Annotated in this window: 32 protein-coding genes, 3 tRNA genes and 2 pseudogenes; 18 read left to right on the forward strand and 19 right to left on the reverse strand. The window is 36.4% G+C overall.

Annotated elements, in window-relative coordinates:
* The first annotated feature begins 518 nt into the window (after positions 1–518).
* Positions 519–1,526 carry an NAD(P)H-dependent glycerol-3-phosphate dehydrogenase gene (gpsA, locus tag ACFIM6_RS02000; RefSeq protein WP_375611436.1) on the forward strand — a complete coding sequence of 336 codons (1,008 nt, stop codon included), beginning with the start codon at positions 519–521 and terminating at the stop codon, positions 1,524–1,526.
* Between the two features lie 1,842 nt (positions 1,527–3,368).
* On the opposite strand, the gene fabI is transcribed toward gpsA, so the two are convergent.
* The 3 genes from fabI to fabA are packed head-to-tail and all read right to left on the reverse strand — an operon-like array spanning position 3,369 to position 6,023.
* The gene (gene fabI, locus ACFIM6_RS02005) at positions 3,369–4,187 is read right to left on the reverse strand and encodes an enoyl-ACP reductase FabI (RefSeq protein ID WP_375611437.1); all 819 of its coding nucleotides are present in this window, start codon (positions 4,185–4,187) and stop codon (positions 3,369–3,371) included.
* Between the two features lie 48 nt (positions 4,188–4,235).
* A complete protein-coding gene (fabB, locus tag ACFIM6_RS02010) occupies positions 4,236–5,456 on the reverse strand; it encodes a beta-ketoacyl-ACP synthase I (protein ID WP_375611438.1) in 1,221 nt (406 codons plus the stop codon).
* A gap of 57 nt (positions 5,457–5,513) precedes the next feature.
* Positions 5,514–6,023 carry a 3-hydroxyacyl-[acyl-carrier-protein] dehydratase FabA gene (gene fabA, locus ACFIM6_RS02015; RefSeq protein ID WP_273722474.1) on the reverse strand — a complete coding sequence of 170 codons (510 nt, stop codon included), beginning with the start codon at positions 6,021–6,023 and terminating at the stop codon, positions 5,514–5,516.
* Positions 6,024–6,256: 233 nt separating this feature from the next.
* Here fabA and irrA point away from each other — a divergent pair, with 233 nt between their 5' ends.
* A complete protein-coding gene (irrA, locus tag ACFIM6_RS02020; RefSeq protein ID WP_375611439.1) occupies positions 6,257–6,769 on the forward strand; it encodes an iron response transcriptional regulator IrrA in 513 nt (170 codons plus the stop codon).
* A gap of 46 nt (positions 6,770–6,815) precedes the next feature.
* On the opposite strand, the gene ACFIM6_RS02025 is transcribed toward irrA, so the two are convergent.
* The 4 genes from ACFIM6_RS02025 to ACFIM6_RS02040 all read right to left on the reverse strand — a co-directional run bounded on the left by ACFIM6_RS02025 (position 6,816) and on the right by ACFIM6_RS02040 (position 11,778).
* On the reverse strand, positions 6,816–7,382 hold the full coding sequence (locus ACFIM6_RS02025) for an SH3 domain-containing protein (protein WP_375611440.1): 567 nt from the start codon (positions 7,380–7,382) through the stop codon (positions 6,816–6,818).
* A gap of 1,470 nt (positions 7,383–8,852) precedes the next feature.
* Positions 8,853–9,086, reverse strand: a complete 234-nt coding sequence (gene rpsU, locus ACFIM6_RS02030; protein ID WP_012754552.1) for a 30S ribosomal protein S21 — start codon at positions 9,084–9,086, stop codon at positions 8,853–8,855.
* Between the two features lie 185 nt (positions 9,087–9,271).
* The gene (locus ACFIM6_RS02035) at positions 9,272–10,945 is read right to left on the reverse strand and encodes a formate--tetrahydrofolate ligase (protein WP_375611441.1); all 1,674 of its coding nucleotides are present in this window, start codon (positions 10,943–10,945) and stop codon (positions 9,272–9,274) included.
* A 756-nt stretch (positions 10,946–11,701) separates the two neighbouring features.
* Positions 11,702–11,778 (reverse strand) — tRNA-Arg (locus ACFIM6_RS02040).
* A gap of 367 nt (positions 11,779–12,145) precedes the next feature.
* Between ACFIM6_RS02040 and ACFIM6_RS02045 the strand changes: the two genes are divergently transcribed.
* The 3 genes from ACFIM6_RS02045 to pgi all read left to right on the forward strand — a co-directional run bounded on the left by ACFIM6_RS02045 (position 12,146) and on the right by pgi (position 18,270).
* Positions 12,146–13,285: an efflux RND transporter periplasmic adaptor subunit gene (locus ACFIM6_RS02045; protein ID WP_375611442.1), complete on the forward strand. Its 1,140-nt coding sequence runs from the start codon at positions 12,146–12,148 to the stop codon at positions 13,283–13,285.
* Positions 13,282–16,416: an efflux RND transporter permease subunit gene (locus ACFIM6_RS02050; protein ID WP_375611443.1), complete on the forward strand. Its 3,135-nt coding sequence runs from the start codon at positions 13,282–13,284 to the stop codon at positions 16,414–16,416. Before ACFIM6_RS02045 ends, ACFIM6_RS02050 begins: the two co-directional genes overlap by 4 nt.
* A gap of 189 nt (positions 16,417–16,605) precedes the next feature.
* The gene (pgi, locus tag ACFIM6_RS02055; RefSeq protein WP_375611444.1) at positions 16,606–18,270 is read left to right on the forward strand and encodes a glucose-6-phosphate isomerase; all 1,665 of its coding nucleotides are present in this window, start codon (positions 16,606–16,608) and stop codon (positions 18,268–18,270) included.
* A 347-nt stretch (positions 18,271–18,617) separates the two neighbouring features.
* Here the strand turns inward: pgi and ACFIM6_RS02060 are convergent.
* Positions 18,618–18,707 (reverse strand) — tRNA-Ser (locus tag ACFIM6_RS02060).
* 285 nt (positions 18,708–18,992) lie between these two features.
* Here ACFIM6_RS02060 and rplU point away from each other — a divergent pair.
* From rplU to ACFIM6_RS02080, 4 genes are all read left to right on the forward strand, one after another.
* Positions 18,993–19,472 carry a 50S ribosomal protein L21 gene (gene rplU / locus ACFIM6_RS02065; protein WP_375611445.1) on the forward strand — a complete coding sequence of 160 codons (480 nt, stop codon included), beginning with the start codon at positions 18,993–18,995 and terminating at the stop codon, positions 19,470–19,472.
* A 12-nt stretch (positions 19,473–19,484) separates the two neighbouring features.
* On the forward strand, positions 19,485–19,754 hold the full coding sequence (gene rpmA / locus ACFIM6_RS02070; RefSeq protein ID WP_273723965.1) for a 50S ribosomal protein L27: 270 nt from the start codon (positions 19,485–19,487) through the stop codon (positions 19,752–19,754).
* Positions 19,755–21,158: 1,404 nt separating this feature from the next.
* Positions 21,159–23,690 carry a phosphoenolpyruvate--protein phosphotransferase gene (gene ptsP, locus ACFIM6_RS02075; RefSeq protein WP_375611446.1) on the forward strand — a complete coding sequence of 844 codons (2,532 nt, stop codon included), beginning with the start codon at positions 21,159–21,161 and terminating at the stop codon, positions 23,688–23,690.
* Positions 23,691–24,947: 1,257 nt separating this feature from the next.
* Positions 24,948–25,037, forward strand: a tRNA-Ser gene (locus ACFIM6_RS02080).
* A gap of 475 nt (positions 25,038–25,512) precedes the next feature.
* Here the strand turns inward: ACFIM6_RS02080 and ACFIM6_RS02085 are convergent.
* The 9 genes and pseudogenes from ACFIM6_RS02085 to ACFIM6_RS02125 all read right to left on the reverse strand — a co-directional run bounded on the left by ACFIM6_RS02085 (position 25,513) and on the right by ACFIM6_RS02125 (position 32,188).
* On the reverse strand, positions 25,513–25,860 hold the full coding sequence (locus ACFIM6_RS02085; RefSeq protein WP_375611447.1) for a hypothetical protein: 348 nt from the start codon (positions 25,858–25,860) through the stop codon (positions 25,513–25,515).
* Entirely contained in the window at positions 25,857–26,732 is an 876-nt protein-coding gene (locus ACFIM6_RS02090; RefSeq protein ID WP_375611448.1) for an MFS transporter, read from the reverse strand. The genes ACFIM6_RS02085 and ACFIM6_RS02090 overlap by 4 nt, the downstream gene beginning before the upstream one ends.
* A 365-nt stretch (positions 26,733–27,097) precedes the next feature.
* On the reverse strand, positions 27,098–27,268 hold the full coding sequence (locus ACFIM6_RS02095) for a hypothetical protein (RefSeq protein ID WP_375611449.1): 171 nt from the start codon (positions 27,266–27,268) through the stop codon (positions 27,098–27,100).
* 1,480 nt (positions 27,269–28,748) lie between these two features.
* A complete protein-coding gene (locus ACFIM6_RS02100; RefSeq protein WP_375611450.1) occupies positions 28,749–29,072 on the reverse strand; it encodes a cupin domain-containing protein in 324 nt (107 codons plus the stop codon).
* Positions 29,065–29,238: pseudogene (locus tag ACFIM6_RS02105) on the reverse strand (YqcI/YcgG family protein); the annotation flags it as partial. The gene ACFIM6_RS02100 and the pseudogene ACFIM6_RS02105, both read right to left, overlap by 8 nt.
* Before the next feature lie 76 nt (positions 29,239–29,314).
* Positions 29,315–29,404, reverse strand: a complete 90-nt coding sequence (locus tag ACFIM6_RS02110) for a YqcI/YcgG family protein (protein ID WP_375611451.1) — start codon at positions 29,402–29,404, stop codon at positions 29,315–29,317.
* Positions 29,370–29,630, reverse strand: a complete 261-nt coding sequence (locus ACFIM6_RS02115; protein WP_375611452.1) for a hypothetical protein — start codon at positions 29,628–29,630, stop codon at positions 29,370–29,372. The genes ACFIM6_RS02110 and ACFIM6_RS02115 overlap by 35 nt, the downstream gene beginning before the upstream one ends.
* A gap of 165 nt (positions 29,631–29,795) precedes the next feature.
* Positions 29,796–31,001 carry an ATP-grasp domain-containing protein gene (locus tag ACFIM6_RS02120; RefSeq protein ID WP_375611453.1) on the reverse strand — a complete coding sequence of 402 codons (1,206 nt, stop codon included), beginning with the start codon at positions 30,999–31,001 and terminating at the stop codon, positions 29,796–29,798.
* On the reverse strand, positions 30,998–32,188 hold the full coding sequence (locus ACFIM6_RS02125) for a hypothetical protein (RefSeq protein ID WP_375611470.1): 1,191 nt from the start codon (positions 32,186–32,188) through the stop codon (positions 30,998–31,000). The genes ACFIM6_RS02120 and ACFIM6_RS02125 overlap by 4 nt, the downstream gene beginning before the upstream one ends.
* A 1,129-nt stretch (positions 32,189–33,317) precedes the next feature.
* On the opposite strand from ACFIM6_RS02125, the gene tmk reads away from it, so the two are divergent.
* Both tmk and ACFIM6_RS02135 read left to right on the forward strand, forming a co-directional pair.
* Positions 33,318–33,866 carry a dTMP kinase gene (tmk, locus tag ACFIM6_RS02130; protein WP_375611454.1) on the forward strand — a complete coding sequence of 183 codons (549 nt, stop codon included), beginning with the start codon at positions 33,318–33,320 and terminating at the stop codon, positions 33,864–33,866.
* A 600-nt stretch (positions 33,867–34,466) separates the two neighbouring features.
* Positions 34,467–35,678 (forward strand): MFS transporter, encoded by a 1,212-nt coding sequence (locus tag ACFIM6_RS02135; protein WP_375611455.1) that lies wholly within the window; start codon positions 34,467–34,469, stop codon positions 35,676–35,678.
* A gap of 319 nt (positions 35,679–35,997) precedes the next feature.
* Here the strand turns inward: ACFIM6_RS02135 and ACFIM6_RS02140 are convergent, their stop codons facing one another.
* Both ACFIM6_RS02140 and ACFIM6_RS02145 read right to left on the reverse strand, forming a co-directional pair.
* On the reverse strand, positions 35,998–36,267 hold the full coding sequence (locus tag ACFIM6_RS02140; protein WP_012754562.1) for a hypothetical protein: 270 nt from the start codon (positions 36,265–36,267) through the stop codon (positions 35,998–36,000).
* Positions 36,268–36,269: 2 nt separating this feature from the next.
* A complete protein-coding gene (locus ACFIM6_RS02145) occupies positions 36,270–36,716 on the reverse strand; it encodes a hypothetical protein (RefSeq protein WP_375611456.1) in 447 nt (148 codons plus the stop codon).
* A gap of 494 nt (positions 36,717–37,210) precedes the next feature.
* Between ACFIM6_RS02145 and ACFIM6_RS02150 the strand changes: the two genes are divergently transcribed.
* The 7 genes and pseudogenes from ACFIM6_RS02150 to ACFIM6_RS02180 form a co-directional block, all read left to right on the forward strand.
* Positions 37,211–37,717: a helix-turn-helix domain-containing protein gene (locus tag ACFIM6_RS02150; protein ID WP_375611471.1), complete on the forward strand. Its 507-nt coding sequence runs from the start codon at positions 37,211–37,213 to the stop codon at positions 37,715–37,717.
* A 1,068-nt stretch (positions 37,718–38,785) separates the two neighbouring features.
* Positions 38,786–45,106: a Vomp family autotransporter gene (locus tag ACFIM6_RS02155; RefSeq protein ID WP_375611457.1), complete on the forward strand. Its 6,321-nt coding sequence runs from the start codon at positions 38,786–38,788 to the stop codon at positions 45,104–45,106.
* A gap of 632 nt (positions 45,107–45,738) precedes the next feature.
* Positions 45,739–51,234 (forward strand): YadA-like family protein, encoded by a 5,496-nt coding sequence (locus ACFIM6_RS02160; RefSeq protein WP_375611458.1) that lies wholly within the window; start codon positions 45,739–45,741, stop codon positions 51,232–51,234.
* A gap of 489 nt (positions 51,235–51,723) precedes the next feature.
* Positions 51,724–51,990: a hypothetical protein gene (locus ACFIM6_RS02165; RefSeq protein ID WP_375611459.1), complete on the forward strand. Its 267-nt coding sequence runs from the start codon at positions 51,724–51,726 to the stop codon at positions 51,988–51,990.
* On the forward strand, positions 51,945–52,220 hold the full coding sequence (locus tag ACFIM6_RS02170) for a hypothetical protein (protein WP_375611460.1): 276 nt from the start codon (positions 51,945–51,947) through the stop codon (positions 52,218–52,220). Before ACFIM6_RS02165 ends, ACFIM6_RS02170 begins: the two co-directional genes overlap by 46 nt.
* A 4-nt stretch (positions 52,221–52,224) precedes the next feature.
* Positions 52,225–52,527: a hypothetical protein gene (locus tag ACFIM6_RS02175; protein ID WP_375611461.1), complete on the forward strand. Its 303-nt coding sequence runs from the start codon at positions 52,225–52,227 to the stop codon at positions 52,525–52,527.
* A 426-nt stretch (positions 52,528–52,953) separates the two neighbouring features.
* Positions 52,954–54,391: pseudogene (locus ACFIM6_RS02180) on the forward strand (hypothetical protein); the annotation flags it as partial.

Below are 54,391 nucleotides of genomic sequence, written 5' to 3' on the forward strand. Positions count from 1 at the left end.
GCACCTGGTTCAGAAATGCCTATGGGGCAGGGTCTAAGTACGCAAACTCCTGTAGATCAAGCACCTGGTTCAGAAATTCCCATGGAGCAAGGTCCAAATACGCAGTTTCCTGTGGAGTAGTTGTTAGAAATATCTACGGAGCTGATGCGGCATGTATCAGCTTCGTAGAAGAAATTTGTAGGATATAAAGCAGGAGATAAGTACAAGATATCAGTGGAATGAGTATCATTATTTTGAATATACTTTTAATTTAAAAGAGAAAGTCCGTGGGGTATTTAGCCAATCTTTAATTTTTGAGACAAATAGCTATTTGTAGAATATACAAAAAGTGATGTTTGTAAAATTTACTACAAAGAAAGAGAATGTGCGAAACAAATTTTTATATTGTGTGAGATAAAAAAGCTACGAAGCAGTAATATTTTTAGATTTAAAGAATTTATATTAAAGATAGCATTAAAATTATTGTAATAATAATATGCAATTGAAATCAAAAATTTAGAGAATAATCAGAAAATTTAATGAAAACCGTTGCAATGACAGTTATAGGTGCTGGTTCTTTTGGTACTGCATTAGCGATAGCTCTTGCCCGTAATGGTCATAATGTTTTACTTTGGGGGTATAGTCCTCAACATATCAAAGAATTACAGGAACAACGTTGTAATCAAGTATATTTACCCGATGTTCGATTTCCTGAAAATTTATTACTTGAAGCTTCCCTTGAAACTGCAATAACGGCAAGTCACAATATATTAATCGCTGTTCCAAGCCATGTATTTCATCAAGTTTTGTATAATATTCAGCCTTATTTAGATCAGCATTCACGCGTTATTTGGGCTACAAAAGGTTTAGAACATGGTACTGGACGTTTCTTACAAGAGGTTGCTCGTGAGATTTTAGGTGAAAAAATTCCTTTAGCTGTTTTTTCTGGACCAACTTTTGCTCAAGAACTAGCTATTGGTTGGCCTACTGCAATGACGATAGCAGCTTCTGATGTTGAGTTTGGTAAAGAATTGCAGCAACTTTTTCATTGTGACAAAAGTTTTAGAGTTTATAAAAGTTCAGATATGATTGGTGTTCAATTAGGGGGGGCAGTCAAAAATGTTATTGCTATTGGTGCAGGAATATCAGATGGCATAGGTTTTGGGGCAAATGCACGAATAGCTCTTATCACACGAGGACTAGCTGAAATCAGTCGTTTAGGGGAGGCTATGGGTGCTGAGCTTTCCACATTTATGGGAATGACAGGCTTAGGTGATCTGGTTTTGACATGTACTGATAATCAGTCGCGTAATCGCCGTTTTGGAATACTTCTTGGTAAAGGAATAGATATAAAAGAAGCAGAAAAACAAATTGGTCAGGTTGTGGAAGGATACTTAAATACCAAGGAAGTATATACGTTGGCGCAGCGTATTGAGGTAGAAATGCCCATTGTAGAACAAATTTATCAAATTCTCTATTGTGGTAAAAATATAACTGAAGCGGCAAACACATTACTAAGCCGCGCCCTCAAGGACGAAATTCAATAATATCCTGTTTTTTAATAATTCCAATCGTAAAAAATAGAAACATGCTATGATAGACATATAAAATAGATTTTATTGATGGTTGTATAAGGCAGTCATATTCCAGAAAATTATAGATTCATATCATTCGATTCTTTATGAAACATGGCTGAAATATAAAAGTTTTGGCTTTTGTCTAAGAGCTATCTCTTTTAAGATAAATTATCGTTTCCACTTACACATGTTTATGTAATGTAATGAACAAGATATTTTTATTGTCTCTTAAATTCATCTCACAATGATATTTGCAAACAGAATAGTACAAGACTCATTAGGTAGAAGCATCTTATTTATGTAACGTATAAGCTAAGAATATCGGGGCAGGGATATTGTGAATCTCTGTTTTTGTAATTCTTTAAAACAAGAAGACAATCTAATTTGGGAAGAAGATGAAATTTTAAAGCTGAAAATCTGTTCCCATTTCTACAATCATTTTTAAATTCAGTTTTACGCTATCTAAAGCAATATCTTTTAAATAATGGAGATTATCTCACACCTTTATTTTTCTCATTTTCTAATGAAAGCATTTTTCTGATGTGTCAGGTAAAATAGAACGTCCAAAAAAACACGATTGCTGTTATATATTCACGTGCTTGTTTTAAAGAGACCTCTCTTAAAAATCCTAAGTCCAATTTGCGACGGTGACTGTGAATAGTGTAACCGATAAAGCTATTGTGCACATCCCCATCTTTATGTTTATGAAGGAGGAAGCCGAGCATCATTACTCCCCAATGTTGAAACAGCTCTTGGCACTTGAAGCTGTTCAGTAGAGATATTTAAGCCTTTTATTTTCTCACATGTCAATTCTGTTTTTTATATGCAAGAAATGATTTTTGGAATTATAACTTTGAAAGTCTAAGATTGAAAAAATGTTATTGTACTTGTTTGTGACTGTCAGTTAAACTGAAAAATAATGTGATTATAAAGATAAAAAATTGATTTATATAAATAATTCATTTTATTTTTGTATTGAGTTAATTAAAAATATATGTTTGCTTGTCACAAGCGGGTTAGTATGTGGATAAAAATTATTAAAGATACTTCTAATGAATCATCTCAAGTGTCAAGGGTTGTTTCAATATTAGAACATGGCAAGTAAAATGACGGTGTCGGTTTGTCATCTGTATAAACATTAAAATGGTGGTAAAAAAAGGATTTTATGTACTTCACAAGGATTTTTTATATGTTCTACAGGTACCATTGTGAAATGGAATGGCGTGCATTGAGAGATATCTTTAAAAAATGCATGAAGGAGAAACAGCTATAGTGTTTTTGGGTGTTCTATTTTACCTGACACATCAGAGCAATGCTTTCATTAAAGAACAATAGTAAGATTAATGATTGATTTCTTTACGCCTTCATATTCATCCTAAATTAGATTGTATTTGCGTTTCAAGAATAAATCAAACGGTAGGAATATTTTTTTCAATTTGCTACACAAAAGCTGAAACTAAGGGTTTTAATAATTCTCTAATCTCTGTTTCAAACTGCGGTGGCATGAGGGTTGGATATTGATTTATAAGCAATGGCAAAAGCGTATGCTTTAGTAAGGTAAATAACGTCATAAAATACACACTTTATCAACCATGGATTGAAGAAATATTCCGGCTTTTATAAAATATTTTGCGAAACAAGGCATCGTACATCTGGTTTTGTATTGACTTATTCTTACAAACATTTGCACATATTCCTTACGTCATATTATTATAAGTCAATACACTATTATATAGCTGAGAAAGTACTCAATACCCGATTAAAGCACTATGTACATGATTGATTTTCTTTTTTAGTGCAATGAAATAAATTTTATTCTTCTTGGGAATCGTCACTTTTTTTCAGTTCTTCAAGTATTGGCATAGACATGATGTTATAGCCTGAATCAACATAATGGATTTCACCTGTAACACCTGATGATAAGTCAGAGAGTAGATAAAGAGCAGATTTTCCAATTTCATGAATATCTACGGTACGCCGTAATGGGGCATTACGGCGTTGATGTGAAAATATTGCCCGTGCAGCTGCAATACCATTACCTGCTAAAGTTCTAACAGGACCAGCGGAAATCGCATTGACACGAATATTTTGAGGACCAAAGTCCGCTGCTAAATAACGTACCATAGCTTCTAAAGCTGCTTTAGCAACACCCATGATGTTATAATTAGGCACAACTTGCTGTGAAGCACCATAGGTAAGAGTTAAAAGTGCTCCTCCATTCGGCATAAGCTTACCCGCGCGCTGGGCAATTTCAGTAAAGGAATAAGCTGAAATAACCATCGTGCGTTGAAAGTTTTCACGTGTTGTAACATCAACGTAACGCCCTTTTAGTTGAGTTTTATCTGAAAAACCAATGGCATGGACAATAAAATCAATTGTTTTCCATTCTTTTTCAAGTTGCTCAAAGACGTAATCAATATTTTCACTTTTTTCAACGTCACACTCTAGCACTAATTTGCAGCCAAGTTTATCTGCTAGGGGATGAACACGTTTTCCAAAAGCATTTCCTTGATAAGTCAACGCTAATTCCGCTCCTGCTTGTGCGAGCTGACAGGCAATGCCCCAAGCAATTGAATGGTCATTCGCAATTCCCATAATAAGGCCGCGTTTGCCCTCCATCAAACCTTTCATATTATTCTCCGTAAGACCGTACTTTTTTCAATTACTAAGAGCTTTTGTTTATACATAACGTTGGAAAACAAGCGTTGCATTGGTACCGCCAAAGCCAAAAGTATTCGACAATACGGTATTCAGTTGTTGATGATCACGTCGTTCACGAACGATTGGCATATCAGCAAAAGCTGGATCAAGTTCTTCAATATGGGCACTTTCACAAATAAAATTATGATTCATCATTAACAATGTATAGATTGCTTCGTGAACACCTGCTGCTCCCAAGGAATGTCCTGTTAGAGACTTGGTAGCGGAAATGGGGGGGCATTGATCACCTGCTCCAAAGACACGACGGATAGCTTCTATCTCAGGAGGATCACCAACAGGAGTTGCTGTCGCATGGGGATTGATATAATCAATTTTATTATTGATTGTTGCAAGAGCCATGCGCATGCACCGCTCTGCTCCCTCTCCTGATGGGGCAACCATATCATGTCCATCGGATGTCGCACCGTATCCAACGATTTCTCCGTAGATTTTTGCACCACGTGCTTTAGCAAGTTCTAAATCTTCAAGGACTAAAACGCCAGCCCCTCCAGCAATGACAAAACCATCACGATTAACATCATAAGCACGTGAAGCTTTGTGAGGGGTGTCATTATATCTGCTGGACATAGCACCCATGGCATCGAATAAAACAGATAGTGTCCAATCCAAATCTTCACAGCCTCCGGCAAAGATGCGCTTCTGTTTACCATATTGAATCATTTCGTAAGCATTACCAATACAATGATTGGAGGTAGCACAAGCTGAAGAGATTGAATAATTGATCCCCTTTATTTTAAAGAAAGTTGCTAATGTTGCAGATGCTGTAGAACTCATCGCTTTAGGGACAACAAAAGGTCCAACACGTTTTGGGCCTTTTTGGCGTGTAATGTCAGCAGCTTCTACGATTGAATGTGTTGAAGCACCTCCAGAACCCATAATAATACCCGTGTGTTCGTTCGATACTTCATGCGGTTCTAGACCCGCATCAGCAATTGCTTGATCCATGGCGATATGATTCCATGCTGTTCCACGCCCATGAAAACGTAGAGCACGTCGATCTACGAGTTCTTCTATATTAATATCGGGCTTGCCATAAACTCTGCTACGAAAGCCTAATTCAGCATATTGAGGTGCGTAAGAAATTCCGGATTTTGCTTCACGTAAACTGGTTAAAACAGCTCCAGGGTTATTTCCAATTGCGGAGACAATTCCCATTCCGGTTACAACAACTCGACGCATTCATACCTCCTCGTTCCATACAGAATAGTGAAAAGTTCTTTCTGACGGAAATAACGTTCAATCTTCTTTGAATAAAGCAACGCGTAAATCGTTCGCCTTATAAATAGTCTCTCCATCTGCTTTTAGCCACCCATCAGCTATTCCTAAGACTAAATTTCCACGTCGAATACGCTTAAAATCTATTTCATATTCAAGAATTTTGGTTTGTGGAGTTACCATCCCTGATAACTTTACTTCACCTGTTGATATTGCTCTTCCTTTACCTGGTTCGCCTAGCCAACCAAGAAAAAAACCTGTTAATTGCCACATACCATCCAGTCCGAGACATCCTGGCATGACGGGATCGCCTATAAAGTGACAATTAAAGAACCACATGTCTGGTGTAATGTCAAATTCGGCGCGAACCATTCCTTTATCGTATTTACCATCAGTTTCACTAATTTGAGTGATTCGATGAATCATCAACATTGGCGGTGCTGGCAATTGCGCATTACCTCTACCAAACATTTCGCCGCGAGCGCAGCTTAGAAGCTCTTCATATGTGTAGCGAGACTTTTGTTCAGCCATTGTTACTCCATTTATTTGCATATATCTTTAATTTCTGCGCTTTTCCCAACCTACTTTTAGAGCAAATTTTAAAGAGAGGGAAATGATTTTATATCATTTTTAATGACAAAAGCCTTTTTTTATGTATTCTACATAGGTAATTATTTAAAAATGGAATACAAGGTTACACCATACTATTCCCATTTTTTTGTATTTTGATCTTATTTAGCAGGAATGTATTTGGGTTTGTAATTATGTCAGTGAGTGCAGACAATTTAGATATGAATGAAGAGCAGCAGTTCACAAAAGAGTGTGGAAAAATTGTGCAATATTATTCCATTTCTATGTTAGAAAAACGTTTGCGTCAAAATGGTCTGCGTCCAACACGTCAGCGGTTGGAACTTGCACATATGATTTTTTCTCAAGGAAATCGTCATATTACTGCTGAAGAGCTCTATGAGGAAGCGATGAAGGCAGGTGTACCTGTATCTTTAGCAACGGTTTATAATACGCTTCATCAATTTACGGAAGCGGGATTATTACGGATTATTGCCGTAGAAGGCTCAAAAACTTGGTTTGATACAAATACCTCTGATCACTACCATTTTTATATAGAAGGTGAAAATCGTATTCTTGATATTCCTTACAATTTGGAAGAATCTCCCATTATTAGAAATTTGCCTAAGCCACCAGAAGGTATGGAAATTTCACATGTTGATTTAATCGTGCGATTGAAACCAAAAAATCAATCTTGTGATAGGCAGTGAGGATATTCAATGAGGAATAAAAATTAAACTTGTTGAGTTTGATTATTCACCAGCCTTTTACTTTTACTTTTTCATCAGGATAGATTCCCCATAACTGGGGTTGTTGAAGCCATCCGCGTGTATTATTAATGTTTAATTCGCACCATTGTCCATCACATTGGCGGATATTACCAATGACATTAGGTTCTACTTCTGCCACAAGTTCTGCGTTGTCGGTGGGATTTTTTCGTAGCATTAGTCTTTTAGTTTTATCTTTTTGCCATGGAATAGTTATAGCAGTTCGCTTTCCCGATAAAAGCGATTGATACACCCACCCCTCATCGCCTTCGGCATCACGAATTTTGCGCCATTGATCATATTCTTGAATGATTTCAATAGGTAAGCCCTTCTTTTTGTAGGTAAAAATGATAGAATAGTTGCTTCCTGGTCCGACGCGTACATTAACGCTGGTGGGTTTAATCGAAGCAAATCGCGGAAGTGGTAAACCACTGGGCCCTAAATTTTGATTAAATGTTTGTGCATGCAACAAATGAGGTGAAACTAATACAATGACTGTTGCTATTAAGATACATGATGCGAGTATTGAAACGCGAAACAAACGAGAATTTTGCACACCGAACTCCTTTATTTCATCATATATTGGAAATTTAAAATCTGAAAGATAAGACTGGAAACTGATAAAAAGTATGACACACTGCTCGTTAAAGAGATCTAAACGATGAGAAAATTGCTACAAAAATATCAAAATAAGGAAAACAAAAGCTTGTATCTCTTTTCTGGGTTTATTTTTCGAAATAAAAATATAGGTATACATATTATGAACAAAAAACTGTTCAGTGAAGGGGTTATTGTATAGCTTGAAAAGAAATTTTAAATGAACCAAATAATACGATGAATGAAACATTTAAGCGTAAAAATATGAGCAACATTATAGAGTAGATTGATATATGAAGGGCTAACAGAACACTTTTTCGTGATAATCCATTTTATAAAATTTGCTATAATCTTATGCCATGATAATGCTTATCCGTATTAGTAGATAAGCTGGCTCCATTGTTCTATTTACCAGCTTTCAATGTTATGCAGTTCCTATTATTTATGGTGTTCATAGGAAGCCTTTTTGTTTTTTCTTAAATAGCTTTTATTCTATTTGCGTACGAATCCCGCTTATGATGTACAAGAAAATAATCTTCATTGATTCAATATGAGAAGGTGTTGAGAAATTTTATGTTATTAAGAATTATTACTTAATATGAAAAATGATTACTTATAATAAAAAATCTCCGCGTTAAAAACTTTAACTCGTTATTTAAATTTTAAAAACATTTCCATCAAAAATGGTAATAAAAGGCACATTCATCCATATTAAAAAACAGTGTTTTCTCTGTTTATTATCAATTTTCTTTTCTCTAACTCAGTATAGAAGAAAGTTGAATGAAATAGAAAGGCTTATTCGATACACTGATGAGGGTAATTACATAAGTGATGAATAGAAGAATTTTATCAAGAAAAAAGAATCTGTAGTGCAGTGGTTGAAATTCGTCATCCTTTAGAGAGACAGAATCAAGGGATATAAAAGTTATGGAATTATATCGTTTTGTTACATAACTGAAGGTAAAGAGGATTATGCATTTAATATCATATACTTACACACAATCGCATATGGCGATAGTTGTTTTTGTTTTGTAAAAAGACCTAGGATGATCGAAAGATGTAGAATATTTAATGACAAAAAAGAAATTCATCATGAAATTTATACATAAGAAGCGGTTATTTAAGAGATATCCAGAAGGAAAAAATTATAGCGAGAAGTGATAATAAAACATCCCGCACTCAATTTACATAGGAAAAAGTCGCTTAAATATCTAAAGTGTAGTTTGTTATCTATTTTTTGAAATATAAGAGTGAAATAAAAACCACCTCTATGATAGAAACCTTATTATTTTCAAATAACTAACATATTAGATAACATTGTATACAAAAAAATACACACACGCAATTCATCGCAATCGCCTATGAAGATAAAATTTTCTAGTAGCTTACTATCTATTGCTTATGCAATTATATAATATCATAAAGTATATTACTTTACCGCAACAGTTCGTCCGTTACTAACAAAACCTTCTCTTTGTGCACGCTTACGAGCAAGCTTGCGTGTACGACGAATAGCTTCAGCTTTTTCACGAGCACGCTTCTCAGATGGCTTCTCATAATAACTACGCATTTTCATTTCACGGAAGATACCTTCACGCTGCATCTTTTTTTTCAACGCGCGGAGCGCTTGATCAACATTATTATCACGAACGAGTACTTGCACTATTTATCCTGCTTTTTTCAGTGTCACAAATAATAGGAAAACCTACGTCCTTTTAAAGGCATATCCAAAAGGACAGAAACTTATACCATATAAATAAGACATTTGTCTATATCGCTTTTAAAAATTCTATTTTTTTTGTAATAAAATGCTTTTTATAATGAATGATAGATTTCATGATTATAAACTTATGAAAGTCCTTGTATTTGATCATTTTCGTCAAGATGAATTTTTTCAGCCGTGGGATAATGGGGTAGTCCCGGCATGGTCATAACATCTCCACAAATGACAACAATAAAGCCGGCTCCCGCACAGAGACGAACTTCTCGTATGGGAATTTCAAAATCAACAGGAGCTCCGTATTGCTTGGGATCAGAAGAAAAAGAATAAGGTGTTTTGGCCATACAAATAGGGTAGACGCCAAAACCTTCTTTTTCCCAAGTTTCAAGTTGTTTGAGAATAGGGGCTGAGATGATGGCGCCACGTCCACCGTATAGCTTTGTTATAATACAATTAATTTTTTGAACGAGTGGAATATCATCTTGATAGAGAACTTTAAAATCAGAATCGTGCTTTTCAATCAAGGTAACGAGTTCTTGTGCAAGTTCTATAGCGCCTTTTCCACCTTGTTCCCAATGCTTACAGATAATAGCTTTGTGTCCAGTTGTTGCAACTATTTTTTGTAATGTTTTTATTTCAGCATCGCTATCGCTGTCAAAATGATTGATAGCCACAACACAAGGAATACCGTAGTGCTTCATATTTTTTATGTGTCGTAAAAGATTGGCAGCTCCTTTTTCTAAAGCGGTGATATTTTCTTCTGTCAGGTTATTTTTATCCAGACCACCATTCATTTTTAATGCACGAATAGTTGCGACGATCACTGTAGCATTTGGTACAATACCTGCTTGCCTACATTTGATATTGAAGAACTTTTCTGCTCCAAGATCTGCTCCAAACCCTGCTTCTGTGACAACATAATCAGCAAGTTTTAAAGCAGTTTTTGTTGCTATAACTGAATTGCAACCATGAGCAATGTTGGCAAAAGGTCCTCCATGAACGAGAACAGGATTATTTTCAATTGTCTGTACGAGATTGGGTTGTATAGCATCTTTGAGAAGAACTGCCATTGCACCTTCCGCATTGAGATCAGCAACGGTGATGGGCGTTTTATCATAACGATAAGCAACAATAATTTTTTTGAGTCTTTGTGTAAGGTTTTCTAAATTTTCAGAGAGACAAAGAAGCGCCATAATTTCTGATGCAACAGTAATATCAAAACCTGTTTGGCGTGGAAAACCATTTGTTATGCCCCCCAATGAAATGACAATATCGCGCAATACACGGTCATTCATATCAAGAACGCGTTTCCAAACAATGCGACGTGGATCAATGTTTAGAGTATTTCCCCAATAAAGATGATTATCTATCATTGCGGCAAGAAGATTATGAGCAGATGTAATAGCATGAAAATCACCGGTAAAATGTAAATTAAGGTCATCCATTGGAATGACTTGTGCATAACCACCACCAGCAGCACCACCTTTTACACCAAAACAGGGACCTAAAGATGGTTCTCTCAAGGTAGCTATTGTTTTTTTACCAATAAGATTAAGAGCATCACTTAGTCCAACAGTTGTTGTTGTTTTGCCTTCTCCGGCAGGTGTGGGATTGATAGCTGTGACAAGGATAAGTTTACCATCTGGATTTTTATTAAGCGATTTTATGTATTCAGAAGAAATTTTAGCTTTATCATGACCATAGGGAATGAGATTTTCATGTGAGATACCAATTTTTTGTGCAATTTCAATAATATGTTGCTTTTTAGCAGTGCGAGCAATTTCAATATCAGTTTTAGGCATGGAAAAATTCTTTAAATTCAGCTTTTATTAATGTTTGGGATCTGTACCCCATGGATTAATTAGAAAAATTCATAAAGAACAGAAAAATATTAAGATATCATAGAAATCGTTGATATGCCATGCAAGAGATAATGCTAAAGAAGCACAAGAAGAGTTTTATTGTTTTTTAGGAAAAAGAATCACTTTGCTTTTAAGCAGTAAAAATACGTTTAATTCAATTAAAAATATTACAAAAAGAAGCTGTGGTTTGCAACAAATGCTGATGATATTAATGGATACCATAAGTGTTTCATAGTAGTACGTTTGAGAAGTAGTTTATTTATTCTTTCCAACAACACACTGAAAAAGTTTCACATGGTGGTAAACCGGAATTTATGGCGGCACATCTGAAGTCCCTCTTAAGATGGGACTGCTAGGAATAAAATATCCAGAAACATCCAGTTATGAAACAATTAGAAATAAGCACGTAAAAAATTACCTAACTGAGTAGAGAGTATAATCCGGAAGAGACCAAAAACAAGCGCATAGATTGAAAAAAGAAAACAACAACATACGCTACTCATGCAATCGCTACGATTATAAGCTAATAAAAGCACCTTAGAGCTGAATTGAAGGACTCATAACATCTTATTCTAGCAAAATGGCTAAAGAAACGACTCACAACAGAATGAAATAACAAAATACAAAGATAGGTAAAAATAAATCACAAAATAAAGAATTTAAAAAGTCTGACTTTATAAGTAAGATATTGATAGATGGCGCACCCGAAGAGATTCGAACTCCTGACCCCCAGATTCGTAGTCTGGTGCTCTATCCAGCTGAGCTACGGGTGCATACATTTCAATTTTTTACATTGTCTAAGACAAAGGGTTCCTAATCGTTTCATTAAAGAAATGCAAGTGAAACTTGAGTCGTCATAAAAAAATCTCTCTTTTTTTATGATATATTTTAAAAAAGGATATAATATATTATGGCTTCAGTTGGTTTTGATATGAACATTTTTTTGTCATGACCATACAAAGCAATATGAACGATAGTTAACTTGACGTTTTAATCTATGAAAGATAGTCAAGCAGAGATGAGATGTGTTTTTTGCGGTGGGGATAAGATATACACACCCGCTGTTGGGTTTTTGTGTAAAACGCCGGTATTACTGTTGAAAACTATTTCAGATGAACATGACACAGCAAGGGCGGATGTATGGCGTTATTAAAAAAGAGCTTTCCATTAGTGTTTTTAATCGTTGTTTTAACGGTTACTTATTGGGCTGGAAAAAAGAGTGCAGACCAACCCATTTCTATGGTGGATAAAACAAGAGTATCGGATAAAGCTTCAAATGAAAAAATGGGAAGGCCACCGGTAAAGGTTGTCGTTGATCTTGTAAAAATTCAAGATTTTTATGAACAACTTAACGTTCTTGGGAGTGGACAAGCACTTGCAGAAGTCGAGCTTACCCCTTTATCTCCAGGTGTTATTGATAAGCTTTTTGTGTCAGCGGGTACAAAAGTACAAGTAGGTGATGTGATTGCAAAGCTTGATTCTAAAAAAGAGGAAATAGCGGCTGCAAAAGCAAAAGTACAACGTGATAATAATGCGTTAACGCTTTCGCGTATTCTTAAGTTACGTGCCAGCAATACAGCAACGGAAGTTCAAGAAATTACAGCACGCTTAGAGTTGGATAACGCAAATTTAGTTTTGCGTAATGCTGAATTAGATCTCGATCGGCGAACAATTCGTGCACCGATTCCTGGAGTTGTTGGTATTTTGCCCGTTGATGCAGGGAATAACGTGACCCTTAATACTGTAATAGGCCGTATTGAGAATAGAGAACGTATTTTGGTCGATATATGGGCCCCTGAACGGTATGTGTCGCGCATCCATAAAGGAGATGAGGTAACGGCAACGTTAATCGCGCAGCCAGATAGATCTTTTGTTGGTCATATTTATGCGATTGATAATATCGTTGATCCAGAAAGTCGCACACTTCATGCTCAGGTTGAAATCAATAATGAAAAAGATACGCTCATGTCTGGTATGTCTTTTTCTGTTGCCTTGCAATTTCATGGTGGTTCTTTTCCTGTCGTTAATCCTCTTGCAGTTCAATGGAATAGTAAAGGGTCATTCGTTTGGCGTGTGAGAGAAGGGAAAGTAGAGGCTATACCCGTATCAATTATTCAGCATAAAGCAGATCAAGTTTTCGTAAAAGCACCCCTAGAAAATGGTGATCAAGTTGTCATTCAAGGAGTACAAATGCTTTATCCAGGAAGTAAAGTAATGATTGATGACCCAAAGTCTCATCAACAGCAATTACCAGTAGTTTACGGAACGGATATACAATGAGCCAAGAATTGAGCACAAAACAGCCGATGTCACAGGTCGAGCAAGGTGGTCTCATTACCTTATTTATTCGCAGACCGGTTTTTACTTTTGTTTTAAATGCTATGATCATCATTGCAGGATTTGCAGCATGGTTAAATGTTGATGTAAGAGAATTACCCGATGTTGATACTCCCGTAACAACGATTGTGACGGTGTTTTCAGGTGCGTCGGCAGAAACAATTGATCGTGAAGTTACAAAAATTATAGAAGATGCTGTTTCTCGTGTTTCAGGTGTTAAGACGATTTCTTCAACGTCTTCTTTTGGGCGCTCCCGTGTGCAGATTAATTTTAATGTTGGTGTTGATTTGAATGTTGCAGCATCTGATATTCGTGATGCTCTCTCCCGTATTACCTATTCTTTACCGAAAGATGCGGATTCGCCTTTGATTATTAAAGCAGATTCGAATGCTGCTGCCATGATGTATTTGGTTGTGACGTCACCAACAATGAGTGTTGATGATTTAACCACGATTGTAAACGATCAGATTGTTGATGCAATTTCTGCTGTTGATGGTGTTGGTGATGTACAGGTCGATAGTGCTCGCACAAAGATTTTTCAGATTGATATAGATCAAGCAAAACTTGCCAGTTATGGATTAACTGTAGCAGATATTTCACGTGTTCTTGCTGATATGACAACGGATGTGCCAGTAGGATCATTACGCAATTCTAAACAAACTTTAGTTGTGCGTGCTACTGCACGTTTAACAACACCAGAATCTTTTGAACAAGTTGTTTTAAAGCCTCGTGTGCATCTTGGTGATGTTGCGCATGTTACTTTATCGCCGGATATAGAAACGGTTATTCTTCGTATTAATGGAAAGACAGGTATTGGATTAGGGATTGTGCGTAAAGCACAATCCAACACTCTTAATATTTCTGAAGGTGTGAGAGCCGTTGTTGATAATCTCAAAAGTATTGTTCCTTCTTCTGTACATATAGACGTTATTAATGACGATGCAATTTTTATTAAAAGCGCTCTTCATGAGGTTGAAGTTGCGTTGGTTATTGCTATTTTGAGTGTTATCTTAGTCATTTTTCTTTTTCTCAGAGACATTCGTGCAACACTGATACCTGCTGTATCTCTTCCTGTCGCTTTGATTGGTACCATTGCAGCTATTTATCTTGTAGGATTTTCATTGAATATTCTCACATTTTTAGGACTTGTTTTAGCAACAGGGCTTGTTGTGGATGATGCTATTGTTGTTCTTGAGAATATTGTTCGGTGGCGCAACATGGGTTTAGGGTCTAGGGCTGCGGCGGTGATAGGAACACGTGAAGTATTTTTTGCTGTTTTAGCAACAACATTGACTTTAGTGGCTGTGTTTGTTCCTATTTCCTTTCTTCCTGGGCAAGTTGGAGGTCTTTTTAGAGAATTTGGTTTTGTTTTGGCAATTTCTATTTTGCTTTCTTCAGTTGTTGCCTTAACGCTTTGTCCCATGTTGGCTTCGCGTTTTCTCAAAGAACATATTGAGGAGAAAGAGGAAGAGTCCCATCATTTTGCTTTTTTATATAAATTAGGTACTTTTTTTCATAAGGCATATACTTACAGTTTGCATAAGTGTTTAGAAAAGCCTTGGGCTGTTGTTTTTGCTTCACTTATTTTTGCGGGTCTTTGTGTTGGAGGCTATACGAAGCTACAACAGGAATTAACGCCAGCAGAAGACAGAGCTGTGATCTTTTTGGTTATTAATGGACCACAAGGTATTTCAACACAATATTTGAACGAGCAAATAGAGCAAATTGAAGCAAGTCTACAGCCATTACGTGATGCAGGGGAGATTGCTAACAGTTACTCTATTGCGGGTGCTGGCGGTTCACCCAATACTGCTTTTTTAATTTTATTGCTTTCATCTTGGGATAAACGTTTACGGAGTCAGCAAGAAATCGTGAAAGATATTAATGAAAAAGTTAAACAGTTTCCCGCAGTTTTTGTGTTTGCTGCGCAGGGAAATTCTTTGGGTGTGAGAGGAACTGGGCAAGGATTACAGTTTGCAATTCTTGGCAATGATTATGCAACATTACAACCCATTGCTGATAAGCTGGTGAGTACTTTACAAGATGATCCGCGTTTTATTCGCCCACGCCTTACTGTTGATGCAACACAACCGCAATTTTTCATTGAAATCAACCGAAAAAAAGCCTCCGATTTAGGGATTGATATCACCAATTTGGGCGATACATTACAAGCAATGTTGGATGGTAAAAAGATTGGTTCTATTAACGTGGATGATCATTCTTACGATGTTAAATTGATGTCGCGTAAAAATTCTATGAAGAGTCCTAATGATTTAGAAAACATTTTTTTAAAGACCAAAGACAATCGATATGTTCCTTTATCGGTTATTGCGCGTTTACATGAAAAAGCTATCTCTCCCCAATTAAAACGGGAAAAACGCATGAGTGCTGTTATTTTAAGCGCAAATCTTGCTCCGGGTATTGCTTTAGGGGAAGCTTACCAAACGGTACAGAAAATTGCTTCTCCTTTGTTATCGAAAGGGACCTATGTAGTTCCCTTAGGGGAAGCTGAAACACTTAATGAAACATCCTCCAGTTTTATGATTGTTTTTGGCATTGCCTTTTTGATTATTTTATTGATTTTGGCTGCTCAGTTTGAAAGCTTTATTTCAGGATTTATTATCATGGCCACTGTCCCATTAGGGATTGGTTGTGCTGTAATTGCTATGCTATTGAGTGGTGTGAGTCTGAATATTTACAGCCAAATTGGATTAATTTTGTTAATTGGTGTTATGGCAAAAAATGGTATTCTTATTGTTGAATTTGCAGATCAATTACGTGATCAGGGAAGAAGCGTGCGTGAAGCCGTAGAAGAAGCAGCAAACATTCGCCTTCGTCCAGTTTGTATGACAATGATTTGTGCCATTTTAGGAGGTATTCCTTTGGTTTTAGCCAAAGGTGCTGGCGCAGAGGCGCGTATAGCTTTAGGTTGGGTTATCGTGGGTGGCTTAGGTTTAGCAACTATTTTTACGCTTTATGTCACACCGGTTGTTTATCTTTTTTTAGGGCGTTTTATAAGACCAAAAGCAGAAGAAGATTTACGTTTAACAAAAGAACTCAATCAAGTTAAATGACGTATATGATAGAAAAGATTTGAAAGTTTATTCTTGTAAAAATATCATTTTCGGATCTTATCCTTTTATTTTGTATATTCTTTCATTTTTATGTGAGCAGTAAAAATAGCGAGCAATAAAGGAGGTGTTTTCTGCTTTGTTATTGTTTGGGCATAGATTTCATTATCAATAACCGTATAGGATAAGCTTATGGGAGATAGCTTTTCGATTCGAAATGAAATGGCTTTTGAAGCCACATTAAAAGCTTTAAGAAACCATGCTGCAAAGGATGGGGTCTATGATATTCGTCGGCATTTTGTAGAAGATGAACAGCGTTTTTCCCATTTTTCTCTCAGACTTGATGATCTTCTTTTCGATTTTTCAAAATGTGGTGTGACATTTAAAACATTGCAACTTCTAGATGATTTAGCGGTCGCAGCAGATGTGTTAGGCCGGCGTGATGCAATGTTTTCTGGTAAGGCGATTAATACAACTGAAAAACGCTCAGTTCTTCATATTGCATTACGTTTACCTGCTGATGAAATTTTCATGTTGGATGGTCATAATCTTATTCGCGATATTCAAGACGTCCTTGACGATATGGAAAGATTTTCTGAAAAGGTGCGTGATGGAAGCTATAAGGGAAGCAGTGGCGAGAGAATAAGTGATATTGTCAATATTGGTATTGGTGGTTCTGATCTTGGTCCTGCAATGGTCACGTATGCTTTAAAACCTTATCATGATGGTCCACAGTGTCATTTTGTTTCGAATGCTGACAGTGCCCATATTTCTGATACTCTCTCTATTTTGAATCCAGCAACAACGCTGTTTGTCATTGCTTCTAAAACTTTTACAACGGCTGAAACAATGGTCAATGCTCAAGTTGCACGTCAGTGGATTTGTTCACATTTAGGAGAAGAAGCCGTTTGTACGCATTTTGTTGCTGTTTCAAGTGCGCTTGATAAAGTGGCAGAATTTGGCATAGATTCCACAAGAGTTTTTAAATTTTGGAATTGGGTTGGAGGACGTTATTCAATTTGGTCAGCCATTGGACTTGTTGTTATGTTTGCAGTAGGTGGTGGAAATTTTCGCCAATTTCTCAATGGTGCTTTGCAAATGGATCAACATTTTAAAACTATGTCTTTGCATAAAAATATTCCTATTCGTTTTGCTCTTTTAGGATTCTGGCATCGTGTTATTTGTGGTTATTCATCACGTTCGATCATTCCTTATGCACAGCGTTTAATACATTTTCCAGCTTATTTACAACAGCTTGATATGGAATCAAATGGTAAGCAAGTCTCGCTGGATGGAAAACCATTAAGTTTTTCAAGTGGTCCAATTGTTTGGGGGGATTCAGGAACAAATAGTCAACATGCTTTTTTTCAGCTTCTGCATCAAGGAACAGATATTATTCCTGTAGAATTTATTTTATTTATAAAAGGGCATGAGAAAAAATTACATTCTATGTATGAGATGTTGCTAGCAAACGGTTTAGCACAATCAAAAGCCTTGATGAAGGGGCGTAGTCTTGAAGATGCTCGGCATATCTTGATAAAAAATGGAGTTGATGAGGGTGAAGCAGACCATTTAGCACGTCATAGAAGTTTTAAAGGAAACCGTCCCAGCATTACGCTGGTTCAAGATTCATTAACACCTTTTGCACTCGGTCGTCTTATTGCGCTTTATGAACATCGCACTTTTGTTGAAGGGATTTTAATGAATATTAATTCATTTGATCAATGGGGTGTTGAACTTGGTAAAGAATTAGCAAACGAGTTACTACCAATTCTTCGTGGAGAAAGTAAAGCGGATAATCGTGATAGTTCAACATTAGGGTTGCTAGCACATATTCAAGCAAGACGTGCAAAATAAATATAATTTTACAGTAGGTTTTGTACTAACTAAGCAAAAGTAGAATGAGAGAGAAATATGAGATAATTCTTTAATTTTACTATGCCTTCTCTTATTATCTGGATTAGATTTATGTAACAGAAAATCAAAAAAGTGCAAAAATTGTAAAAATGAGAATTTATTCGCAAAAACGATAAAGACCTTTGAGAGGTCTTTGAAGACCCTTTGAGAACCCCTTAAAAACTCTTTGAAAAAAATAAATTGGTACAAAACCTAGTGTCAAAATATACAAAACCCGCTGGCAAGCTACAGCTACAACCGGAAAGCTAGGATTAAAGACAGTTTTAATAATATCGCTTTATAAACTGTGGCGGAGAGAGAGGGATTTGAACCCCCGATAGAGTTGCCCCTATGCCGCATTTCGAGTGCGGTGCTTTCAACCACTCAGCCATCTCTCCATAATAAAGTGAAACAAAAATCGGCACTATTTGAGTGTATAAGGGGTAGATAACCTTCAATTGTTTTTGGTACAACCTTTTTTTCTTTTTTATGGGACTTTATTGACAGAGAATAGAAATTCCTTCATATATACAAAATATAAGCGTGGGGAAATCTGCGCATATTTGTGTTGAAGAAGGTTTTATCCTTCTTTGGGATCTATTACGACTGATAAAAAGCAGCCTATTTTCCCTTATTTCAAGGCAGAAATTAAATAAGAGCTGGAGTGAACGGAAGGATAAAAAATGTTCGCAGTCATTAAAACTGGTGGTAAGCAATACCGCATTGTTGCTAATCAAGTGGTAAAAGTTGAAAAAGTTAGTGGAAATGCGGGTGATGTGGTTGAATTCAATGACATATTAATGGTTGGGCAAGAAGGTAATGCGGTTATTGGTACCCCTGTCGTTGCTGATGCATTGGTGACAGCTGAGATTTTAGAACAGGCACGTGGGCGCAAGGTTATCGCATTTAAGAAGCGCCGTCGTCAAAATTCTAAACGCACGCGTGGCCATCGTCAAGAATTTACGAGGCTTCGTGTTTTAGAAATTTTAATGGGTGGTTCAAAACCTAAAAAAGTTGCTGCGAAACCTATAAAAGAAGAAGAAACTACACCAAAAGAAACAAAAGCTGCTGCTTCTGTTGAGAAGACGGCTAAAAAAACGGTTGAAAAAAAGACTGCGTCGCAGAAGAAAGCATCTGTAGCATCAAAGAGTAAGAAAGATTAAAGGAGAGCGTCTATGGCACATAAAAAAGCTGGTGGTTCCTCGCGTAATGGTCGTGATTCAGAATCGAAACGTCTAGGCGTTAAAAAATTTGGTGGTGAAACCGTTATTGCCGGAAATATTATTATTCGCCAGCGTGGTACACGTTGGCATCCTGGAAACAATGTCGGCATTGGAAAAGACCATACGCTTTTTGCATTATCAAATGGAAAGGTTTCTTTTCAACGCAAAGCGGGTAATCGTTCCTATGTTTCAGTCATTCCTATGGTGGAGGCAGCAGAGTAATCTGTAACACTCTCTAGCCATCAACGGGATTTCATTGAATTGTAGTTGTGGTTTTATAAGTATTCAAAGGGAAAGATGAATCTCATCTTTCCCTTTTTGCGTTGGTACTATAATAAATGTAGAAGATAAAAAGGTAGAATCGGGGAAATGGCTTTTCTCAATGAGGGAAAAAGTTTGTGCGCTGTTATGTTAGTATTTAAGTACTGAACATATTGATATTATGATAGAGTTTGTTGATAAGTTTCTGTATAATAATCAGTGAGGAGAGACTTTCTTTTTATGTATGAAGAAGCGTCGAGTAATTTCTTATAAGAGAAGCAGTTTGTTTTCAGAAAATTATGAGAAATTTAATGAGAGCATTATTGATGTAATCATTTTGATAAAGATGGATCTTTTTATCGGCATTGTGGTATTGATGAGTTGTCATACTGTTTTTAGGTGGTAGTGTGGGTAGGTGGGGCTATTCATTTAAAAAGACATAGGGATAAAAAATCCATAAGAAGGTAGTCAAAACTACTTTGAAAGTGACGTGCATTAAGGAATTTTCGGTAAATCGAGAGTGAAATTATATTTTTAAGGAGTACGGTGTTTAAAGATATAAAAATAACCAACTTGCAATCAGCGCCCTTCAAGAATATTTTTTCTGATTTCACTATTATTGTGTATTGTTGAAAATAGACAAGCATAAGAGCTAGGGTTAAGGCAATAATTGCTTTTCATTTTTTACTTTATTTATCTTATTTGTAGAGTTTTTCTTGATTTTAGTAGTTGGTGATGGTGCTTGGGGGGGGGATGTCGTACTTTGCAAATGTGCGACAGAGGGCATTGTGTATTTGCGATATTGATTGAAGTAAAGGTGTAGCTTAAAATATATAAATATTATATATCGAGAGTTTGATATCATAAGATGGGTAGCACGGAATTTTAAAGATGATAAGTTGCATGGAGCAATTTGTAATTATGTAATGAACTTATAAAGAGGGATAATAGGTTAAATAAACTTTGAGGAATCAATTAAAATATTAGCTGAAGTTACGGATGATTGGGAAGGATGCTTTCTTGTAGGGAGAATAGTGAAAAGTTATGTTGGATAACTTAGGATAATGAGAGCATTTTGAAAGCATAGTTTTTCAGGTGATTAGTGCTGTAAAAAACGGGGTTTTGTCTTTGTAAAGTAAAAGAGTAAGAGGCGGACTTGTTTATGATGGTTTTAAGCACTTAGGTGGATAATAATATCTAATTGTTTTATCGGTTATATTGAGGTATTTAAGCACCTCACTTAGCTATATTCTGTAAATATAAAGAGAGCTGTGGTGGTATTTATAGCTTGTATTTTGGGAAATGCAGCTTTGAAAAGGAATGTATCAGAGATATTGGTGTTCAAATGTGAGGCAATTTGAATTCATGATGAGATATGAGAAAGCAGAAGCAATGAATGTAGATTTTACTGATGGTGAAATCTTGTCTATAAGATCTGTACAACTTGCAGCTGCTTTTGATCATAAAAATGATGCAATTTATGCTGCTGCTGAATTGCTTGTGCAGGTTGGTGCAGTTGATAAGTGTTATCTGGCAAGTATGCTTGCACGTGAAGAAACAACCAATACTTGGCTTGGAAATGGTATAGCCATTCCTCATGGTATGGCTGAAAATCGTGATTTAATTATCAAGGATGCTGTTGCTGTTATACAGGTGCCTGCTGGTGTTGAGTGGCAGGATGGCAAGAAAGCATATTTGGTTATTGCCATTGCAGCGTGTCCAGATCGCTATAGAGAAATTTGTAAAAAATTGACGTCTCTTTTATTTGATAAAAAACAGCTTGAAGTACTTGCAACAACTATGGACAAACAGCAAATTGTTACAACTTTGTTTGACCAAGAGATGAAGATAGAAAAAACTTTTATTGGTGACCTTTCGGTGTGTCAGGAATGGACTTTAGATTATCCAAGTGGTCTTCATGCACGACCAGCTTCTCTATGGGTTGATTTTGCGAAAAAGGCTCAAAACTCTATCAGAGTTCGCCATGGTCAATATACCGTTGAAATGAAAAATTTGGTTGGTTTATTGCAATTAGGAGCAAAAAACGGTGATGTTCTGATTTTTTCTACAGATGCTACAGAAGGAGCACAACTTCTCAATGATGCCATTGCTATTGCAAAAAAAGTGAGTATTAGTGAAAAATGTCTGATGAGAGCAATGGAATCTCAAACAAAGGCTTTTCATGGTTGGTATCCACGCTCTATGCAAAAAGGCATTTCTGGTGTTGGAGCGAGTTCAGGATTAGCATTTGGTAAGATTTTTGTTTTAAGGCAAAATGATATTTCCATAATAGATCAGCCAATTGATTTTGCAGCTGGTGCAGCATGTCTTGAAAATGCTCTTACAAAAACAAAACATAAAATGGCATCTGTGATTTCTGATATTACAGTGCGTATGGGAGCAGATTCTGCTGCGATTTTTTCTGCGCAAATGGTTTTGCTTGAAGATGAAAATTTAATAGCTCAAGCTTGTCGTTTTATAGCGGAAGGTCATGGTGTCGCTTGGTCTTGGGATAGAGCGGTTCGTCAATTTTCAGATATGTTTTTTAAGGTAGATAATCCTTTGTTAGCAGCACGTGCTGTTAATTTAGTTGATGTTGGTCGACGTGTTTTAGGTGAAATCAATCCATCCTATAGATCGTTCTTTTTAAATGATATTCCACATGGTGTAATTCTGGTTACAAATGACCTTTCTCCTTCTGATGTAGCACAACTTGATTGTACAAGGGTAAAAGGATTAGCAACAGCATGGGGAGGTCCATTATCTCATACAGCTATTTTGGCGCGTACTCTTGGTATTCCAATGGTTGTTGCTGCAGGTGATGATATTTTAGCAATTCAGTCTGATATTCAGGCTATTATTGATGGCGATAACGGGTTTATTTACCTTAATCCTACGCTTGAAGACGTTGAAGATGCTCAAAGGCATATTGATACTGTTGCGCAAAAACGTGTCAGTGAAATAAATGCATGTAGATTACCAGCGCAAACGACAGATGGTCAAAGAATTCGTATCATGGCTAATGTCAACTACGCAAATCAGGTTCCTGTTGCGCTTGATTTAGGGGCTGAAGGTGTTGGACTCATGCGCACGGAATTTTTGTTTTTAGAGAATCCATATATTCCAGATGAAGAGCTACAATTTAATATATATCGGGCGATGATTACAGCTGTAGGAGATAAGCCATTAATTATTCGTGCACTTGATATTGGTGGAGATAAACAGGTTACGCATTTACATTTATCTAAAGAGGACAATCCTTTTTTAGGTGTTCGAGGAACGCGGCTTTTGTTACGTCGACGTGATCTTTTGGTGCCTCAATTACGTGCTTTATATCGAGCGGCAAAAGAGGGTGGAGATCTATGGATTGTGTTTCCGATGGTCATGTCTGTTTCAGAGATTGTCGCTATAAAAAAGATTGCAGAGGAAATCCGCAACGATGTTGATGCACCAAAATTAAAACTTGGTATTATGATCGAAGTTCCAGCAGCGGCCATTATGGCAGATGTATTAAGCGCCCATGTTGATTTTTTTTCAATTGGAACCAATGACCTAACACAGTATACAATGGCTGTTGATCGGCAAAATCCGTACCTTGTGTCTGAAGCTGATAGCCTTGATCCAGCAGTTTTGCGTATGATTTATCAGACTATTCAGGGAGCTGCACAACATAAGTGTTGGGTGAGTGTATGTGGTGGTATGGCTGGAGATCCTTTTGGTGCAATGATTTTGACTGGATTGGGAATTAATGAGCTTTCTATGATATCTTGCGATATTTCTCCAGTAAAGGCGTGTTTACAGACTCATAGTTTTGAAGATATGAAAATTTTAGCACAAAAAGCATTACAATGTGAAACTGCACGAGCTGTACGTGCTCTAAGCAAGGATATAAGGTAATAAAGAACATTAAGGGGAAAGAACGAGCTGCATTTTGCAGACTAATCAGATCTTTAGTGTTGTAAAACATTAATACAGTATATTAATTTATAATGGTAATTTATCGTTTTACATAATGAGAAACCTGAATATTGTAGGGTTTTTTCGTTTTAAATTTCTCTATATTTAATTAATAAAAATTACTCTTTTATACATTACAAGGAGGAGTAATGTATGGATAAAAACACTCTAAGAAAGAATAAATTCCTTTTATGCATTCTCTCAAATAGCAATAGATATTGTAACATTAGGCGACAAATAGCGTGATAGTACTTGGCTTTTACTTTTTATTTAAGGAAAGATGATGTTATCCAATAGATTTTATACCATTCATAGATACCGTATGAGGTAGATGTGGCAAGCTTTAAGAGATGTTTTTTTACAAACGTGTGGATGAGAAAGAAAATAGTATTTTTAGAGTATTCTGTTTTGTGATGAGACCATATCACGCTTAAAGAATGCGATAATCAAAAGTATAAAGTAATACGTAATTTTTTTAAATAATGGAGACTACTTTAGATATTTTGAAAACTGTAAAGCTGAATTTAAAAATATATGGTAAAAATGAAAACAGGTTTGCATTTTTATGATTTTGTATTTGATCAAAATGAGACTATTTTTTCATTTTAGAAAATAAAATATATTCATACATATTAAATTAAAAATGCAAAGTTTTTTTCTGAATTTTATTTTCTTTAGTATCAACTAAATATAGAAGCGTGAAATTGAATAGAGGATTTAGAATAGGGCTTATTATGTAATCCTATGAAAGAGAAAACTGATACCATCACGCTATTTTACAGCTCTCAATGTTGCAAAAATTCGTGCTATTTAAGAAAATGCATAAGAGCCGCTTATCCTCTCTTAAAATGTTCTTCCCCCACATACCATCCCTTCCTATGACGTATAAGTAAGTGATTTTAATTATTTGGTTGTGTAAAACTATGGTCTGTATGCTAATTTTAAGAGAAGTATTTTTTTGTGAAGCAGAAAGTGCGTAAATGAGCATGAAAGTTTATAACTGGTGACAATCTTTTTATTCTCATTATTGTATTCTACAAACCTATCCACGAAAAAAGTTTTTTCTTAAAAAGAAGGGATGTGCTTGTTATTCAACAGATAAAAGCTCTTACTTTAATAAATGAATTTGTTTTTTGGGTTTTGAATGTATAGTTTAGACTTGCACGTTATTTCTTTCTGGGTATAGTGCGAACTTCTGGAGAGGTGGCCGAGTGGTTGAAGGCGCACGCCTGGAACGCGTGTATATGGGAAACCATATCGAGGGTTCGAATCCCTCTCTCTCCGCCATTAATTTAAAACGAACTTTCATATGCTTGATATGACATAGTTTAAAAAGCTCAGCATTTGCAGGATTTTTTATTGTTTGCAATTCACCAGTTCGCGTCGATCTATGCTTATCATTATGTACACCTAGAAATTGCTGTTGAATTTCCATGAATTTTATACTTTTTAAGCTCCTCTCCTCTCGATCTTGAGATAACCTGATCTAGTATAAACGATCTTTTCAAATATCATCACAGGATTTTTGCCATTATCACTAACTTCTGGTAGAGCTTTTAGAATTAATGGTGATCATAGTGCTATTTGCAATTTCGTTGATTAACGCGCTAAATGCGTTTTATCCCACATGAGAGGTAACGAATACCTCAGCTTTTCTCACGCAATGTGTTTATTTAAAATTAATGTCATGAATATTTGTACAAAATTTTTATCTATACGATAATCAAAAAAAGGCTGACGTAATATAATAATTGAACATCATTCATGCGGCGCTTTCTTTTATCTCTAAGCTTTGTATGTAAATAGATAGTCCGTGCAAAATAAATAAAGGGGCGCAAAAGCCTATAAATACACACAGGACGTATAATATAGAAAATGAAAAAAATTTTCCTGCATATAAAAGTACAATAGAGAATAAAGCTGTTATGATGCGTACACTGGCATCGCCTGCCAAAATCACCTCGGCTAAATTTTCACTAGGTGTGATAGCTTGTCCAATTGTTATTCCCGATACCCTAAAATAAAATTGCCCAATACCTAATAAAAATCCCATAATATAAAGGGAATATTGAGTAAAATTTAAATATAAAACAAAAGAGATTGCGATCACGGCAAAAGCCGGTGCCCCCATACAAAAAAACGAATTAAAGATGGAAATTTCCGTAAATAATAAGATGAGATAAGACCATTGATCACAAAACCCAGTGCTGACAAAGCAAAAATAGAATTTTGAATGGCTGTAAATTTTATATTATCTGATGTTATAGAAGCAAGAACAAGTGGCAATAAAACAATAGGCCCCGTATAGAGAGAATTATTCAAAATACGATTAATCGTTAAAAAACGCAACGCAGAAATCCGCCAAAGGCACCTGAACCCAACTCCATAAGCTTTTTGAGATGGCTTTTTTAATAGCTCTTTTGCTCTGTTTAGTTGTTGTATAGACTTTATACGAAACCATAAGCAGGCATTCAAAAGATAGATAAATACAATAAAGGCTATGGCTATTTTGTGCCCCAAATGCGCAATTATAAAATATATAAGCAATGGGGATATAATAACAAAAAACTGACAGCAACTAGTGTAAAATGCAAAAATTCCAGCTTTTTGTTTGGGAGCTGGAATCAGCTGATTCAAGGCACTATTGTTATTTGGGTTATCAGCCCCCATCAAGAGAGAAAGTAAAAAAAATACAAATAAAATAAGTACTGGATTGTTCATAAATAATAAGAAAGACAATAAACAAGCGCCAATAATTTGACTATAAAACCCAATTATAAAGCCTTGATAGTGCGCCAACACGTTTCCCAAACATAAGCCAGAAATTCCAATTGCGATTAAATTAACGACATTTAAAGTAGCAGACGCTTCTCCCGTTGTATCTTGGAATTGTAACAAAGAAAGGCCAATAGATAATACACCACTAGCACAAAAACTCGTCAAACAACCAATCACAATCATAAGAAAAACAGAATTATGCAATAGCCTCCTCCCTCTTAAACAGAGACTCAAGCCATTTTATGATTTTCTCCATTGTCGAATATGGTTCGGTACTAAATTCCAGTTTTTCATAAAAGTTTAGTTCAAATGCGTTATAGGCACTTATTTTTTGAAAGTCATCTGTCAGCATGAATTCTATACTTGGCAACGTTGTACCCATAGATTGAGACAAATAATAGGAAATTACTTTCCAATACATATAGGTACACTCTCTTGCCAAATAATTTTCCAAGGCATATTTCAAGTGACAACCACTTAAAATATATTTCGGACAATGGTGCAACGGATAATAAATACAAATAGCACCGGCTTCATGTCCCAGACAAGAAGAAATATTAATATTTTTATCATTTCATAATATTATAAAAACGCTCAGTGAGCAGATCTTCCAAATTTAGTCTAGTCACAACAAGATTGGTTGCTAATTTTTGAGAAACATGAGACCAAGCCAATCTTACTACTAAAGTTCCAATAACCTTTAAGTCAGATTCTGGATAAGCTTTTTTTAAATTTTCCACCCATATGTCTCTGTGACATATAATAATTGGCTCATCTCGTCTGAATGAACAAGATGTAATTCTAAACCAATATTATCACAAAGTTTTGAGCTCTTGAATTCTCCGTATCCTAATCTGGTATTCTTAAATCATCATAGGAACTAAGAATTTTTAAGTATTCCAACTTTTATTAAACTTTGTAACAATCTATTAGAATCTCCCCTTCACTGACTTCGACAATTATTTTCTCACCACTACAAGAACAAAAAATTATCTTTGAATTTGCTTACTTTTAGAAAGAAAAATGAGCAATACTTTTCCTTAACTAAAAGAAACACGCTCTATACCTTTTTCTTTATGATTATCAAAAAACTATCCCGTTACAATTAACCATCAATTATTAGAATAATATTCTGCGTTTAGCCTAATAAACTGTTATAATCAATGTTTTTCTCTGTTCTAAAAATCAGTGCTTTTCATTCTAGAGATACTCGTAATTGCTGTAAAATCTTTCCCAAATAACACGATCACCCTGAGAAGTTTTATACATACACACTACATTATACGGAATGCTATGTATTTTTTAACTTACTCAACTAACAAACATCTTTTAATGGACAAAATAAATCACGAAATTTCTGTGCTGTCACAATTCGAAAAACAATCATATATCTCCCTCCAATGATAGACGATGTCATTAGAAGAAAGCTTTAATGATATTGGTAGAATAAATTAACCAGAAAAAATTGCAGCGTTGATGGAATAAATTCTATTTTATACCTTGTAATTCTATCTAAATTTTAATCATTTTTGTTAAAGGTTCTTATGCAATTTTTTCTACATTCAGCATCATTTTACCACTTGTTGGCAACAAAAGATTAATAGCTAAATTCACCTATGTCATAATAGTTCTTTTTTGGGTAAAATAGGACATCTTCAATTTCGATATATAAATATTTTAATTCTTTAATATATTCTCTTCACATGCTTTAGATTAACAACACAACAAAACCCAAAATAAAAATATTTATTTTACTTAAGTTATTGAATATTATTTAAAAAGTATGGAAATAAAGTGATGCAAGAGTTAAAAATTATTTAAAAATTCAAATCCATCTACATTTTAGAGCCATCACGCATGGTAATAGCAGTTTTCATTAGGTATACTAAATATGCTTGATAACTTTTCTGCTTCATGCTTGTAGGGAATTTCAGATAGAGATAATACCAGAATCCATTCGTGAATGCTCGACAATAAAGCTGTAAACAAAATTATTTCCTTTTTGTTTAATCCGTTAAGCTTGATCCATTTTTTATTCCTAAAGAATAACGTTCTATTTTGTACTGTAAAATGCGGTTTCTGAAAAGTTTCTACGTTGGTTTGGGTAGAGGACGTAAATTTCATAGCCTTATTTTCCGCAGAATCTATGGGCGCATTATGGGAAGCAGGAGTAAAAGAATAAAATCCTGTATGAGAAAGAATCCATTAAAGAGCGTGCGGTTACCCATCTCTAATATCTCCAATAGTGAGATTTTCTGTAGCAATTGCATATATGCATCCTACATCTGCCGCAATTGATTTGTGCCTTGTATTGGCAGGTAGATGTATAATATCTCCTAGTGTACAGGTTATATGTTTTTCGCTATAGAAAAAATCTAACTCTCCCTCTATAATTAAGAGAGTTTCATCGACCTGGTGAATATGCCAATCGTGTATTTTTTTTGGAAAATCTCTTTGTATCTCTATTGATCCTTGCTCTGGAAGCATCATTTTGAATATATCATGGATATTTTTATTTAATTTAATTTTAGAAAATTTAGTCATTATCGTGCTCCATTATATGATATGGGCAAGGTGGGGATTCAATATTATTATCTTGCAGGAAGTATTGCGTCCATTCTCTATTTTGGGGGGCGCCATATTTTCCTAAAAAAGGAGATTTTGTGATAATATCAAAAGGTTCAAGCTTTTTTCCTACAACGAGAATGCATTTTTTGCTTTTTGTTCTGTAGAGAGAAGATCAGAAAAAACCCACCTAGGCTGGAAAGTTAACATAAATATAGAACTTACTTAATTCTGTTTATATAAGACGGGGTATTGTAAACTATGAATATAGGTTCGCTATGAAAGCAGAACTCCCATAGACGATTGTACATATTTTTTGTATATACTTAGGTCATTCTCGGTTGTCAAAATCTCGCAAGTTTTTAAGCATAGATCAGAATTTTTCTCTATAAACTTCGATACTTTGTATGGGGCCGGCTCCTCGAATGTAACAAAAGATGTGTTTTTTCCAAAACTTTTATAATTATCGCAATAAGTTATCAGGTCTTCCATCATATTTTTTGCGGTCAACTTATTGTAGAACCCAAATCTAAGCATATTTTTTGAGTATCCATTTACACCGAATAGGCAGAAAAGGCCTAATTGTGTTATTCATGGTTGCATTGAATTCTTTAAAAATGACTTGCTTCCATTTTTAATACTTGTCTATATTTTCAATTGACTGCGCTTCTGAATTCATGTTTTCCTCCCAATTGCTGTATTTTATAAGAAATTGCTACGAATAATCCTCTCCAAAGCTGATAATTCATCATCATTGTGTCCCCAAATTGCTATAATAGCTGGGCAGGTATTTAAATCGATGGTTAGGGGGAGGGGCTCGTTTTCTTTAAAAAAAAGCGTAAAATGAACCACATTTTCCCAAGAATGAAGCTTTTGCCGCCATACGTTAACATCTTTTATAATATGACCGTCGATCTCGTTGATAAGGAAGATAATACGCCCTTTTTTCTTAAAGCGACTTGGGGTTTGCGAAAACACGCCTGCAATAAGGTTAACGGAGCTTTCAAGTAAACCATCTTCATAGCAATGCGCGAACAAGGTGGGTGCAATTCCTCCGTGGAGGCGGGCTCCTACTTCGATCATCACTGGACCACGAGCTGTTTGCATGATTTCCATGTGCGCAGGTCCATATTCAATCCCCAGCGCGCGAATGCATTGTTTTGCATAAGAGATAAGAGAGGCATAAGAGGGATCTTGAGAATCAAGCACATCAAGCGTTTCATAAACAAAAGTACTTCCATTATGAATACCTTTTTTATATCGTGACAAACTACATATTTTTATAGCCTCTCCCTTTACAACGGCATCGACGATGTATTCCTCTCCCTCCAATCTTTCTTGGAGCAAATAGGCCTCGTTAGGTGCGCCAAAAATATTTTTTTTCTTCCAGTCGATTTCAGAGGCCCACGTTACTACTTCCTCAAGATTAGAGAAAAACAAAACACCATCACTCCCTGCAGAATCATTTGGCTTTACCACATAGCCGCTGTGGCTTTCAAAACCATCGAGAGTACAATCGTTTTTTGTAAGAATCTTTGATCGGATGTAAGATAAACCATTTTCACAAAGACGTTTTTGCATCGCTGCTTTTTTCCGTCGCCAATCGGTAGTCAAGGGGTTATTCCCAAGACAACCATAATAAGCCGCCAATTGATCTGCACAATAAATACCCCCTTCGGCGCCTGCGACCACGGCCTCTATCGCGCCGATAGGAAAGCGTTTCTTTATCTCATCTACACTATGAAGCTTCGCTTCTGCCATGCCCTCTCCCTGATAAGAAAGCATATAGTGTGAAAAAGGAGCTTGTTGAGAGACAACACCATAACAAGCATAGCCTAATTTTTGCAAAGCAGGGCCATAGAGGGCACCCGTGGAGAAAGGGTCGACAATAAGAATAGGTTTTCTCATACTTTGTTCCGCTGTGATAAAAGGAAAAGAACATAAATAAAGATTATTAGCCCTATAAGGGGCAGAAGATAAACAGCTGCTTGAGGACCCATAAGGGCAGAGCTTGTAAGAAGACCAAGAATGACATAACCTGCCGACTGGGAGAGAGTATAAAGCATGCCGCTATAGCTTCCCACCAGCTCTGCTTGAGCCTCTGTTTTGGTCGCTTCAATCGTATGTTTGCGGGCATTAATTCGCATGGTATTCATTGAAAAGCCAATAAAAAAGCAAAAGACCACAGCCAAATAGGGCGATTGTGTGGTGCTAAAAATAAGATCAGCTACGCTCAACATAAGGGCTGGGAGAATAAATTCAAAACGAGGGATTTTGATAAAAGCAGCCAAAAAAGCGCCCATGCCCGCAACCGCACTGCAAAGCCCATAGTATTCAGAGCCAAAATTTTTCACACTCTGAAAAAGAATGGTTGCCAGCGTATTATAAGCGCAAATATGAAAGCCAATAAGTCCTATGCAGACGCATAAAAGTTTAAGCTCACGGGAGAGTCCATCCGCTTGCGGTGTAGGTGCTGGCTTCTTACCAGTTGCAAGTGCTGTGGTATCTGTAGCGTTGTATTCATCGCAAAATATAATATATCCGGCTATAAGGCTTATAATGATGTCAAACACACAAAGTGTCACAATCAAACCATTATAACCGATTTCAGCCGCTGCCCCTCGAGGGCTGGTCGCTTCTAAGAGATAACCACTTAGTGCTGCTCCCAAAAATGCGCCAATTTGCACCACTGTTTGCATAATGCGGGAAGCCTTTTGGGCGCTAATATAACCACTAAGTGCTAGTTTAGTATTATAAGTCTCGAGTGTGCTTAAGGTAATCAAAGAGAGATAGCCGATAGAGATAGAGACAGCGATAAAACCAAAGGGGGAATCAGCGTAATGGAAAAGAGCAATCAATAAAAGAAGGCTATAGATAATGATCCGCCTTTTGTATAAATCGACCAACCGCAATGAGGCTTTAATGCGCACAAGACCGCTTTTTTTCAAAAGATAGGGCATAAGGGCGCCCAAAGCCATGGTTACGCCCAGGAAAACCGATGAGGATGTTATGCGATAAGCATTCCAAAGATTACTTAAAAATAAAACCATATCAGAAAGATACAGCAGGACAACAAGCCCATAAAACCGAAACATCAGTTGTTTGTGCACATTATCCCCCCATGTTAAATACACATGCTATAAATTATACATTTTTACAAAAAGCTAATATATATGTTGTTAGGCATGTCAAGTTTTTTCGATAGAAGCATGATACAGATTTGAACGATAACGTTTCTCATAGCGATAGCTAATTTTGGAGAAACTGAGAGCGGAGGCGGTTGGTATTTTTACTGTATCTCTTGTGAGTTGCTTTTCCAATGAGGAGTTTCTTCGCTAAATGACCAGTATAGCTATGTTCTTGGGAGGGCTGTGTTTGCACTCTTAAGATTTCCTCCATTTATACTCAAGGTTTAGGTTTTTCTATTGACCGTTGTTAGATGTTGTTGTGACAATAAACTTCGTTATCTATCAGAAACATTTATGGCATTAGCGCTAAGGTATTGTATTAAAGCCTTTACATAGTAGTCTTTTTATAGGGAGAAGGTATTATTGGTTCAGTTTTAGGAGGCTTTATTACGGCTGATTTGGGCGTCGTCGTTGTTTGAGGTCTTATTATAATATTCTTAGTTTCAGTTTATGAATATACCGAAAAATATAGTGAAACATTTGATTCAAACGCTTTTGCTAGGCATATTTCAATATCTCAGCGATGTTTTCCAAGAATTGCTCTGCTGCTTTTTGACGGGATCGGATATCAAATGCTTATAGCGAGGGCAGTGGTTTGAGAAAAGATAGAGTTGATTTCATTATCTTCCTATGGAGCGCAATCTAGTAGCAGCTCTTAAGGGACAATAATATACTGAGATCGAACTCATTTCTATACACTTACACGACGCTATAGGAGTAATCCTCAGAAACTCTACTAGAATTCGTCAAAAAATGACAGGTTATGGAGTGTGAACAAAAAAATATATTTTTTACAAATACTTAATCTCATTTTAAGTTGTCTAAAATATAACATTATCTTAAAACTAAGTCTATATACCGCCATTTATCATAAAGTTAATAAGTTATACAAAATGCGGGAGTATTGTGTTTTTCTGTTTAGAGACGAGTTAAAAAACACCTTATTAAACATTAAGAGATTTCAGATATAAAACAATTTAACTTATGGAAAGTATATAGACAAAATGTATCTTGATAAAAAAGTTTATAACTCCATGTGGTCTTCAAAGAAATTGCTCGCCATTACTCAACAGAAAAACATATAATAAGAACTTCTCAACCCAGTTATTGGTATAGAAATAATCCAGAAATTAGAGATTACTTAGATAATGGAAAAGCAATTGATCCGTTGCTTTTAGCACTCTTATCAGCGACAGATAGACGCAAATATACGCTTGAAATTATTGAACCTTCCTTAACGTCATCGCAAAATTTATTAATTAGCGATCGATATGTTTATTCTAGTCTTGCTTATTTTTATGCTCAAGAGCTTTCTGTTGAAAGTGTCGTTAAATTAAATCAATCTATTCCAAGACCTCATATTACATTTTATCTTCATTTACCGCCCATTACTATACTGGAACGGTTGCAGAAAAGGGATAGTTTAAACTTAAAATATGAAGAAAAACTCTCTTTTATTGAAAAAATTTACAAAGTATACAAAGTTTTATCGGAAATAGATGAGCGGTTTATAACAATTGATGGAACTACTCCTGTTTCTTTAATTCATCATCAAATACGACATCATATAGATAAGTTTTTTTGATTATGAATAAAATCATTTATTAATCAATTTATCCACGATAAATCCTCCTTTATGTATTCTTACTCTAAATCTGAAACTTTAGAGATGTGATTGCAATAATTTAACTGCTCAGGAAAAATATCACGTTATATATTTTAATTAGAAAACTAACTGTAATGGGCTTGTTTTAAAAGATTTAGAGAAGGGGAGTAGAAAAATTAGCAATATTTATTGTGAGGATAATAGTATGTTTATTCTTTTAGAGACGAAGTGTGGTGATAGAAGAACGACATGGAGGAATATACTCGAGCATATTTTAGTGCACAGAATAATAAGGACAATAATGTGAGTGAAGCTTCCATACCGTAAAATTGTTTCACATATGTATAAAGGTGTAGCTTCTGAATAAAACGCACATAAAATATTAATTTTGTTTTTGTCCATAAATGTTCCGTTTTCATAGAAGAATTAATCATAAAACAGCACAAAGATTGTAAAAGCCTCAAAAAAGAAATTTTGCTTTCTTAAATTTAATGATCTAAAATAAAAATTGTAAGAATGCCTGTTTTTAAACAGGATGTATCATGCATATCGACTGGTATTCATTTTAGAGGATAATTTATGTTCACTTCAAATTTGAAGGAACGCATTGCTTTATTTGAAAATAGAACTTTTCTCTATTTTACTTTGAGCGGCTTATTTGCTACATTTGGAAGTGGACTAAATTATATTACATTGTCATGGCTCGCTTACAATCAGACGGGCTCAATCCGTGGTATAGCGTTGATGATGCTTTTTCTTTGGACGCCTGGCATTATTTTTGCGCCTATTTTTGGCATATTGGCAGATAAATATAACCGTAAAACGCAGATTATTATTTCAAATCTTGTGAGAGGTTTGGTAATTGTAAGCTGGGTAATGCTTTGGCATTTTGGTATAGAAATTGAATTGATGGTCTTATCTGCTCTTTTGGGTATTTTTATCCCTTTTTATATGCCATCAGCTATTTCTTTAATTCAAAGTATTGTGCTGAAGGAACAGCTCATCAATGCAAATGCAACCATCGATATGGTTTATGAACTTGGCACTATCGTAGGTATGGGCTTAAGTGGATTTATACTGTCCTATGCAGGAACAAAAGGAACTCTTCTAATAGGTGGTATATTCTTTATCATTGCTGGTTTATTTAATTTTGCAATGAAGGTACCTAAAAACCGAAGATCTAAAAAACAAAACCAGCAAAATTGGTGGGAAAATTATACAGCATCCCTTCATTATTTTAAACAGAATCCAGCTCTTGTTGTACCTTATATAAGCCAGATGATTATTATGACTCTTTTGATGACCATTCCTGTTATTCTCGTTCCTTATATACAAGAGGTTTTACATGCGGATAACAGGACCTTTGCAATATTTGAGGTGCTTTATTCTATGGGTGTATTGACAGGTGCGTTTTTTTCACCACTTCTTTGTAAAGTTTTATCCATAAGGAAAACATTAGCCATTTTATTAGCTTTTATGGCTATTGGCCTTGCTATTCTATCTGTTAATACACACAATTTTGTTGTTTTTCCTGTTTACTTTATGATTGGATTTGGACTTTCGAGTTGGGCTCTTTCGATTTCTTTATCACAACTCTCTTGTGATCCTGAATACCAAGGAAGATTGCAGGCAAGTTTTAATGGTATCTCTGGATGCTTGATCCTCGGAGTCTATCTCATTATGGCAAGCGATAACAGTAGCATATCACCTCAATCGATATATTTTTTTCAAAGCATTGTTGCGTTTGTTGGAATACTCATAGTGCTGTTTTATAAACATGAAAAACAATAAATTACATTTAAGTGTGGACAACATACGCTATTTTATAAATATTTACGCTGCAGTACATTTCACATTTTTCTTTTAAAGGAGAGTTGAGAAAATGTAAAAGTTGGTGCTTAATGAACAAAGCATAAATTGATGTATGCTAGAGAATACTCTCTATTTTTTGATAATGATCTAAAAGAATTGATGCGTTTCTTTAATTCATCTCACTGTTGTTAAGAAGACGAAAACGTAACACTTTAAATCTTCTTGAAAGTTTTTTGTTTAAGCGTAGTAGAAAGTAAAGCGATGAGGGAATATCGTATTACATGGGGAGAGTATTGTATTATTTTTGTTTTTCAAAATCCATATGAAAAATTGTATCAATTTCATCTTCATTGGAATGAGTATTTCTACGACGATGCAAGGTTTGCACAATCTCTTTTTTTAAAACAGCATCTGTTTCACTTAAACGGTGAATACTGAGTTCCAATTCAAGAGATAACGCCAAATCCACGCACAGTTTAAGCTCTTCTCCAATGTCGAAACCGCGTTGATAGTCGTCATAAAGACCAACCAGTGTATCAGATAATTCTTTATCGCATAAAGAGGTCATGCTTAATTCCTCAACGTTGCGGGTTTCCATGCAGCTTTTTTAAGTATCACTCCACTATCATCACTTAAAATTGCCATGTATACGAACCTCATGGTTTTGTCAATTTTCTGCAAAATACGCGCTTTTAAATCAAAGCCTATTAAAGATTTTATTACTCCAAGATTTTGAAGCGCCCAATTGTAAATATGGATGGCAATGTGTTTACTATAGAATTTATAGCATTTAAAATACATTGCCAAAAGGCTTTTAATATGCGTAGAGGAAGAGTATTCTGACGATAAACCAAACACCCTGAAATCTCTATTGCCAGTTACAGCTAAATCAGTGCCATTAATATATAAAATAAGCAAACAGGGTTTGTAAACGTCTAACTTTTTAATAACGAGTGATAATCTCGTTTTTTGTAGAATACCAATTATTTTGCCTATTTTATATTGATTTTTAGACATTGATAAACTTTTTACCTTATAAAAACCTATGGGAAATGCATTTGCATATTTTTGTAATAAGATTTCAGTGGTATATTGCACAGCATGAAATGAAGAGAATCGTATTAGGCTTTTTGCTTTTGAAAGAATATGACTGCAACTTTTGAGAAAGCAGTTGGCAAGAATTGGCTTGGCATGCAAACTGATAGAGTTGGCAGTGGCGCATTTAGTTTTTTCATTGGCCTGTGTCCAAATGTTTTTGACTCTGGAAAATAACCTCTGATAGGCTTGAGTTTTTTCGAGGTTATATTACAGGGGCGCAGCTCAGAAAAATACCACGGCGATTGCATTTTTTGTAATTGTCATAATTTTCGCTCCTGCTTGAATGGATGCTGTAACATCCGTTTTTGTGGGGTTATGTATGTGATAACTGCTCTTTTTAAGGGGCAGTAATGATAGATATAAATCAATATAGTTATTTAGTCAACAATTATATTGATTTTGGAGTGTTTTTTTTGGCTCGTCCGGAAGCAAAACCTAAAACTGAGTTGGCAAAACGTTTTCGTGAAGTGCGTCACGCTCTTGGTTTTACAGAGCGTAAGCAGTTTGCTGAACATCTTGGTATCACTGCTGGCTCTATAGGAACTTATGAAATTGGTATAAGTGAGCCTACAGCCTCTGCGCTCTCCAAATATCAAGAAATTTGTGGTGTTTCATTAGATTGGCTAGTAACGGGAAATGGCGAGATGTTTTCAGATATGGCAAAGGCAAAAGCAGCTGGTTTTAAACCGCAAGCGATACCTGTTGGGCTGATGAAAAAGCTTGGACATTTAGCTTATACGACCTATCATGATGCAAAAATAACACTTTCTCCTGAAGATGTTGCGGAATTAGCAGCAGAGCTTTATGGAAGATTGCAAGAGCTTATTCAAAACCTCAATGATATAGAAGAAGTCGAAGCCACTTTGCCACTTTTAAAATTACATTTAAAGCGTAAAATCGAAACTGAAAAGCACATCTAGAAATTTCATAAGATACGAATGAACAGCCTTTAAAAAAAATAAAACTTTTTTGATTTTCTGCTGTATAACCAAGTTTGGAATGTGAAGATCTCACGATCTTCGAGTCTCTTATTCGATCTGAAAAACGAGAAACTATCATTATAAATCAATAGACTGTTCTGATTAAAAATAAAACGGTTCATAAAAAGAACGACGGGTAGCAATACAAACAAAATTTCTTCAAAAGGAAGCGAGTATAGCATCATTCCTGAAATATTTGTTGGTTGAAGAAAAGATACGGACAACAGTGAAAATACAGTGGGTTCTGTGAGAGGAAAGAGTTTAGAAAACAGCTTCTTTTCGGTTTGTGATATTAAAAAATTTATACAATAGTGAAAATACAATGACGATGTTTTGTTCCTATAGAAGGGTAACAGATATATAAGAGAGAAGAACGAAAGACTATTTATAGATGCGCTTTTGTCTTTTTATGAAGATGATAAGATGAGTACGTTAAAACTTTTTACAGAGCGTGCATCATTATATTTAAGACAGATTTCTTTCAAAGAGATGTATAGTATATTGAAACAGTTTACCTCGCAACAAAAAGTGAGATTATCATGATAATCATTATCTATTACATTGTGCGATAAGTTAAAAAAATCATAAATTTGTGCGTATAAGAACAGCTAATTTATTGAGAAGTATTTTTACAAATTTATAAAAAATTATTTTTACGCTCTTGCCATTCTTCTGATGCGCTTTATTTGAAAAGTAGAATTGCTCTTTAGTGAAACTATTTTTGTTAAGAGATAAATCGCAGTGTTTTTGAATGGAGATTACGGTATATTTTCAAAGTCTTGTGTTTTTATTTATTTTTTAGCTTGAATCCCTCTAGCTAAAAGGGTTGGGGACTTTTCTAGATTCGATGTTGTTGCAGAGATTTTAGGTCGATGCCGGATAAGTATCGGTATCGTAGGGGGGAGTTTTGTCTTGATTTATTGGTTTTTGAAGTGCGCAAACTAAGGGTTTTGCCATGTGTGTTTTCGCGCGTTGTGATGATGTTGAACTCTGTAGGAGGAGATTCTTATGAAAAAAAAATATTCCACACCAAATTTAATTAAAGTTGTCTCTCTTAGTACGGTAATGGCGACACTCTTATCGAGTGTTTCTCCTGTTTTTGCGGCGAATCTTGCGATAGTAGGAGGGGCGAGTCAAAGTACAACTGGTACTGGTGTTGTATATCCACACGGTAGTCATGGGAGTGTTGTTTTTGCTGGTGATGATGACTACTGTGGTGTAGACAACGTTATTGGTCGTGGCGGCAAACAACAACAAGGAATTGCTGATAATCAACGAATAACCGCAGAGCAACAATATGAGCGATTTATTGGTGAGAAAGTTTTTGGAGGTCGTAAACCTTATGGCACGACTACTGAAAAGGTTACTTGGACTGGTGATGGGACATTAAGTGATCCCACTAAAGGTTATATGGGGACACCGACTGGCGGTATCGTTAGTGCAATGCCTGAGGCTTATGGTGTTTATTCTTTTGCAACGGGTTGTGGATCTGCAGCGACGGGTAATTATTCAACCGTATTTGGTGCAGGTGCGACAGCAAAGGCAGGGGGTGCACAAGCTTTTGGTGTTTCCGCACTTGCAAGTGGTATAGCAAGTGTTGCTATGGGTGTAGGCTCAGAAGCATCGGGCAAATCTTCAGTTTCTATTGGAGGGCTTGCAACTGCATTAGGTACAAATAGCATTGCTTTAGGTACAAAGGTAAAGGCAGAAAAGAGTTATACGATTGCTATAGGTACAGATGCTGAAGCTAAAGCTTCAGGTGCTATTGCAATAGGGGGCAGGCGCTCTGACAGAACCGAAGAAAATAATCCTAACAGAAAAGTAATCGCGAATGCTGAAAATGCGATTGCTATAGGTACGCAAGCTTATGCTGAAAAAGAAGATTCGGTTGCCATTGGTGTAAATTCGCAAGTGCTTGTTAAAGATGGTGTTGCTGTAGGTGGTGGGGCTATCTCTGATAGAGACAAGAATGTTGCTGGTTATGATCCTGTAACAGGTAAAGGGACAACAAAAACCAGTATAGCATGGAAGAGCACCACAGGCGCTTTTAGCGTTGGTGAAGTTGGTGGTATTGGTAAGGGTACGCTAACACGACAAATTACAGGGGTTGCAGCTGGAAGTGAAGATACCGATGCGGTAAACGTGGCGCAACTAAAAGCTATGAAAGATATCATAGCAGGGGGAGGGGGGTGGAAACTTTCTGCTAACGATACCGATCCGACAGATGTGAATTCAGGCAATACCGTAGATTTTTCAGTGAAAAGTGAAAAAGAAGCGGGAAAAGACAACTTAAAGATTGCAAAAAACACTGCAGATAATAAGCATAAAATTGAATTTACTTTAAATGATCATCTTAAATTGACGCAAGTCACCACAGGCCAAAGCACGATGAGTGATGATGGCTTTTTTGTTAACGGTGAAAGCGGTTCACGCATGACTGTAGACGGCTTTTTTATTAATGGTAATGATGGTCCAAGCATGACTATTGATGGTATTGATGCAGCCAAGCAAAAGATCACAAACGTAGCAGATGGGTCTGAACCTAACGATGCAGTGAATTATAAACAGTTGCAAGAGGTGAAAAACGCGAACAAAACGAGTTGGCAGCTTGCTGTTAACGGTGGAAATGCTACGGCTATTGGTCCAAATGGTACAGTAAATTTTCAGTCAGTTGACAATAAAGGTACAAAAAATATCAAGATCGAAAAAGATAATGATCACAATGTCACATTTGATCTAGCTGATGATATTCAGGTAATGACTGTCACAGCAGGAGACAGCATTATGGATGCTGCTGGCTTTAGATTTGACGGTGATGAGGGGCCGAGCATAACTGTTAATGGCATTCATGCTGGTAATAAAACGATTAAAGGGGTAGCGGCAGGGGAAGAAGATACTGATGCTGTAAATTATAAGCAGTTGACGGAGGTAAGAACACTTGCTGAAGCAGGCTGGAAACTTTCTGTTGATGGGAACAATGCTACAGATGTTAAAGCTGGGAGTACAGTAGATCTTGTTGCGGATGCGGGTGAGGACGGAAGCAAAAATATAAAGATTGCAAAAGACAGTAATAAAGTTACATTTTCTTTGAATGATAACCTTAAGCTTACGAGTGTCACGACAGGCAACAGCATTATGAGTGATGAGGGCTTTAAGTTTATTGATGGTAATGGACCAAGCATAACTTTGAATGGTATTAATGCTGGTGATAAAAAAATTACAGGAGTAGCTAAGGCAGAAGGCAATACTGATGCTGTAAATTATGAACAGCTGAAAGAGGTAAGGACACTTGCAGAAAATGGCTGGAAACTTTCTGTTGATGGTAACAATGCTACAGATGTTAAAGCTGGGAGTACAGTAGATTTTGTTGCTGGTGAAAATGAAGATGGTAGCAAAAATATAAAAATTGCAAAAGACAGTAATAAAGTTACATTTTCTTTGAATGATACTCTTAAGCTCACGAGTGTCACGACAGGCAACAGCATTATGAGCAACGATGGCTTTAAGTTTGTCGATGGTGGTCCAAGCATAACTATGAAAGGTATTGATGCTGGTGGCAAAAAGATTACAAAAGTGAAAGCTGGTACTGATGATACTGATGCAGTAAATTATAAACAGCTGAAAGACTTTACAGCGGGGATGGAAACGGGCTGGAAACTTGCTGTTGAAGATGAAGAAGCTACAGATGTTGAAGCAGGAAGTACAGTAAAGTTTGTTGCAGTTAAGCATAAAGACGATGATAATAATGAGAGTGAGAACACAAATATAAAAATTACCAAAGGTGATAACAATGAAGTAAAGTTTGATTTAAGCGAATATATTAAAGTTGGTCGTGTAGAAACAGGGGACAGCAGAATGAGTAATGCCGGTTTCATGATCAAAGATGGCCCAAGAATGACCAAGGGTGGTATTCATGCCGCCAATACAAAAATTACAGGAGTCGCAGATGGTAGCAATGAGCATGATGCTGTTAATCTTTCACAATTATATAAAATGAAGTTTGAGATAGAAGACAATAGTCTTGTTAAATGGAGTAAAAGTAAAAAAAATATTACCATTGGTGCTGAAAAAGAAGGTATCGAAATCAATATTGCGAACTCTGAAGGCAGAGATCGAATTATTTCTGGCGTTGCAGTTGGAAAAGTCAGTTCCGATTCAACAGAAGCAATAAATGGCCATCAACTGTTTAATTATATTACTAATATAGTGGATTTTTTTGGTGGTGAGGAGACAGATATACTTAATGGTATCAAACCAACTTTTATGGTTCAGAATACAAAACACGACAATGTAACGGATGCTTTCGCTGCTGTTGATACTTCTATCACAGATATTTATAGTCAGATTAATAATGTAACAGAAAATAGTCTTGTTAAATGGAAAGAAGATCAGAAGCTTATCACTATTGGTGCTGAAAAAGGCGGTACGAAAATTGATATTACAGGTACTGAGGGAGAGCGAACCATTGCAGGTGTAAAAAATGGTGAAATTTCCAAAGACTCCATGGAAGCTGTAAATGGTAGTCAAATTAATACAATAGCTGGAGATGTTGCAAAATTCTTTGGTGGTAATACCTCGTTTGAAAATGGTGTTTTTGTTGGACCACAGTATAATTTATCTACCGTTTCTGCAGATGGTACAGTAGTACAGAAAACATTTGACAATGTTGGTGAGGCTCTTGAAGGACTTGATGTAAATGTCAAGAATGTGAATAAACATATACAATATGTAGACAAGAAATTTGATGATAAATTTGATAAATTTTCTCAAGACGCGTTACTTTGGAGTGAAGAGGAAAAAGCGTTTGTCGCACTGCGTGGACCAAATGGACAGAAGACAGATAGTAAGATTAAATTCCTTGCGGATGGTGATATTTCAGAAGATTCAACAGATGCAATAAATGGTTCTCAACTTTATAAGATGGGCAATAAGATTGCGAATTATTTTGGCGGTGGTGCTCGCTATGAGAATGGAGAGTGGAGCGATCCTACTTTCAAAGTTTCTCAGCGTAATGAGGATGGCACTATTGTTGAGAAAACGCATCATAATGTCGCTGATGCTTTTGAGGGTGTCGATAATTCTATCACAGATATTTATAATCAGATTAACAATGTAACAGAAAATAGCCTTGTAAAGCAGGAGGGAGAAGATGGTCTTATTACTGTGGGTAAAGCAACCGGTGGTACTGAAATCAGCCTTGTAAATAAAGATAAGCAAGAAAGAACACTTTCCGGTGTAAAAGATGGAGAACTTTCTCAAACATCAACGCAAGCGGTAAATGGTTCACAGCTTTTTGCTACGGATAAGAAGGTTACAACTGTTACTGACAATCTTAAAACAGTCGCTCAAAATACATCGAAATATTTTGGTGGTAGTGCAGATGTATTGAACGGTATAGAACCAGCTTTCCTTATTCAGGGGGAGACCTATCATAATGTTACGGAAGCGTTTACAGGTGTTAATACTTCTATCACAAATATTGATAATAAGATTTCCGATGTGGTAAAAAATAGTCTTGTTAAGCAAGATGGAGGTGCATCAGGTATTATTACTATTGGTAAGGATACCGCTGGTACTGAGATCAATATTGCAGGTGTTGGTGGTTCAGGACGTAAAATTTCTGGCGTGCGGGAGGCAGAAAATGGTGATGAAGCTGTTAACAAAGACCAACTTGATAAAAGCATAGATAAGATTTCTAAAGATATTGAGACAGTAACTGCTGCTGCGGTTCTCTATGATAAGAATGACGATAATAGTGTTAATTATGGTAGTGTAACTTTGGGCGGCGATAAGAACAACGGACCAGTTGCTCTTCATAACGTAAAAGATGGTAGCATTTCTGAAAATTCCAACGATGCAATCAATGGTAGTCAGATTAATAAAATATCAGCAGATATTGCAAAGTTTTTTGGTGGTGGTGCAAAGTTCATTAACGGTGCTTTTGAAGGGCTGAAATATACTTTATCCGCTATTGTAGGTGGTGAAGTAGGGAAGGCTAATTTTTACAATGTTGGTGATGCTTTAACAGGTCTTGATAAAAATGTTCAAGATGTGAATCAACGCTTAACGAATGTATCCAATGAGTTTAACCAGAAAATTGAAGATTTCTCTAAAGATGCTTTACTGTGGGATGATGAGGAAGAAGCATTTGTGGCACGTCATGAAAAAGATGGTAAGAAAACAAACAGCAAATTGAAGTATCTTTTAGATGGTGAGATTGCTCAAGGTTCAACAGATGCCATTACGGGCAACCAACTTTATTCCATGAATAACCAACTTGCGAATTATTTCGGTGGTGGTGCCAAATATGAGAATGGCAAATGGACAGATCCTACTTTTAAGATTGTTCAAGTCAATGCTGATGGTACGACTGTTGAGACAGAGCATCATAATGTCGCTGATGCTTTTGGTGACGTCAATAAAAATATGTCAAATATTAATAACCGTATTGATGATGTCATCAACAAGGTCGATTCAGATGCTTTAAAGTGGAATGATAAAGAAAAAGCCTATGATGCTGGTCGCGATGGAAAGCCGAATAAAATTATCAATGTAGCTGATGGTAAAGTTGAAAAAGGCTCGAAAGATGCCGTCAATGGTGGGCAACTTTGGGAAACCAATGAACGTGTCACTGGTGTCGAAAAAGATGTGAAACATCTTACCAACAGAGTTGATACCATTTCCAATACGATTGCTGATATTGGTGATACAGTTATCAATATTGATGCCAAAGTTGATAACATCAATAATAGAGTTGACGGCATTGAAGAGGATGCTGTTCGTTATGATAGAGATGAAAACGGCAAAAAAACCAATAAAATCACATTAGCGGGGGGGGATGCCAGTGAACCTGTTCTGATTGATAATGTAGCTGATGGTAAAATTGAAAAAGGCTCGAAAGAGGCTGTAAATGGTGGTCAACTTCATGATTATACTAAAGAACAGATGAAGATTATTCTTGATGAATCCAAGCAGTATACAGATCAACGGGTTAATAATATTGTGATTGATGCGATTGATGATGCTGTTGATCGGGCTAAGCAATATACAGATATGAAGTTTGATATTTTAAACTATAGTATTGAGAGTGTGAAAAAAGAGGCAAGACAAGCAGCGGCTATTGGTCTTGCAGTGTCTAACTTACGCTACAATGATACACCTGGAAAATTAAGCGTTGGATTTGGTACTGGTTTATGGCGTAGTCAGTCTGCATTTGCCTTTGGTGCAGGTTACACCTCAGAAAATGGAAAATACCGCTCTAACATATCCGCAACAACTTCTGGAGGTCACTGGGGTGTAGGTGCGGGATTCAATATGACATTGAATTGATAATAAACAAAATACATAAAAATTCCTTTTCACCCCTGTCTCATGAGGCAGGGGTGAATTGTTGTTACGTATGTAAAAAAATATATATAAATTGATAAGCGCTAACGATAAATACAGGTTTAAAAAACAGAAAAACCGGACGCTTTCAACAAAATGAACCTCTTATTTCAAAATAAGATAATGAGTTTTTTCATAAATTATAAGTTTATTATTTTCTTCTTTAATTTTTAAATCTGAAAAATCTGTAGCACTCTACAGATAAAAAAACCTTTTGCTCTCTACAAATCTATTAAAAAGCTTTCTACTAAGACAAAAATCTCCATTCAAATGTATTTCAACTTTACTGGAAGAAGCTATAAAACAATATGCTAAATTAACTCTACCCCTTGCAAAAAACAACCAATAAGTTTAAAGGTTAAAAAAAACCAATCACCACAAAAAAATTTACTTTCTTAGGAAATGTAAAAGAGCAAAACGCATTAACCATAAAACCTAAAACACAACTTCTCTATCTTTTCAGTCAGGTACTAAATTTTTGAATACGTTTAGAAAAACCAATTTTAGGGGACCTAATAGCGTTTAAATGTGTCTTTTTTGTGTTTATAGTTATTTCTTTCATTGGGGAGTTCATTATGAAAAAATTATATACAAAATTAGCAGGGAGCAATTTAAAATTTTCTCGTTTTCCTTTTATTAAAGTCCTATCCTTGACTTCAATAGCGGCACTTTTAGCCAGTATTTCCCCTGTTTTTTCGAATGATTTGGATTCTTCTAGTTCATCACAGGAAAATTATTTAACAGCGCTGAATGTTGCTTTGACATCCAAGGTAAGTGCTGCTGATGACTATGAAAATTTTTTAACCAAAACTCTTACTGGTGTAAGTGATTATAGTCCTATAGTGAATGTTTTGGCAGAAACCAGCGATTCGATACGTTCAATTGATATGAATGCTGGAAGTAAAAAAATAACAAGAGCAGCTTTAACTCCAAGAGTTGTAAAGGGAGATCAGATAACTAGCAGTCAGGATTTGGGTAATCCTCTTATTTATGGTGAACGAGCTCAGGGAGAAGCGCATGATGCTATTGTTTTCGGGCAGGTAGCGCAGACGAAGGCTGACCAAGGGGTTGCTATCGGCTTAACTGCTTTAGCTGGTAGTAGTAGAAATACTAAAAATAGCATTGCAATCGGCTCTTCTCTAACCGATAGTTCTGATGAAAAAGAGAGAACAGTTTCATTTGGTGATTATAGTAAGGGTATAACCAGACAAATTACAGGCGTAGCAGCTGGTTCTAATGTTACCGATGCAGTGAACCTTAGACAGTTGCAGGACTTAGAACAAGTTGTAAGACAAAACGGTTGGAAATTCTCTGTTGGAGATAAAAATGCTACAACCGTTCTTATGGATAGCGCGGTAGATTTTTCCGCAGGAAGTAGCAACCTAAATATTACAAAGGGCGAAGATAACAATAAAGTAAAATTTGATCTGGCTCAAGACATTACGTTAACAAGCTTAAAAGCAGGTACAAATACCTTCGATGCCACGGGCTTAGTAATTACTGATGGTCCGAAAATAACCACCGGTGGTATTGATGCTGGAAATAAAAAGGTAATGGGCGTTACATCTGGTGATCTTAGTGCAGATTCACAAGAGGCGGCAAATGGTAGTCAGTTGAATGTTGTAGCTACCCATATAGCTGGATATTTAGGCGGTGGTGTTAAATTTACGAATGGTCAATGGGATAATCCAGAGTTCAAAATTAAAACTTTAAATCCTGAGACGAATGAGATGGAAGAAGAAAGTTTTCCAAATGTAGCCAAAGCCTTTGAGGGTGTGGGTAAGTCTTATGTAAATCTTCACAATGAGATTAAAAAAGCTGCCGATGATAGTGTCTTTAAATGGCACGCCGAAACGGAGAGCATTACAATTGCTGCCAGTGAGGGAAAAGGTGGGCAAGAAAGTATTGCTATAGGTAAGCTTTCAAGTGCAACTGCTAACAATGGTATTGCATTAGGTGGTTCTGCAAATGTATCTGGTGAAAATAGTATTGCATTAGGTGGTTTTGCAAATGCATCTGGTGAAAATAGTATTGCATTAGGTGGACTTTCAGCTGCAACAGCTAAAAATAGTATGGCATTAGGTTCAAATGTACAAGTACTTCCTGAGGGTGGTGTTGCTGTGGGTTATAAATCTGTTTCTCGTAACTCAGTGTCCGCAGTTGGCTATGATCCTTCCATAGGGAGCCAGTCAACGGATGATGGTGTGATATGGAAGAGCACTCAAGGAGCTTTTAGTGTTGGTGATACTCCGAATAAGATAACACGACAGCTTACAGGTGTGGCAGCGGGTTATGCAGACACTGATGCCGTCAACATTGCACAGCTGAAAAAATTAAGAGAATTTGTAGCACAAGGGTGGACACTTTCTCTTAATGATAAGGCTGTTTCAAACTTTCAGCCGGGTGATATATTAAATTTGGTTTCTGGAAGCAAAAACTTTGAGATTAAAAATAGTGATACAACAGACAATAAAGACAAAAAAATAACATTTGATTTGGCACAAGATGTCACATTGAACAGTGTAAAATTAAAAGACATCACTTTAGATAAAACGGGCTTAACTATTGAAAATGGTCCCAAAGTAATAGCGGATGGTATTGATGCTGCAGGTAAAAAAATAACAGGTCTTGCAGGTGGAGATCTTAGCACAAATTCGACAGATGCCGTTAATGGTGGTCAGCTTCATACAATTACTGGGGATTTATCAAAAATTTTAGGTGGAGATGTATCCTTTGATGGAAAAAACTTTAAAGTACCAGGGTATAAATTATCGAATATTGATAAAAAAGGTGAAGTAACAGATAAATCTCATACCGATGTTGGTTCTGCCTTTAAAGGACTTGATGATAATATCAAGAATGTGAATGCTCGTATAAAGGAATTTGAAAATGACCTCTCTTCGAATAGTTTAAATTGGGATGGCAGTGTAGGTGATGATGGTGCCTACAATGCTGCTCATGGTGAGAAGGATGCGAGCAAGATTGTTAATGTTGCTGATGGTAAGGTAGAGAAAGATTCGCACGAAACTATAACAGGTTCCCAGCTTTATGCACTGGGCAACAAAGTTGCAGAATATTTTGGCGGCGATGCTACGTATGAGAATGGCGTATTGAACAAACCAACCTTCAAACTCAAAGTTTTCAACTTAGAGAGCAATGAAATTGAAGTTGAAGAAAAAACCTACAATAATGTAGCGGAAGCCTTTGACGGAATTGATAAGAATTTCCAGAGTGTGAATAAGAATGTGCAGAACATCGTTAATGATTTTAATGACAAAGTCACGAATATCAAAGAATCTGTCCAAGGCGATGCTCTGTTGTGGGATGGTAAAGAACAATCCTTTGTAGCCAAGCATGGGGAAAAAGATGGAGAAAAGGAAAACAGCAAGATCACATCACTTGCCGCTGGTTCTATAATATCAGCTTCGAGTGATGCGATTAATGGCGATCAGCTTCATGCAATCACTGAGGATTTATCAAAAATTTTAGGTGGAGATGTATCCTTTGATGGCAAAAACTTTAAAGTACCAGAGTATAAATTATCGAATATTGATGAAAAAGGTGTTGTAACAGATAAACCGCATACCGATGTTGGTTCTGCCTTTAAAGGACTTGATGACAATATCAAGAATGTGAATGCTCGCATTAAGGAAGTCTCAGAAGGAGTTGCACAAGATTCTTTATCTTGGAGCGATGCTGACAAAGCTTTTGTTGCCCAGCATGGGGAAGGTGATGACAGAAAGGCAAGTAAAATCACATCGCTTGCTGTAGGAGATATTACGAAAGAATCGATGGATGCCGTAAATGGTTCTCAACTTTATTCACTGGGCGATAAGGTTGCAAAATATTTTTCTGATGACGCTGAATATAAGGATGGGGAATTGAAAGTTCCTGATTTTAAGCTCAAAATTATCAATGATGATGGCACTGAAGCTGAATCAAGCTATAAGAATGTATCAGATGCATTTTCAGGTGTGGGTAAACTTTTCACAAAGGTTCAAACTGCGATCAGCGATGTAATCAGTAATTTGCTTGTTACGAAAAATGAAGATGTTATCAACATTGGTAAAGGAGTAGAAGGTAGTGAAATCAATATCGCAAACAAGGGTGGTAAGGATCGAACTCTTTCTGGTGTAAAGGCAGCAGAAAAAGCCAATGAAGCTGTGAACAAAGAACAATTTGATAAAGGTTTGAAGGATCTTTCTGATACCCTTCTGTCGGATAGTTCTTCTGTTGTTCTTTACGATAAAACAACAGATAATCAAACTGATTATACAAATGTAACTTTTGGGAAAGGGAAGGATGCTACACCTGTTGCGCTCCATAATGTAGCCGCCGGATCGATTGCGGAAAACTCAACGGATGTTATCAATGGAGGACAAGTTCACATTCTTTCAATGGATATAGCAAAATTGTTGGGTGGAGATGCTGAATTTAAGGATGGTGCTTTTAAAGGGCCAACTTATAATTTATCTAGTATTGATAAAGGTGGTGAAGTAACAGATAAACCGCATACCGATGTTGGTTCTGCCTTTAAAGGGCTTGATGACAATATCAAGAATGTGAACGCTCGCATTAAGGAGGTCTCAGAGGGAGTTGCACAAGATTCTTTATCTTGGAGCGATGGTGACAAAGCTTTTGTCGCTCTGCATGGGAAAGGTGATGACAGAAAAGCAAGCAAGATCACATCACTTGCGGCTGGCTCTATAGTATCAGGCTCGAGTGATGCGGTTAATGGTGGACAGATTTATGATCTGAATCAGTCGCTAGCAAAGTATTTTGGTGGTGATGCTAAGTATGATGGTGATGGCTGGGTCCTTCCAGGTTTCAAGATAATGACTTTCCAAGAAGATGGAAGCTTTGTAGAGGAGGATTATGATAGCATTGCAGCCGCGTTTGCCGGTGTAAATAAGGTTTTCAAGAATCTTCATAATGAGATTTCAGACAACATTGAGCAAAATGCGTTGTTGTGGAGTGATGATGCAGGTGCGTTTGTAGCACAGCATGAGGAAGAAGGTAAAAAGGAAAACAGCAAGATCACGTTCCTTGCGAAAGGAAAGATATCAGAAGATTCGACTGATGCGATTAATGGTGGTCAGATTTATACTCTTCAACAGACATTTGCCTCATATTTTGGTGGAGGAGCTGGTTATGATAAGGAAGGAAACTGGCAAGGACCAAAATTCGCCGTTCAGGTCTTTAATAAGGATGGTACGAAAGGTGATAAAGAGGAGCGTAATAATGTCTCTGAAGCATTTGATGTTGTTAATGACAGCATGAGCACTATCAACGATCGTATAAAAGAAGTTGAAAAAGGTACCTCTTCGAATAGTCTGAATTGGAATGAAGAAAAAGGAAGCTATGATGCATCTCATGTTGATGCTCAGGGTGTTAAGAGTCCAAGTAAGATTATCAATGTAGAGGATGGCAAGGTAGACAGAGATTCAAAAGAAGCTGTGAATGGAGGACAGCTTTGGGAAACTCAGCAAATGATTACAGATCAGGTCAAGGATATTGAAAATAAAGTTACGGAGGGATCTGTACAATACGATAAAGATAAAAAAACGGGCAAAAAGACCAATAAAGTTACATTAGTTGGTGGAGATGACAGTTCTCCAGTATTAATAGCCAATGTAGCCGATGGAAAGATTGAAAAGGATTCGAAAGAAGCGGTTAATGGCGGTCAATTAAAAGATAAGATGGATTTTGTACTTGAAAATGCCAATAAGTATACGGATGAGCAAGTTTCTCATCTTGTAAAAGATGGAGTTAGTGAGGCTAATTCGTATACGGATATGAAGTTTTCGACATTAAGTTATGCTGTTGAGGATGTTCGAAAAGAGGCAAGACAAGCAGCAGCTGTTGGTTTAGCGGTAGCTGGTTTACGCTATAGTGATATTCCTGGAAAATTAACAATCGCATTTGGTAGTGGTTTATGGCGTAGTCAATCTGCTTTTGCTTTTGGTGCAGGTTATACTTCAGAGAACGGTGATATTGGTTCCAACTTGTCAATTACCACTTCTGGAGGTCACTGGGGTATAAGTACAGGGGTTAATGTGATACTCAACTAATAAACGACTAAATCCATAAAATTGATTTGCCTTTTTCTTAATTGAAGAAAAGGGCAAATTTTTTACTTTCTTCCAGAGTTCTCTAAAGCTATTCTAAATGTATAAAACACCCGTAATTATATAAAATCCGAATATAAAAAGCCTATGACAACTTTTTTTGAGAATAAAAGACCTTAATGGTAAAGATTTAAAAAATTGATTGCTATTATTTTGATTTATTAAAATGCTTCAAGAAATGTAAATACGAATATACCCTTTATTAAAAGAAGACAGTTTTAGCTTTTATTTTCGTATAGTTTTAAACGTATGCTTTATAATGCAACGATCTACAGATATGCAACGTACTCCAAACACAAGTATTGCTTTAGGGTAGTGGAGCGCAAACGGAAAAAGAATGAAGCGTTTCTGTAGGCAATATGGCTTACGCTTTAGAGAAAAGCAGTATCGCAATAGGTAGTGAATATAATAAGAAGAGCGAATACGGGGAAAATGATTATACAACTTGCGAAGAGTGATTATTCAACAGTAGTGGGAGCTATTTCTAAAGCTTTAGAATATGGTTCGATTTCACTTGGTCATTCCGTGCTATATGCATTTGCTCAAGAAGCTATTTCTATGGGCTTCTATTCAAAAGCAAATGGGGTTGGAAGTATCGCTTTAGGTTCTTATTCTAAAGTGACGGTTGATGGGGGGCTATTGAGAACAACTCTGTGTCCGGTAGGGCTGATGGCGTTTTTGGGTATACGTCTCTTCTGAAAGGACCGGCTAAAAACACCGAATCTCAATGGAAAAGTACGAAATTTGCAGTAAGTATTGGTGTTCCTAGTAAAAACATAACGCGACAAATTATAGGTGTAGCAGCTGGTAGCAAACCTGCCGATGCAGTGAACCTTAGACAGTTGCAGGATTTAGAAGAAGTCGTAAGAAAAAAAGGTTGGAAACTGTCTATTTCTGGTGAGGCAGCTAAAGATATGGGTGCTAGATAGTACAATGAATTTTTCATCTGGAGGAAGTAACTTCAGGGTTAAAAGAGATAAGGACGATGAAAATAAGCTCATATTTGGTTTGGCTAATGATATAGCATTGAAAAGCATAACATTAGGAGAGAAAAGAAAAGTCGATGCAACAGGCTTAGTAATTACTGATGTCCCGCAAATAACCACCGGTAATATTAATGCGGCAAGTAAAAAAGTAACAAATGTTGCAGAAGGAACTAGCAATACTGATGCAGTGAATTTTTCACAACTGAAGGGAATAAAAGAACAAGTAGCAGTGAGTATTTTTGTAAAATAGGATACAGCAACGAGACACATTACCATGAGTAAGGATATAGATGGGGCATTTTAGTAAAAAGCTTTCATAAATCCTCTAATGAAATAAAAGAGCTTATTCACGAAAAATAAACTGATGCCTAAGCGGATGATCAATAGGCACAAAAATTATACCTTTTTCAAAGAGATCAAAGCTAAAAACGACACACAACCTTTGATAGAAAAATGAAATCCATTCTAATATTAAGTATTTTTTTACCTTCCTCAAATTGACTTTCACGAACCTACCCCTAATTACCCTCTAAAGGCGTTGCAGAAACAACAGCTTACGTCTTAATTTTATTTATGTCCTAAAACACGCTGTAAAAGCAGGAACACGCAAGGGAAATAAGAAAGCTCTAGAACACACCTTTTTTGTGTTTTTAATCTATTGTTATGAGGGGGTATTATGAAAAAATATTCAACACCAAATTTGATTAAAGCTGTTTCATTGGGAACAGTTATAGCGGCGCTCTTGTCGAGTGTTTCTCCTGTGGTTGCTGCAAATCTTGCGATAACAGGTGATAAAGTTCAAAGTACAAGTGGTCCTAGCGTGTCTTATCAATACGCTAGCCATGGCAGTATTGTATTAGCTGGCGATAAGGATTACTGTGGTGTGTTTAATGTTGTTGATCGTGGTGGAAGCAATCAAGGTACTAATAACCAAATCACTGCAGAGGAACTATATGAAAGAGTTTCTATGAATAAAGAGATTAATGGCAAGCGTCCTTTTAACTGGGCGAAGGTTCAGCTTAATTGGGTTGATGATGGTCTGACCGGTAAGGGGGGATATATGGGAAAAGCAACCGGTGGTCTTTCAAATGTTCTGCCTGAAGCTTATGGTGTGTATTCTTTTGCAACTGGGTGTGGATCTTCCGCAACGGGGCATTATTCAACAGCATTTGGAGCGGCTGCAACTGCAAAGTTTGGGGGATCACAAGCTTTTGGTATTGCTGCACTTGCAGGTGGACAAGCAAGTATTGCTATAGGGGTTGCGTCTGAAGCAGTAGCAAGCAATACGATTGCTATTGGTGGGCGTGCAAAAGCAAAAGGCGTTGATAGTATTGCATTCGGTAACAAATCACTTGCAGGTGGACAAAAAGCAATTGCTATAGGTTATGGTGCTCAAGCTCAAACAGATCTTTCGATAGCGATTGGTTCAGATGCAAGAGCGACTGAGCATAAGGGTGTTGCTCTTGGGAGCGAGTCTGTGGCTGATGTTGCTGCTGGCGCTATCGGGTATAATTCTTTAACTAAAGGCCCTTCAGATTCTGACGACATGATATGGGCGAGTACGCTAGGTGCAGTGAGTGTTGGTGATGCTAAATCAAAAAAAACGCGCCAGATTGTAGGAGTGGCAGCTGGTAGTGGCGACACTGATGCCGTTAATGTTGCACAGTTAAAATCATTACAAAAATACGTAGACCAAGGTTGGACACTATCTGTTGGAGGTAAAAATGCTAAAGCTGTTGGTGTACAAGATACTGTAGATTTGTCGGCTGCAAGTGACAACCTTAAGATTACAAAAGGTGAGGAAAACAATAATGTAACATTTGATCTAGCTAATAATATTACAGTGGAACGAGTTACCGCTGGGAGAAGCTCTATCAGTGATGATGGCATTTTGTTTGCGGATGGGGCTAAAATAACTGTGGATGGTATTGATGCTGGCAATAAGCAGATTACAGGAGTGGCAGCTGGGGAAGAACCTGATGATGCAGTGAATTTTGCGCAGTTGGAGCAGGTTAATCGGGACGTTGCAAGTGTAAGTCAAAATACATCACAATATTTTGGTGGTGGTGCAGATGTATCTAATGGTAAAGCACCAACTTACACAATTCAGGGTA

Origin of the sequence: Bartonella sp. AA9NXGY (assembly GCF_042196845.1) — a bacterium.
Taxonomy (GTDB): domain Bacteria; phylum Pseudomonadota; class Alphaproteobacteria; order Rhizobiales; family Rhizobiaceae; genus Bartonella.

What these genes read in the sequence shown, in the direction of transcription:
- gpsA (WP_375611436.1), top strand. Translation starts at nt 519, where the DNA reads ATGAAAACCGTTGCAATGACAGTTATAGGTGCTGGTTCTTTTGGTACT.
- fabI (WP_375611437.1), bottom strand. Translation starts at nt 4,187, where the DNA reads ATGAAAGGTTTGATGGAGGGCAAACGCGGCCTTATTATGGGAATTGCG.
- fabB (WP_375611438.1), bottom strand. Translation starts at nt 5,456, where the DNA reads ATGCGTCGAGTTGTTGTAACCGGAATGGGAATTGTCTCCGCAATTGGA.
- fabA (WP_273722474.1), bottom strand. Translation starts at nt 6,023, where the DNA reads ATGGCTGAACAAAAGTCTCGCTACACATATGAAGAGCTTCTAAGCTGC.
- irrA (WP_375611439.1), top strand. Translation starts at nt 6,257, where the DNA reads ATGTCAGTGAGTGCAGACAATTTAGATATGAATGAAGAGCAGCAGTTC.
- ACFIM6_RS02035 (WP_375611441.1), bottom strand. Translation starts at nt 10,945, where the DNA reads ATGCCTAAAACTGATATTGAAATTGCTCGCACTGCTAAAAAGCAACAT.
- ACFIM6_RS02045 (WP_375611442.1), top strand. Translation starts at nt 12,146, where the DNA reads ATGGCGTTATTAAAAAAGAGCTTTCCATTAGTGTTTTTAATCGTTGTT.
- ACFIM6_RS02050 (WP_375611443.1), top strand. Translation starts at nt 13,282, where the DNA reads ATGAGCCAAGAATTGAGCACAAAACAGCCGATGTCACAGGTCGAGCAA.
- pgi (WP_375611444.1), top strand. Translation starts at nt 16,606, where the DNA reads ATGGGAGATAGCTTTTCGATTCGAAATGAAATGGCTTTTGAAGCCACA.
- rplU (WP_375611445.1), top strand. Translation starts at nt 18,993, where the DNA reads ATGTTCGCAGTCATTAAAACTGGTGGTAAGCAATACCGCATTGTTGCT.
- rpmA (WP_273723965.1), top strand. Translation starts at nt 19,485, where the DNA reads ATGGCACATAAAAAAGCTGGTGGTTCCTCGCGTAATGGTCGTGATTCA.
- ptsP (WP_375611446.1), top strand. Translation starts at nt 21,159, where the DNA reads ATGATGAGATATGAGAAAGCAGAAGCAATGAATGTAGATTTTACTGAT.
- ACFIM6_RS02100 (WP_375611450.1), bottom strand. Translation starts at nt 29,072, where the DNA reads ATGACTAAATTTTCTAAAATTAAATTAAATAAAAATATCCATGATATA.
- ACFIM6_RS02110 (WP_375611451.1), bottom strand. Translation starts at nt 29,404, where the DNA reads ATGTACAATCGTCTATGGGAGTTCTGCTTTCATAGCGAACCTATATTC.
- ACFIM6_RS02115 (WP_375611452.1), bottom strand. Translation starts at nt 29,630, where the DNA reads ATGCTTAGATTTGGGTTCTACAATAAGTTGACCGCAAAAAATATGATG.
- ACFIM6_RS02120 (WP_375611453.1), bottom strand. Translation starts at nt 31,001, where the DNA reads ATGAGAAAACCTATTCTTATTGTCGACCCTTTCTCCACGGGTGCCCTC.
- ACFIM6_RS02125 (WP_375611470.1), bottom strand. Translation starts at nt 32,188, where the DNA reads ATGTTTCGGTTTTATGGGCTTGTTGTCCTGCTGTATCTTTCTGATATG.
- ACFIM6_RS02135 (WP_375611455.1), top strand. Translation starts at nt 34,467, where the DNA reads ATGTTCACTTCAAATTTGAAGGAACGCATTGCTTTATTTGAAAATAGA.
- ACFIM6_RS02140 (WP_012754562.1), bottom strand. Translation starts at nt 36,267, where the DNA reads ATGACCTCTTTATGCGATAAAGAATTATCTGATACACTGGTTGGTCTT.
- ACFIM6_RS02145 (WP_375611456.1), bottom strand. Translation starts at nt 36,716, where the DNA reads ATGTCTAAAAATCAATATAAAATAGGCAAAATAATTGGTATTCTACAA.
- ACFIM6_RS02155 (WP_375611457.1), top strand. Translation starts at nt 38,786, where the DNA reads ATGAAAAAAAAATATTCCACACCAAATTTAATTAAAGTTGTCTCTCTT.
- ACFIM6_RS02160 (WP_375611458.1), top strand. Translation starts at nt 45,739, where the DNA reads ATGAAAAAATTATATACAAAATTAGCAGGGAGCAATTTAAAATTTTCT.
- ACFIM6_RS02165 (WP_375611459.1), top strand. Translation starts at nt 51,724, where the DNA reads ATGATTATACAACTTGCGAAGAGTGATTATTCAACAGTAGTGGGAGCT.
- ACFIM6_RS02175 (WP_375611461.1), top strand. Translation starts at nt 52,225, where the DNA reads ATGAATTTTTCATCTGGAGGAAGTAACTTCAGGGTTAAAAGAGATAAG.